The 57,671-nt window shown below is 42.3% G+C and carries 59 protein-coding genes (2 of these 59 cut by a window edge); 13 read left to right on the top strand and 46 right to left on the bottom strand.

Going from position 1 to position 57,671, the window contains the following annotated elements; translation table 11 throughout:
* The 12 genes from MUN89_RS07065 to MUN89_RS07005 form a co-directional block, all read right to left on the bottom strand.
* On the bottom strand, positions 1-1,707 hold the 5' portion of the coding sequence (locus MUN89_RS07065; protein ID WP_244712502.1) for a cell wall-binding repeat-containing protein. It extends 753 nt beyond the left edge of the window; the window shows 1,707 of its 2,460 coding nt (coding positions 1-1,707); it begins with the start codon at positions 1,705-1,707; its stop codon lies off the left edge, out of view.
* Positions 1,708-2,046: 339 nt separating this feature from the next.
* A complete protein-coding gene (locus MUN89_RS07060) occupies positions 2,047-3,771 on the bottom strand; it encodes a phospho-sugar mutase (protein WP_244712501.1) in 1,725 nt (574 codons plus the stop codon).
* Between the two features lie 119 nt (positions 3,772-3,890).
* Positions 3,891-4,496: a hypothetical protein gene (locus MUN89_RS07055; protein WP_244712500.1), complete on the bottom strand. Its 606-nt coding sequence runs from the start codon at positions 4,494-4,496 to the stop codon at positions 3,891-3,893.
* A gap of 44 nt (positions 4,497-4,540) precedes the next feature.
* Entirely contained in the window at positions 4,541-4,756 is a 216-nt protein-coding gene (locus MUN89_RS07050; RefSeq protein WP_305852441.1) for a helix-turn-helix domain-containing protein, read from the bottom strand.
* A 247-nt stretch (positions 4,757-5,003) separates the two neighbouring features.
* Positions 5,004-6,167 carry an AraC family transcriptional regulator gene (locus MUN89_RS07045; protein ID WP_244712499.1) on the bottom strand — a complete coding sequence of 388 codons (1,164 nt, stop codon included), beginning with the start codon at positions 6,165-6,167 and terminating at the stop codon, positions 5,004-5,006.
* 85 nt (positions 6,168-6,252) lie between these two features.
* Positions 6,253-6,381, bottom strand: a complete 129-nt coding sequence (locus MUN89_RS07040) for an anti-repressor SinI family protein (protein ID WP_244712497.1) — start codon at positions 6,379-6,381, stop codon at positions 6,253-6,255.
* A gap of 294 nt (positions 6,382-6,675) precedes the next feature.
* Complete coding sequence (locus tag MUN89_RS07035; protein ID WP_244712495.1) at positions 6,676-7,122, bottom strand: IDEAL domain-containing protein; 447 nt, start codon at positions 7,120-7,122, stop codon at positions 6,676-6,678.
* A 108-nt stretch (positions 7,123-7,230) separates the two neighbouring features.
* Entirely contained in the window at positions 7,231-8,169 is a 939-nt protein-coding gene (locus MUN89_RS22075) for a C39 family peptidase (protein WP_396266101.1), read from the bottom strand.
* A gap of 421 nt (positions 8,170-8,590) precedes the next feature.
* Positions 8,591-9,547 (bottom strand): mannose-6-phosphate isomerase, class I, encoded by a 957-nt coding sequence (gene manA / locus MUN89_RS07020; RefSeq protein ID WP_244712494.1) that lies wholly within the window; start codon positions 9,545-9,547, stop codon positions 8,591-8,593.
* A 114-nt stretch (positions 9,548-9,661) separates the two neighbouring features.
* Entirely contained in the window at positions 9,662-11,071 is a 1,410-nt protein-coding gene (locus MUN89_RS07015; RefSeq protein ID WP_244712492.1) for a sucrose-specific PTS transporter subunit IIBC, read from the bottom strand.
* Between the two features lie 160 nt (positions 11,072-11,231).
* The gene (locus MUN89_RS07010) at positions 11,232-12,221 is read right to left on the bottom strand and encodes a LacI family DNA-binding transcriptional regulator (RefSeq protein WP_244713627.1); all 990 of its coding nucleotides are present in this window, start codon (positions 12,219-12,221) and stop codon (positions 11,232-11,234) included.
* Between the two features lie 124 nt (positions 12,222-12,345).
* Positions 12,346-12,600 (bottom strand): hypothetical protein, encoded by a 255-nt coding sequence (locus tag MUN89_RS07005; protein ID WP_244712490.1) that lies wholly within the window; start codon positions 12,598-12,600, stop codon positions 12,346-12,348.
* A gap of 331 nt (positions 12,601-12,931) precedes the next feature.
* On the opposite strand from MUN89_RS07005, the gene MUN89_RS07000 reads away from it, so the two are divergent.
* From MUN89_RS07000 to MUN89_RS06985, 4 genes are read left to right on the top strand one after another with little or no spacing between them, the layout of a single operon-like run.
* The gene (locus MUN89_RS07000; protein ID WP_244712489.1) at positions 12,932-14,224 is read left to right on the top strand and encodes a homoserine dehydrogenase; all 1,293 of its coding nucleotides are present in this window, start codon (positions 12,932-12,934) and stop codon (positions 14,222-14,224) included.
* A gap of 2 nt (positions 14,225-14,226) precedes the next feature.
* Positions 14,227-15,282, top strand: coding sequence for a threonine synthase (gene thrC / locus MUN89_RS06995; RefSeq protein WP_244712488.1), 1,056 nt, complete (start codon positions 14,227-14,229; stop codon positions 15,280-15,282).
* Positions 15,279-15,578: a homoserine kinase gene (locus MUN89_RS06990; RefSeq protein ID WP_244712487.1), complete on the top strand. Its 300-nt coding sequence runs from the start codon at positions 15,279-15,281 to the stop codon at positions 15,576-15,578. Before thrC ends, MUN89_RS06990 begins: the two co-directional genes overlap by 4 nt.
* A gap of 8 nt (positions 15,579-15,586) precedes the next feature.
* Positions 15,587-16,210: a homoserine kinase gene (locus tag MUN89_RS06985; protein ID WP_318036136.1), complete on the top strand. Its 624-nt coding sequence runs from the start codon at positions 15,587-15,589 to the stop codon at positions 16,208-16,210.
* Positions 16,211-16,221: 11 nt separating this feature from the next.
* On the opposite strand, the gene MUN89_RS06980 is transcribed toward MUN89_RS06985, so the two are convergent.
* Positions 16,222-16,707 (bottom strand): VanZ family protein, encoded by a 486-nt coding sequence (locus MUN89_RS06980; protein WP_244712486.1) that lies wholly within the window; start codon positions 16,705-16,707, stop codon positions 16,222-16,224.
* Positions 16,708-16,849: 142 nt separating this feature from the next.
* Between MUN89_RS06980 and MUN89_RS06975 the strand changes: the two genes are divergently transcribed.
* Entirely contained in the window at positions 16,850-17,227 is a 378-nt protein-coding gene (locus MUN89_RS06975; protein ID WP_244712485.1) for a hypothetical protein, read from the top strand.
* Positions 17,228-17,269: 42 nt separating this feature from the next.
* On the opposite strand, the gene MUN89_RS06970 is transcribed toward MUN89_RS06975, so the two are convergent.
* The gene (locus MUN89_RS06970) at positions 17,270-17,779 is read right to left on the bottom strand and encodes a sigma-70 family RNA polymerase sigma factor (RefSeq protein WP_244712484.1); all 510 of its coding nucleotides are present in this window, start codon (positions 17,777-17,779) and stop codon (positions 17,270-17,272) included.
* A 170-nt stretch (positions 17,780-17,949) separates the two neighbouring features.
* Between MUN89_RS06970 and MUN89_RS06965 the strand changes: the two genes are divergently transcribed.
* From MUN89_RS06965 to MUN89_RS06955, 3 genes are all read left to right on the top strand, one after another.
* Positions 17,950-18,435, top strand: a complete 486-nt coding sequence (locus MUN89_RS06965) for a sigma-70 family RNA polymerase sigma factor (protein ID WP_244712483.1) — start codon at positions 17,950-17,952, stop codon at positions 18,433-18,435.
* A 148-nt stretch (positions 18,436-18,583) separates the two neighbouring features.
* On the top strand, positions 18,584-18,871 hold the full coding sequence (locus MUN89_RS06960; RefSeq protein ID WP_244712482.1) for a hypothetical protein: 288 nt from the start codon (positions 18,584-18,586) through the stop codon (positions 18,869-18,871).
* A 161-nt stretch (positions 18,872-19,032) separates the two neighbouring features.
* Positions 19,033-19,194 carry a hypothetical protein gene (locus MUN89_RS06955; protein WP_244712480.1) on the top strand — a complete coding sequence of 54 codons (162 nt, stop codon included), beginning with the start codon at positions 19,033-19,035 and terminating at the stop codon, positions 19,192-19,194.
* A gap of 155 nt (positions 19,195-19,349) precedes the next feature.
* On the opposite strand, the gene MUN89_RS06950 is transcribed toward MUN89_RS06955, so the two are convergent.
* From MUN89_RS06950 to MUN89_RS06940, 3 genes are all read right to left on the bottom strand, one after another.
* Positions 19,350-20,246, bottom strand: a complete 897-nt coding sequence (locus MUN89_RS06950; protein WP_244712478.1) for an AEC family transporter — start codon at positions 20,244-20,246, stop codon at positions 19,350-19,352.
* Between the two features lie 260 nt (positions 20,247-20,506).
* The gene (locus MUN89_RS06945) at positions 20,507-21,400 is read right to left on the bottom strand and encodes a cation diffusion facilitator family transporter (RefSeq protein WP_244712477.1); all 894 of its coding nucleotides are present in this window, start codon (positions 21,398-21,400) and stop codon (positions 20,507-20,509) included.
* Between the two features lie 114 nt (positions 21,401-21,514).
* Positions 21,515-22,429, bottom strand: coding sequence for a peptidoglycan-binding protein (locus MUN89_RS06940; protein WP_244712476.1), 915 nt, complete (start codon positions 22,427-22,429; stop codon positions 21,515-21,517).
* 162 nt (positions 22,430-22,591) lie between these two features.
* Between MUN89_RS06940 and rbsK the strand changes: the two genes are divergently transcribed.
* Positions 22,592-23,473 carry a ribokinase gene (gene rbsK, locus MUN89_RS06935; protein ID WP_244712475.1) on the top strand — a complete coding sequence of 294 codons (882 nt, stop codon included), beginning with the start codon at positions 22,592-22,594 and terminating at the stop codon, positions 23,471-23,473.
* 41 nt (positions 23,474-23,514) lie between these two features.
* On the opposite strand, the gene galT is transcribed toward rbsK, so the two are convergent.
* From galT to MUN89_RS06915, 4 genes are all read right to left on the bottom strand, one after another.
* A complete protein-coding gene (gene galT, locus MUN89_RS06930) occupies positions 23,515-25,050 on the bottom strand; it encodes a UDP-glucose--hexose-1-phosphate uridylyltransferase (RefSeq protein WP_244712474.1) in 1,536 nt (511 codons plus the stop codon).
* A 23-nt stretch (positions 25,051-25,073) separates the two neighbouring features.
* Positions 25,074-26,063: a UDP-glucose 4-epimerase GalE gene (gene galE / locus MUN89_RS06925; protein ID WP_244712473.1), complete on the bottom strand. Its 990-nt coding sequence runs from the start codon at positions 26,061-26,063 to the stop codon at positions 25,074-25,076.
* A gap of 12 nt (positions 26,064-26,075) precedes the next feature.
* Positions 26,076-27,233 (bottom strand): galactokinase, encoded by a 1,158-nt coding sequence (locus tag MUN89_RS06920; protein WP_244713620.1) that lies wholly within the window; start codon positions 27,231-27,233, stop codon positions 26,076-26,078.
* Positions 27,234-27,484: 251 nt separating this feature from the next.
* Positions 27,485-27,862, bottom strand: a complete 378-nt coding sequence (locus MUN89_RS06915; protein ID WP_244712472.1) for a hypothetical protein — start codon at positions 27,860-27,862, stop codon at positions 27,485-27,487.
* Between the two features lie 118 nt (positions 27,863-27,980).
* On the opposite strand from MUN89_RS06915, the gene MUN89_RS06910 reads away from it, so the two are divergent.
* A complete protein-coding gene (locus tag MUN89_RS06910; protein ID WP_244712470.1) occupies positions 27,981-28,628 on the top strand; it encodes an esterase/lipase family protein in 648 nt (215 codons plus the stop codon).
* A gap of 26 nt (positions 28,629-28,654) precedes the next feature.
* Complete coding sequence (locus MUN89_RS06905; RefSeq protein WP_244712468.1) at positions 28,655-29,455, top strand: hypothetical protein; 801 nt, start codon at positions 28,655-28,657, stop codon at positions 29,453-29,455.
* A 147-nt stretch (positions 29,456-29,602) separates the two neighbouring features.
* On the opposite strand, the gene MUN89_RS06900 is transcribed toward MUN89_RS06905, so the two are convergent.
* From MUN89_RS06900 to MUN89_RS06875, 6 genes are all read right to left on the bottom strand, one after another.
* The gene (locus tag MUN89_RS06900; protein ID WP_244712467.1) at positions 29,603-30,499 is read right to left on the bottom strand and encodes an ROK family protein; all 897 of its coding nucleotides are present in this window, start codon (positions 30,497-30,499) and stop codon (positions 29,603-29,605) included.
* A gap of 12 nt (positions 30,500-30,511) precedes the next feature.
* Positions 30,512-32,437, bottom strand: coding sequence for a BglG family transcription antiterminator (locus MUN89_RS06895; protein ID WP_244712465.1), 1,926 nt, complete (start codon positions 32,435-32,437; stop codon positions 30,512-30,514).
* A gap of 105 nt (positions 32,438-32,542) precedes the next feature.
* Entirely contained in the window at positions 32,543-33,931 is a 1,389-nt protein-coding gene (locus MUN89_RS06890; protein ID WP_244712464.1) for a glycoside hydrolase family 1 protein, read from the bottom strand.
* A 3-nt stretch (positions 33,932-33,934) separates the two neighbouring features.
* Positions 33,935-34,258 (bottom strand): PTS sugar transporter subunit IIA, encoded by a 324-nt coding sequence (locus tag MUN89_RS06885; RefSeq protein WP_244712463.1) that lies wholly within the window; start codon positions 34,256-34,258, stop codon positions 33,935-33,937.
* A gap of 20 nt (positions 34,259-34,278) precedes the next feature.
* Positions 34,279-35,583, bottom strand: a complete 1,305-nt coding sequence (gene celB / locus MUN89_RS06880) for a PTS cellobiose transporter subunit IIC (protein WP_244712462.1) — start codon at positions 35,581-35,583, stop codon at positions 34,279-34,281.
* A gap of 28 nt (positions 35,584-35,611) precedes the next feature.
* Positions 35,612-35,917 carry a PTS sugar transporter subunit IIB gene (locus tag MUN89_RS06875; protein ID WP_244712461.1) on the bottom strand — a complete coding sequence of 102 codons (306 nt, stop codon included), beginning with the start codon at positions 35,915-35,917 and terminating at the stop codon, positions 35,612-35,614.
* 197 nt (positions 35,918-36,114) lie between these two features.
* Between MUN89_RS06875 and MUN89_RS06870 the strand changes: the two genes are divergently transcribed.
* Entirely contained in the window at positions 36,115-37,047 is a 933-nt protein-coding gene (locus tag MUN89_RS06870; protein WP_244712460.1) for an LCP family glycopolymer transferase, read from the top strand.
* 23 nt (positions 37,048-37,070) lie between these two features.
* Here MUN89_RS06870 and MUN89_RS06865 read toward each other — a convergent pair whose 3' ends face one another.
* From MUN89_RS06865 to cidR, 4 genes are all read right to left on the bottom strand, one after another.
* The gene (locus tag MUN89_RS06865; protein ID WP_244712459.1) at positions 37,071-37,217 is read right to left on the bottom strand and encodes a hypothetical protein; all 147 of its coding nucleotides are present in this window, start codon (positions 37,215-37,217) and stop codon (positions 37,071-37,073) included.
* Positions 37,218-37,375: 158 nt separating this feature from the next.
* Positions 37,376-37,750 (bottom strand): hypothetical protein, encoded by a 375-nt coding sequence (locus tag MUN89_RS06860; protein WP_244712458.1) that lies wholly within the window; start codon positions 37,748-37,750, stop codon positions 37,376-37,378.
* Positions 37,725-38,279, bottom strand: a complete 555-nt coding sequence (locus MUN89_RS06855; protein WP_244712457.1) for an acyl-CoA thioesterase — start codon at positions 38,277-38,279, stop codon at positions 37,725-37,727. Before MUN89_RS06855 ends, MUN89_RS06860 begins: the two co-directional genes overlap by 26 nt.
* 568 nt (positions 38,280-38,847) lie before the next feature.
* Positions 38,848-39,732: a cidABC operon transcriptional activator CidR gene (gene cidR, locus MUN89_RS06850; protein WP_244712456.1), complete on the bottom strand. Its 885-nt coding sequence runs from the start codon at positions 39,730-39,732 to the stop codon at positions 38,848-38,850.
* Positions 39,733-39,996: 264 nt separating this feature from the next.
* On the opposite strand from cidR, the gene MUN89_RS06845 reads away from it, so the two are divergent.
* Positions 39,997-41,355 (top strand): TrkH family potassium uptake protein, encoded by a 1,359-nt coding sequence (locus MUN89_RS06845; RefSeq protein WP_244713617.1) that lies wholly within the window; start codon positions 39,997-39,999, stop codon positions 41,353-41,355.
* 397 nt (positions 41,356-41,752) lie between these two features.
* On the opposite strand, the gene clpP is transcribed toward MUN89_RS06845, so the two are convergent.
* From clpP to MUN89_RS06770, 15 genes are all read right to left on the bottom strand, one after another.
* Positions 41,753-42,325 (bottom strand): ATP-dependent Clp endopeptidase proteolytic subunit ClpP, encoded by a 573-nt coding sequence (gene clpP, locus MUN89_RS06840; RefSeq protein ID WP_244712455.1) that lies wholly within the window; start codon positions 42,323-42,325, stop codon positions 41,753-41,755.
* A 24-nt stretch (positions 42,326-42,349) separates the two neighbouring features.
* A complete protein-coding gene (locus MUN89_RS06835) occupies positions 42,350-43,003 on the bottom strand; it encodes a sigma factor-like helix-turn-helix DNA-binding protein (protein ID WP_244712454.1) in 654 nt (217 codons plus the stop codon).
* Between the two features lie 360 nt (positions 43,004-43,363).
* A complete protein-coding gene (gene hutG / locus MUN89_RS06830; RefSeq protein WP_244712453.1) occupies positions 43,364-44,302 on the bottom strand; it encodes a formimidoylglutamase in 939 nt (312 codons plus the stop codon).
* The gene (gene hutI / locus MUN89_RS06825) at positions 44,259-45,554 is read right to left on the bottom strand and encodes an imidazolonepropionase (RefSeq protein ID WP_244712452.1); all 1,296 of its coding nucleotides are present in this window, start codon (positions 45,552-45,554) and stop codon (positions 44,259-44,261) included. The genes hutG and hutI overlap by 44 nt, the downstream gene beginning before the upstream one ends.
* Before the next feature lie 16 nt (positions 45,555-45,570).
* On the bottom strand, positions 45,571-47,226 hold the full coding sequence (hutU, locus tag MUN89_RS06820; protein ID WP_244712451.1) for a urocanate hydratase: 1,656 nt from the start codon (positions 47,224-47,226) through the stop codon (positions 45,571-45,573).
* Complete coding sequence (hutH, locus tag MUN89_RS06815) at positions 47,210-48,754, bottom strand: histidine ammonia-lyase (RefSeq protein WP_244712450.1); 1,545 nt, start codon at positions 48,752-48,754, stop codon at positions 47,210-47,212. The genes hutU and hutH overlap by 17 nt, the downstream gene beginning before the upstream one ends.
* 131 nt (positions 48,755-48,885) lie before the next feature.
* Complete coding sequence (gene hutP / locus MUN89_RS06810) at positions 48,886-49,323, bottom strand: histidine utilization transcription antiterminator HutP (protein ID WP_244712449.1); 438 nt, start codon at positions 49,321-49,323, stop codon at positions 48,886-48,888.
* Positions 49,324-49,426: 103 nt separating this feature from the next.
* On the bottom strand, positions 49,427-49,564 hold the full coding sequence (locus MUN89_RS06805; RefSeq protein ID WP_244712447.1) for a hypothetical protein: 138 nt from the start codon (positions 49,562-49,564) through the stop codon (positions 49,427-49,429).
* Between the two features lie 8 nt (positions 49,565-49,572).
* Positions 49,573-50,313, bottom strand: a complete 741-nt coding sequence (locus tag MUN89_RS06800; protein WP_244712445.1) for an ROK family protein — start codon at positions 50,311-50,313, stop codon at positions 49,573-49,575.
* 63 nt (positions 50,314-50,376) lie between these two features.
* Complete coding sequence (locus MUN89_RS06795) at positions 50,377-51,816, bottom strand: glycoside hydrolase family 1 protein (protein WP_244712443.1); 1,440 nt, start codon at positions 51,814-51,816, stop codon at positions 50,377-50,379.
* A 30-nt stretch (positions 51,817-51,846) separates the two neighbouring features.
* Positions 51,847-53,388 (bottom strand): response regulator transcription factor, encoded by a 1,542-nt coding sequence (locus tag MUN89_RS06790; protein WP_244712441.1) that lies wholly within the window; start codon positions 53,386-53,388, stop codon positions 51,847-51,849.
* Complete coding sequence (locus MUN89_RS06785) at positions 53,378-55,144, bottom strand: sensor histidine kinase (protein ID WP_244712440.1); 1,767 nt, start codon at positions 55,142-55,144, stop codon at positions 53,378-53,380. The genes MUN89_RS06790 and MUN89_RS06785 overlap by 11 nt, the downstream gene beginning before the upstream one ends.
* Positions 55,145-55,178: 34 nt before the next feature.
* Positions 55,179-56,057 (bottom strand): carbohydrate ABC transporter permease, encoded by an 879-nt coding sequence (locus tag MUN89_RS06780; protein WP_244712439.1) that lies wholly within the window; start codon positions 56,055-56,057, stop codon positions 55,179-55,181.
* A 17-nt stretch (positions 56,058-56,074) separates the two neighbouring features.
* The gene (locus tag MUN89_RS06775) at positions 56,075-56,950 is read right to left on the bottom strand and encodes a carbohydrate ABC transporter permease (protein WP_244712438.1); all 876 of its coding nucleotides are present in this window, start codon (positions 56,948-56,950) and stop codon (positions 56,075-56,077) included.
* Between the two features lie 61 nt (positions 56,951-57,011).
* Positions 57,012-57,671 carry the 3' portion of an extracellular solute-binding protein gene (locus MUN89_RS06770; protein WP_244712437.1) on the bottom strand. 615 nt of this gene lie beyond the right edge of the window, so the window shows 660 of its 1,275 coding nt (coding positions 616-1,275); its start codon lies beyond the right edge, outside the window; it ends in the stop codon at positions 57,012-57,014.

Genomic DNA, 57,671 nt, shown 5'->3' with positions numbered 1-57,671 from the left:
TTCCGTAAGCATGAGCGGCGCACTATTTTGGGAAGCAAGTACACTTCCAGTAAGTGAATCAATGGGAAGGTCCCCTCTTCCTAATACGACGGCATTTGGCTTATTCCAATGCCAGCCATAATTCGAAATAGCAGCACTCGTTTCGTAACGTCTATTTCCTGAAAGTTCGTAGCTATTAACTTTGTCTGTTTTATTTAAATAGCTTCCTGCTACATATCCAGTTTTCCCGCTTGTTGTCCGCACGGGATACCAAACAAACTGGGAGGTATTGCTGCTTGAACCAGTAAACGTACCTGTTACGGTTACCCGGTCTCCTGCATTTAATTTCCCAACGATCGTACCACCTGGTGATTTTCTTAAATTCAAGTCATTCACATTCACATAAAGCGTGTCATTTTTATGATATACATGTTTGGACGTATGAAGCGGTCCTTTGAGCTGGACATTCGTCAACCCGAAGTTGAGCAGGCGGCTGTTTACCCTTTCCAGCTTTTGAGTAGGAAATGGACTCACGTTGACCAGGCTGTAATCCCGGATATTATCAAAAATATCCTCTTGGTAAGCCATAGGGCTGAACGCATTGGTGACAGGATTGTTTCTGTCGAGCAACCCGTTGTAAGCCATAACCGCAAAGTACCAGTTTTCTATGACGTCCCGATCATTATTATTAATTGTTGGAATGTAGGGGAAGTCATTTGAAGAAGAAGATCTGATTTTATAATAGTTCCATTTTTGTTCGAGTATTTTTAATCCTTCTCTAATGTTAAAACGAATATCTTCTTTTAGACGCTCCACGTAATCGTCTTTTGCGTCTCCATCCTGTAAGTAACGGTAATCAGAAACTTGCATAATACCAATTCCGATACAGTCAAAACCTAGTTTTAAATTGGTCCCATCCCAATTTTCACAATGCAAGGTTCCATCCTGATTGGTGTACCATGATACGGGAGTATTGCCTTTGGACCAATATTGCTGCCAGCCGCTTTCCTGGAAAGCAATCGCCTTGACGACTTCCGGCGGAATGTCTGCCTTAATCGCTTCCTCGGTTAAAATACGGCTGATTTCTGCGTAGCTTGGGTTGGAATACTTTTCATTGACTTTTATAGGAGCGCTGCCGCCGCTTGACTGAGTCGTGATTGCATGCTTTTCAGCTGGCTGCGATTCTTTGTTTACTTTTACATCTTCTCCATTCATTGCAAAGGTAACATTCTGAATGGACTGAGGACTAGATTTCACTGCTCCGTCCGCATAAACCGGCTCTTTTACTTGGATTTGATTCCCTTCTATGTTGATCTTAGCTCTTGAATATGTAGGAGATTGATAGATTTGCTTCACGTCGCTTGAATCTGCCTTGAGAACATTAAAATAAAGGGCTTGACTGCTTCCTTGCATACGATACGCGACGATTAGATACATTTGGTTATCCTTCTCTACAGTGAAAAGGTTAGCGATTGGCGTTAACGCTTCAGAATGGGTATAAAGCGTCTCACCATTTCGCTGGACCGTAATTTTAGAGTCTGTGTTATTTTCGATATTTACTTGGAGCTTATCGGCAAGTGTCAGATTCGTTTCACCTTCAGTAAAACGAAAGGAATTGTTAGCAGAAGCTTCAGCTCCGCCGTTAAATGATCCCAAACCAGCAGCAAAAAATAAAAGAAATGCTAGTTTGAAAAGAAGTCTTTGATTCATCTTTGTTCTTGCTTTCATTAATTATTCCTCTCTTTCATAGGTAATGCCTCTATTCATTAAACACCATAATCTCTCATCACGACCGTCCTCGCTTCAGCCCTCCTTATTTTAACAATTACACTTGTATTACATCATATTACATTTTTGTGACTAGTTCTACATATCTTTTTTTAAATCTACATTTTAAGACTTATTATCCAGTATCCCTTTGTTTTATTTTCGACAAGGACAAAGGAAATGTTTATCCTTTCAATAAAAATTTTTGTAAGAGGTTACATAGCCCGACAATAGAAAAGCCTGCAGAGAAAACTCTCTGCAGGCTTTAAGACTGTTTAATCCCATTTATTCAAGCCGTAATTACACGATCGTGTTCAGCATATCATTCACGGCCTGCTTAATAGCGGTTAAACGATGTTCACTGTCCTCTCTCGTAGAAGATTTCACCCCATAGTAAAACTTAATTTTCGGTTCGGTGCCTGAAGGTCGCAGACAGAACCAGCAATTATCTTCCAAAATAAACTTAAGCACATTCGCTTTAGGAAGGTCGATGGTTTCTGTTGTATCACTTTCGATCATATGGCGGGCTGCAGTAGTATAGTCTTCGACTGCAATGACAGATAGCTCCCCAACTTTTGTAAACTCTGTATGGCGGAAGTGATCCATAATGCCTTCGATTTTTTCAGCTCCGGATTTTCCTTCCATTTTTAGAGATTGCAAATCTTCAAGAAAATATCCATGACGTTGGTATAACTCATCCAGCGCGTCAAGTAAAGTCATACCTTTCGTTTTCCAATAAGCCGCCATCTCTGCAGAAAGCATGGCTGCCTGCACCGCATCTTTATCCCGGGCAAAATCCTTTATTAAATAACCATAGCTTTCTTCATATCCAAACACAAAGCTGTATTCTCCGCTTTCTTCATATTCCTTGATTTTTTCACCAATAAATTTGAAGCCGGTGAGCGTATCTAAGGAAGCGACGTTGTAAGAATCAGCGATCACCCTTCCAAACTCAGAAGTGACAATGGTTTTAATTAAGAGAGCATTCTCAGGGATATCATTTCGTTCTGAGAGTAAGTAATCTAACATGAGCGCACCGGTCTGGTTACCAGTTAGAACCTGGAATTCTCCATTTTCATCAGGTACGGCGATGCCGAGGCGGTCTGCATCGGGATCCGTTCCGATCAATATATCCCCGCCGATGAGTTTACCTTGTTCAATCGCCATCGCAAACGCTTGGTGTTCTTCAGGATTAGGTGATTCCACCGTAGAAAATTCAGGGTCAGGCACCGCTTGTTCTTCTACAATATGAACATGCGAAAGCCCCATCTGTTTTAAACCGTTTTCAACCAAAGTACGGGCGGTTCCGTGCAGAGGGGTAAAGACGATATTTAAATCCGATGCATTTTTTGTAAGCTCCGGATTAACGTTTACGCTTTTTAAAGCTTCCATATAAGGCAGGTCTACTTCTTTATCAATCCATTTAAGCAGCCCGGAGTATTCCAGTTCACCTTGCTCTGCAACTTCGATGGCAAGTTCATTATCCACCTGATTTACATAATCGATCATGACTTTTGCTTGTTCTGGAGGGAGTTGTCCCCCATCTTCATTGTATACCTTGAACCCATTATATTCCGGTGGGTTGTGACTGGCTGTAATCACTACACCTCCTGCAGCATTTAAATAGCGGACTGCAAATGATAATTCTGGAGTAGGACGAAGAGAAGTGAACACGTAAGCCTGAATGCCATGCCGGCCGAGCACCCTCGCTGTTTCAACAGCAAATTCTTTAGACATGTAGCGGGAATCATAGGCAAGAACTACCCCTTTCGGCTTCCATTCCTGCCCTTTTTCTTCTATGTAACGAGCCATGCCTTCTGCAGCCCGGCGAACGGTATAAATATTCATGCGATTGGTACCAGGCCCGAGTTTTCCACGCATGCCACCTGTTCCAAATTCAAGGTTTTTATAAAACGCATCCTCTAAGGATTGCTCCTTATCAGTGATCGAGCGTAACTCTTCCTTTAAGCTTGCATCTAACTCTGGAAAACCATTCCAGCGTTCGTATTCTTTCTGCCACTCCATTTAATCACTCCTCATTGAAAGTTATTATTATTATGTACCCTTATTTTAACATAATTTCACGATATTCTTTAAATTTTAATAGAAAAATAGAAGAGCAGATACTCATCTGCTCTTCTATCCTATTCATTCATATAGGGTCTTTTTCTATCGGTAACGGTATGTTCAGACATCGCAAATACCCGTTGATTCCATTTGAGCTCATAGCCTTCGTGCTGAAACCGGTGAATGTGTTTATGAACCGTCTGGACGCCTTCATGGTGATGGGTGTAAAAGATGACAACCGGGTGTTTTAAAGAATCATAAAAGAAAATCGGGTTAAGGGACTGTTCCCACTTTTCAAATGGCCAGCCCCCTAGTAAATCAATCAATACAATGTAGTAATCATCTACAATTCGGTTGGGATCCCAACCTTCTTCCCTATCTTCTTTGAAATTTGATAATTCGTGGTAACAAACGGCGGCTTGTAAATAGGAAAGAGGTGAACCATCTCCTGTAACTGCGGATAGCGGAGATTTCCGCTCCTCCGGCGAATGCATGGCAAAGGAATAATTCTTCCCTTCTGTGTACCAGACCTGCCATTTATTTTTTACCAGGAGTTGTGAATATTTATGAATCACTTCATCCAATTTGCAAACGACGCCTTTTTCTTTAATTAAAGGAGGCGGCCGGTGACCAAGTACATTAGATTGGGCGGCTTGTCTTGTAAAAACTACTTTTCCCTTCATGATCTTTCCTCCTTTAAATACGGCTTTTTGAAATCTCAAAGTATTTATTCCTCATCATACTTATAGGAAAGCAGTTCTTCCAAAGGGACCTCCAATGTGGATGAAAGCTTTTTCATTACGATGAGCGATGGGTTTTTCTGCACACCACGTTCTATATTACTGATATAAGATTTAGATACCTTTGAATCTTTAGCCAGCTGATTGACAGACAAATTTTTATTCTGTCTCAATCTGCGGATTTGTTCACCTATACTGCTCATAGGGAACGCCCCTTTCTTATAATTATTAATAACGTTTTAGAATTATTAATGGATTTTGCTCCTCCAATATCATCCTTTATTGTTTCGTTGTCGTTCTTAATAACGAAATAATAGATAAATTATAGTTCATTTCTAAAGATAAGAAAACCCCCGAAATGAACAATTATATACTCTATTAAGAACAGTTTACCCTGATTTTCTAATTATTACTCAATTTTTCTCCATTTTTTGTAAAGTTTATTTTTTATTAAGAACTACTTTCGCTACTGGTATAAAAATAATTTCTGAACTCTCTTGGTCCGATCCCAACGATTTTCTTAAAGACTCTCGTAAAATAACTTTGGCTGTTATAGCCTAGTAAAATACTAATTTCCATTAAAGTATAGCTCGTAATACTTAATAATTCTTTTGCTTTTTTTATTCGTTCGTAATTAATAAATTGTGAGATAGAATTTCCCATTTCTTTAGCAAACACAGTAGATAAATAATTAGGATGAACTTGTAATTCTTCAGCAATACTGCTCAGACTTATTGGTTCTGTAAGATTCTGTGTGATGTACCGTTGCGCTCGATCGACAATTGGGGATTTCAACCGGCTTTCCCGGTAATCCCGGACACATTCAAGGAAGGATTTCATCACTGCAGTTTTCAGCTGCTTAATAACTGAGAGCTGTTCTTCGCTTTCTAAATAATTGGTGTAAAAATCCCCCAACGAAATCACCTGTTCCTCAGGTACTCCCGCTTCTACAGTTAATTGAGAAAGTTCAGCAATAAAGACGATGACTTTATTTTTTTCCGTACGCACCGGATCATTACTTATAATAGAGCAGAAACGTTCATCCATTTGAAAAGCTTCCAGCGCCTTCCCATTGCCCTCTAGAAATAATTGGTGAAAATCCTGTCGATTTTCCAACGATTGAAACCTATCTCGGCCCGCATTCTCTTCAAGCGTATTATCCCTTATACTGGTAAGCACTACGTTTAACAGCTTTTCCATCGCCTTTACTTGTGTCGTTAACACAATTGGAAGTTGCTGGTAATACCTCATAACTGCTTCTTCATACTGTTCGTCCCATTGGTTCTGAATGAACACCTTCTCCAATTGCTTTCTGCCCACAGTACCTAAAAGTACGGGACCGAAAGCAATAAACAGGCCGTTGTTCTTTCTTGAAAAAAGAGGATATACAAAAAAATGCTGGTAGTGGATGTTAGAAAAAAGGTGAAGTTGATCAGGCTGGTCTTTCACCTCTTCCATACAAGCAATCAGAGAATCACGGATAATTTTTGGCGGGGATTGAAGGTGAGCAGGGTATTGACGTACTATTTTAAATTGATCTGTGTAAACAGCAACTGAAGTATTGAAACCAGCAGCACAATCACTCAGCAAATAATACCATTCATGTGTCAACATTCCATTAACTCCCCCCTGTAATATAAGATAGTTAACGAGTCAAAAAAAAGACATCTCCCGCTCCAGCAGGCGATGCTTTACACGCTCAGCCTTTTTGTTCTGCATCCTTAATAAAAGCTTCCACCTCTTCTAAACTCAAACCCATTTCTTTCGCTTCTTCCAACAAGGCGATCCACTCTTCATCTAAAGTTAACGTGTCAGTTAAAGCTCTCATGGTTCATCCTCCCCTGACTTAGAGGTCGTACTTGAGACTTTTTTATGATACAGCTGTTTATGTATAGTCCCAATTCCCTCTATACCCTTAGTCTTTTTTCCTTTAATGTTATTTCCATTATAATACATTTTCATGGAAAGTCTTTAACTTTTTTCATCTTTTTTATAATAAATTAAGATAAATCATTACTTGCCATTTAAAAAGATTGTAATTGTTTGTCGATTATAGTATAAAAGTAATTTCAAAATAAAAATAAAGGAAGGGGTTCAAAAAGAACTACCCTTCCTTATGACTTTAAGAATATATTCGATTCCAAGTATCGGTTAAATTTGTGAAAGCCATCTGATCTTTTTCATCTATAGCTTGATCAATTAACCGCCTCAAATTATTTTTCTCCAATTCGTTGATTACATTTTTCGTTTCTTCGCTTTCTGTAACCACTTCATGATCCTTAATAAATGGTGAGATGATCGAATTCAACCGGGCTAAAAAGTCAGGAAGCTGAAGGAGGTCTGTTACTGATACATACACCATATTTTTCCCTCTTTGAAACACAAAAATATCAAATACATTGTGAACGCGTTCCCGTTCACGGTCAATGATAATTTCCCTTGATTCCATTGGAACAAACTGATAGAGCTCTTCATCAATAATTATTGAAAAATATTGGTAGGCTAACACGACTCGAATAAAACGTTCGTCTTCTTTAACATAATACGGTTTCAGCATTTTTACTAACATAGCGCCCACCCCTTTTGTTAAATCAGAATTTTCAGTATTTTATTCTATTATGAAGCATTTGTCAACAAAATGAAAGCGTTTTATCCGTTTTAGGAGGTAGCGCAAAAGTTATTTGGTGACTACAATGGCCTGACTGCCCATTTGTTCCCAGGCTTTTTCAAAATCGCTTCGATTAACAGCCTGATTCTTTTGACCATAAGGATTATTTATAAATACTTGATTCTTTGAGTAACCTGTCAAAACAACGCTGTGTACGCTGTAAGTAACCTGAACCGTACCTTGTGGAGTAGCCCACGACTCCCAATTATTCACTGGCTTGAATCGGGTGTTGATGATGATCCATACCGGCCGTCCTTCCGCCAATTGGTCATAGAGGGCTTGAACTTTACTCCCTGTTAAATCCTTTACCTGTGAACCCACGTATTGTTTCGCAAGTTTAAACATCGGTCCATGGTAAACTGTTAATCCTGGTCCGGTCTCTAAGTTTCCTACAAACCCTAAGTTAGGATTCCCCTTTTTACCATTAGCGTAGGTGAGCGGGACTCGAGGTAAGTTATCTGCCAGCTGATTCTTGGTGACATCGATATTAAAATAATTTAATACCATGGCAAGACTTGTGACTTCACAACCGTTGTAAAGCGTAGGGTCATCCATCTGATTGATTAAAGGGACGTCAAGTGGTTCAACAGCGGCAGGAGCTTTTCCAATAGCGATTTCCAATCGATCGAGTCCTTCCGTCTTTTTAACTGGGTAATCTAAGCTTTTTTCCACAAATGCTAGAGGAAGAAAAACAGAGCCATCATGACTAAGCACTTTTGCCGGAGTTTTTGTTTTTTCTTCTGCCGGCACCAAAGGAACCCATTTTCCATCTTTATTGGCCACAACATCCTCTTTCCTTAGTTCCCAGCGATCGGATTTCGTTGTGATAACAACAGTTCGGTCGAGTATATTTTCTTGAAAAGAATCGCCCATTTGTTCTATAACCAACCTAGCCGGAACATAAATTTCTCCGTCTTTTTTAAAAATTTTTCCATTTTCTACTTCCATTCCTCTGACCTTCAATGAATATTCTCTATGCGGCCTGTCAGCTGAACGACTGGGAGCAGAGAGCTTCACTGGTAGAGGAGATTCCATCGACGCCGAGGCGAAAAGTATTGGGGCAGCAGGTGCTTTCAAAGCATGAAGAATTTGGTCTCTGCCCAGCCAATTCTCTCCGTTTTGAAATGTAGAGTTCTGCAAACGATGCTTCGTCAAAAAATGATCAGGGATTGTACTGTAATCCTTGATGGTTAGACGATCGGCTTCAACGAATTTTAATGGAATGAGACAGATTGTTAGAGTGAACAATAAAATAAAGCTAAGATAGTGAACGTATGTTGGTTTCATAAATACCTCGTTTTGTTATTATTGGATGATATTGGCATAAAAAAAGAAGTCTCCGTTTCTAAGCGGAGACCTTTGATTAAACCTAATTATTTGAGCGGGAAGTGATAAGAGATGCTTTCCCTTTTAAAATAAATTGGCTTATTGTAGCTGGAATAATAAAATGATCTCCTTTGTGAAAGGGAAAAGATTGTTCATCGATGATGACTCTGCCTTCACCTTCAAGAACGCTGAACAGCAAATAAGGAGAAGGAGCTAACGCCTGGCTTTTACCGTCAAGATCTAAGTGATATACGGAAAAATACTTTTCTTCCACTAATGTTTCCTTCTTCAGCCCTGCTTCAATCGAATGCGGGTGATTTAATTCAGGATCCTGATGCGGGACAGCTGTGACTTCCAAAGATTGCTCAAGATGAAGCTCTCTATTCCTTCCATCATTGTCCGTACGATCATAGTCATAGACACGGTATGTAATATCAGAACTCTGCTGGGTTTCAAGGATTTGTATTCCTTCGCCAATCGCATGAATGGTGCCGCTCGGCACGTAAAAAAAGTCTCCGGGTTTAACTTTTACACGGCGGAGAAGCTGATTCCAGTGCCCTTCGTTTACCATGGTAGTCAGCTGTTGTTTATCTTTCGCATGATGTCCGAAAATTATTTCTGCATTTTCTTCGCAATCAATAACGTACCAGCATTCTGTTTTCCCGTAATTCTCTCCTTCGACTTCCCTGGCATACTCGTCATTTGGATGAACCTGAACCGATAGATCCTTCTTAGAATCTAAAATCTTTACAAGAAGCGGAAACTCTTCTCCTTCCTCATTCGCAAACAGTTCCCGGTGCTCCTGCCAAGCGTCGGCAAGGGTTTTCCCTTCTAAAGGTCCGTTGATGATCCGGCTGGGGCCGTTGGCATGTCCGGAAATACACCATGCTTCACCTGTTTGATCAGAAGGTATGGAGTATTGAAAGATTTCCTTCAGCTTCGTGCCTCCCCAAAGACGTTCTTTAAATTCCGGTTGTAAAAATATAGGTTCGTTATACATTCGTGCACCTCGTTCCCGATTGATGTCAAAGGTATTGTATCATAAAGTAGCATCCCTGTGTTTCATGAATAAAGCCAGATCTCTAATAACTAGATCCGGCTTTACAGCACTAATTTACCCTTTGTTTTTGTTAAGCATATCATCATTGAAGCCAAAGGCCCACGTCAAACCAAACGCAAGTCCTATAGCAATAAGGTTCGTTAAAATATAAAAGATCACTTGATAGAGGTCCCCGATATAGAGTAATGTTCCTGGAATTACTGTAATAGCCATCCCTGTAGCTTCAATTCCACTTAGTGAAGCAAAGAATCCTCCGGCAGCCCCACCAATCAATCCCATAATAAACGGCTTCATATAACGAAGGTTCACCCCAAAGATCGCAGGCTCTGTAATTCCTAAAAAGGCTGACAGGGAAGACGGAAGAGCTAAAGCTTTTAATTGCTTTGACTTCGTTTTCAGCCCAACGGCTAAAGCAGCTCCGCCTTGAGCGGCAATCGATGCTGTTATGATCGGATTAAAAGCGTTAGTACCGACGCGATCAAGCAGCTGAATTTCTAATAAGTTAAAGATGTGATGCACTCCTGTAATAACGATAATCTGGTGTGCGAATCCAATTATTAATCCACTCAAACCTAAAGGTAAGTCCAGAATCGCTTTGGTTCCAGCAAAAATGCCGTTCTCGACAATGTGAAACACAGGTCCAATAATGAACAAAGCTAAAGTAATCATAATTAACAACACAAGAAATGGTGTAAGGATCAGATCTAAATATTCCGGGACACGTTTCCTAAGATTTTTCTCGAGCTTTGCACCAACGATCCCCGTAATAAATGCCGGCAGCACAGATCCTTGATAGCCGAGCACCGGAATAAAGCCGAAGAACTTAATAGGCTCTACATCGCCACCGCCGATATCCCACGCGTTAGGGAGTGCTGGTGATACGAGCATTAACCCTAATACAATACCGAGAATGGGGCTTCCCCCAAATACCCGGAAGGTTGACCACGCGACTAAAGCCGGCAGGAAAATAAAGGCCGTGTCAGTTAACACCTGCGTGTACAAAATAAAATTCTCCGGCAGACTATCCGGAGTTAAGCCAAACCAGCTTAACAGCAATGGCTGAGTAACCAACCCACGGAGCCCCATGAACAACCCAGTTGCTACAAGAGCTGGGATGATAGGAACAAATACATCTCCAAACGTGCGGATCCATCGTTGGAAGGTGTTGCCCTGATTTTTGGCTTCTTCTTTCATTTCCGCTTTAGATGTGCCTTCAATATCAAGTTTCATGACTTCCTCATACATTCGATTGACTGTTCCTGTGCCAAAGATCACTTGCAGCTGTCCGGAATTGTAAAAAGCACCTTTCACTTTCTCAATGTGTTCCAAAGAGGATATGTCTGCCTTTTCCTTATCATGAAGCATAATTCTCAGTCTGGTGGCACAGTGAGCAACGGAACGAACGTTGCCTTCTCCGCCAGCTGCTTCAATGACCTGTTTTGCAATTTGAGCATTATCAGCCATGTTCATTCTCCTTTCCATATTTGTGTAATCGATTACATACTACCTAAAAAAATAATAAGAGCAGGTTTTGGCAATCGAATAAATTTCTAATTCATTTCAATTGCCAATTATGAATAATAACGATGTGTGATCGATTACATGATTACGTTTTCATTTTGAACTATACACTATCTCTTTGAATCAGTCTATAGGAAAGTTCAATTTTGTCTTCAATTTCTTCATGATTGAGCTTGGCCAGCAGAAGTTCAGCAGCTTTTCTTCCAGCTTCTTTATTGGAATAATCGACTGTCGTTAATGAAGGTGTAATATATTTCGACATAAGCGAAGCTCCTATTCCCGCTACGGCCATATGCTCAGGGATTAAATACCCCTGTTCTTTCAAATACTCCATTGCCCCGATGGCCATCCGGTCTGTGACGGCAAAAACCGCACTTGGTTTTACGTCCTTGCTGTTTCTCAAAATTTTTTTCATGGCTTCATAGCCCGATTCTATCGTAAAATCACCTTTCTCTATCCATTCCTTATGAATGGGAAGACCGTTTTGTTTAAGGGTATCCAAGTAGGCTTGCTGACGCAGCTGTCCTACGGCAGGATCCTCTTCACTTACGCCGATAAAACCGATACGCTTATGGCCGCGGTGGACCAGCATGTTGGCTAAATCTGCTGAAGCGTGATAGTCATCATAGACCAGCGAAGCTACACCGGGCAGCTGCTGTCCGATGGATAAGAAAGGCAGATCTGCCTGCTGGATCGCCTGGGTAAGCGCATCATTCACATTCGTCGCAAGGAGGATAATTCCATCTACATGGCGGCTCTTAAGCAAGCGGATATATTCAATCTCCTTATTTTTGTCCAATTCTGTATCGGTTAACAGAATTTGAAACCCCTGTTTTGCAAGTACCTCATTGATGCCATTTACTACTCTTGTAGCTGTCTCCGTGCTCAATCTTGGCAGGATCACCCCGACCACATTTGATCGCTTTGTGCGGAGGGATTTGGCTGATTGGCTGGGAAGGTAGCCAGTCTCTTCCACTATTTTCATAATTCGTTTACGTACATCCTCACTCACATAACCACTATCATTCAGCGCTCGGGACACAGTAGTTCTCGAAACTTTTGCCATTTCGGCTATATCATTAATGGTTGTCATCATTTTAACCCCCATGGAATCCTTTTCATATGATATGGTAGTGAAAAATTGCACAAATGTCCAGACTTATCTTTCTAATTGTAATAATCCCAGAAGTACGATCTTCTGGGATTATTATGTAAACCTATTCTTTTTCCGGCACTTCCAGGATCCTTCTGAAATGTTCTCTGATTTTATAGTCAATGTAATCGTCTCGCGAAACAATAAATTCCTTCAAATTATATAAGAAACTTTCTTTCGCTGCGATGCGTGCACCTTCCATCATAAAATCATCTTTCTTACCGATAATCCCCATTTCTTGAATAATGCTGGCAATTAGTGCTCCATATTTTTTTATGATTTTTGCAAGAATGATAGGATCCTCAAAGAACCGTTCCACCCTTTCCCCTCCTTCTATTTTCATCTAGGCATAATTACTTATAATTTATTTTACAAAATTAGTCAAGATAGTTAAAAACAAGTAATTCTCATTCGGACTAGGAAGTCATGCTTAATTATGCTGTATACTACAAGTTTTCTATGATTAATTGCTATATTTTTACACATTATTAACATAGCTCCGCTATTTATTAAAGTTTCGTAAAAGTGTGAAGATTACTAAAATCGAGACTAATCTTTCTATTCTCTCTTGTAGTCTTTAATTATTTTCGTTACAATGTCCTTTATATAAAGAAACATGTACTTTTGAAGTGGACAAGGAGTGTGAAACGATGAAAAATTCCATTACCCTCGGTTTATTAGGTTTAGGAACAGTGGGTTCAGGCGTAATAGAAATTCTTAATGACCATAAGGAAAGTATTCAACATAAAACAGGATGCGACGTATCCATTAAAAGCGTACTCGTTCACGATTTAAACAAACCTAGAAACCTTCCAGCAGAAACACAATTAACAGAAAACTATCATGATATTACAAGAGATCCAGAGATTGACATTATTATAGAGGTCATGGGAGGGATCGATCACACCCTTACGATATTACTCGAGGCCATCGAGCATGGAAAACATATCGTCACCGCCAATAAGGATCTAATGGCTGAGCATGGAGCAGAACTTTTTGCAGCCAGTCAGGAAAGCGGATGCGACTTATATTATGAAGCTAGTGTCGCGGGAGGCATCCCCATTATCCGTTCAATTATTGATGGACTTTCTTCTGATAGGATTAGGAAAATGATGGGGATTGTCAATGGGACGACCAACTACATCATGACGAAAATGTCCCAGGAGGGCACGAGCTTTGATGAAGTTCTTAAAGAAGCTCAGGAACTGGGATTCGCGGAAGCAGACCCAACCGCTGATGTGGATGGATTAGACGCAGCTAGAAAAATGACCATTCTGTCTATTTTAGGGTTTTCCATGCCATTTAATTTAGAAGATGTGGAAGTCAAAGGTATTCGCGGATTATCACTTGAAGATATTAATTATGCAAAACAGCTTGGCTATCAAATTAAGTTGATCGGCATAGCAGAAAGTGATCGTTCAGGCGTTTCAGTCAGCGTAGAGCCTTGCTTGATTCCAATCCATCATCCACTTTCCTCAGTAAATGATGAATACAACGCTGTTTATGTTTATGGGGATGCTGTTGGAGAAACGATGTTTTACGGCCCGGGTGCCGGAAAACTTCCTACAGCCACAGCTGTCGTTTCTGACTTGATCGCAGTAATTAAGAACATCCGTCTTGAAACTACAGGAAAAGCTTATGTACAGCCTCAATTCTCTAAACATTTAAAAAGTAAGAAGGAGCAGCTGGCAAAAAAATATATTCGGCTCCACGTTGTGGATGAACCAGGTATGTTGATGGAAATCACAAAAATATTTGCCCAATACGACATATCGTTTGATCAGATTATCCAAAGGGCCACGGAAATCGAAACAGAACGTGAATTGATCATGGTTACACACCAAGTTAGTGAAGAAGATTTTAACAGAGCAAGCAATCAATTGCACCAGCTTGAATCGGTTCGGACAATCAACAGCATTTTCCGAGTAGAAGGAGACGATTAACGATGTGGAATGGTTTACTTGAGCATTATAAAGAATTCATGCCTGTAACAAAGAATACCCCCAAGCTCACTTTACTTGAGGGAAATACACCACTACTCTCAATTCCAACGATTTCCGAGGAATTAGGCATTGATGCGTATGTAAAAATCGAGGGAGCTAATCCGACAGGTTCCTTTAAAGACCGCGGGATGGTGTTAGCGATCGCTAAAGCCATAGAGGAAGGATCAAAGGCGGTCATTTGTGCTTCCACCGGTAATACTTCCGCCTCTGCTGCTGCCTTTGCAGCACGAGCTGGATTACGTTGTATTGTCGTCATCCCTGACGGTAAAATTGCAGAGGGCAAGCTTGCTCAAGCCGTAATGTATGGGGCTGAAATTTTTGCGATTAAAGGCAACTTTGACCAGGCGTTAACAATGGTTCGGAAAATCGCTGAACAAGAGGCAGTCACCCTTGTTAATTCTGTTAATCCTTACCGTATTGAAGGGCAGAAAACGGGAGCTTTTGAAGTTTGTGAGCGTCTTGGCAAAGCACCGGATTTCTTGTGCATCCCTGTTGGAAACGCCGGTAACATTACGGCTTATTGGCGCGGGTTTAAAGAATACCATGACCGGCACCATACTAAGCTGCCACAGATGTTTGGTTTTGAAGCCAGCGGCTCAGCCGCTATCGTTCGAAATCAAGTCATTGAAGAACCTGAAACACTTGCAACAGCGATCCGTATCGGGAATCCGGCAAGCTGGGATAAAGCGGTGCAGGCAACGAAAGAATCTAATGGTTTCATTGATGAAGTCACTGATGAAGAAATCGTCGCTGCATACCAGTACCTTGCCGAAAAAGAAGGCGTATTTGCTGAACCTGCATCCTGTGCTTCTCTTGCCGGTACCATTAAAAAGGTCAAAGCAGGATTAATTCCCAAAGGTTCTACCGTCGTACATGTACTGACAGGAAATGGTTTAAAAGACCCTGCAACCGCTATCGAAACAAGTCCAGTAAAGCCGACCGTGATCGAAAACAATATCGAACAGTTTGCTGAGGCCATTTCAGGAGTACGCTCATGAATGGGTTTACGATTAAAATCCCTGCCACCTCTGCCAACTTAGGCCCTGGATTTGATTCTATCGGTATCGCGTTGTCTAAACGTGTAATATTGAACTGTCAGCCGGCAAATAAATGGGGATTTACAATTCCTGAAAAAGATCAAGCTTACATTCCTTCAGATACAACCAATTTAGTTTATAAAACAGCCTTGTACACAGCCAATTTGTATGAAGTCGCTACTCTGCCTCCTTATCATGTAACCCTGACCAATGAAGTACCAGTAGCAAGGGGCTTGGGAGCTCTTCAACAGCTGTAGTAGGAGGTATTGAGCTGGCCAATCAAATTTTGGGATTGAAGCTCAGCGATTATGATAAATTAAAGATCGCTTGTGAGATTGAAGGGCACCCGGATAATGTGGCCCCTGCCATTTACGGCGGGATAATGATTTCTTTTTATGATGACAGCCATTTGGACTTTGTCCAGTTCAACGAAGGATTGCGTGCACTTACATGGGTTGCTGTCGTACCGGATTATCCGTTGGAAACAGAAAAAGCCCGGGCCCTGCTACCTAAAGAGATCGATTATAAAACAGCGGTTCGTGCCAGTGCTACGGCAAATGTCCTTGTCGCCGCTCTCGCCCGCCAAAACTGGGCGCTCGCGGGTAAAATGATGGCTCGGGATCGCTGGCACCAGCCTTATCGGAAACAGTTGATTCATGGATTTGACACTGTTGAAAAAGCAGTTATGGAGGAAGGCGCACTCGGTTTATACTTGAGCGGAGCTGGACCGACGATGATTGCTTTATTTAATGAAATGAATCCATCGATCCTGCAGCGGTTATCCAATCAGTTAAAAGAATACAACGTCGAAGCTTTAACAGCAGACGAAAATGGAGTAGAAGCAGAACAATTCCACCTGCAGGCTAACGGATCTACAACCCAGCAATAACATTTGCTGGGTTATTGTTTTGTTTTTTTGAGTCTACTCAAAATTACGGCCATCCCTGCAGTAAGTGCCCCAAACGTATCCAGCAGGACATCCCCTATGTAAGGAGTGCGGTCTGGTGTAAACGTCTGATGGTATTCGTCAAGCGCAGCATAAGTACATGTAAACAGCAAAGCTGCACACCATACAAGCAGAAATTTCTCAGGAAATACGTTGGTTAACGTCCCAATTAACAAACACATAAGTAAAAAGTAAATGAAAAAATGAGCCGTTTTACGAATTAAAAAGTCCAACAATCCATCGATTCCGTGCGATGCTGCACTTACCTCACTATTATGATAGTGAAACTTGACCGATCCAAGCAGTGGTTGTAAATCTTCAACATTGACAAATGTCCTTATTGCCGGTCGTAAATCCTGTTGATGATACGGCTGGGAAGAAAACAAAAAAATTAACCCCATAACAGCTGCCGTTAACAATAAATATGTTATTTTTTTCAATTTTATATCCATCCTAATCTACTACTATTATTTTTCCTCCACTTCATTTAATAATTATAACTAAATAAACTTTACACTATTCATTTACAAATAATTTGTATACAATGTTAATAGATAAATATAAAAAGGGTGATCTATAAAAATGGCGAAGAAAAGCAAGCAGTACGATTATGACTTAAATGAAGTAAAACGGCTCATCAAAGAAACCGACAAAAATTATAGAGAGATCTCTGCAGAGACAGGGTGTCCCTACGCAAGTGTAGTGTATCATGGCCGAAAAATCCGTGGTCGCGTAAACAGGACACAAAACAGCATTTTAGAGGAAATGCCCCAATCTTTCCTGCCTGTTAATAATGGAACTGAGGAAAATCAAGTAGAGGATCACATGACTCAAGGCACTACTTTAAACATTTCGAGAAATGATATCTCCATTCAGGACGCTGAAGAGGAAGCCGCAAAAATGATTAAAGCAGCCAAAGCATTGGGGTTAAGCAAAATTAATATTACCATTGAAAAATAATCCATACACCCGGGCGGGTTAAGTTGCTTGCCTGGGTGTTTTCTACAGGCTGACTATATCATGAAGCGCCGGGATCGAGCTTAATTTATCTCTGGCCCGTCTGCCCCAATTTTTTACTGCATCCCGGGTGACGCCTTCAAGCTTAGCAATTTGTTCGACGGATAAATCATGAATAATATAATAATAGACCCATTTCCACTGGTTCTCCGTTAATTCTAAACGAACCTGCTCCCAAAAATAATCATCATGAATGCTGTTTTCGATCTGATAAAGTTTTAAATGGATATGCTCTCGTATAAATGCACTTTCCACATCTTTTGTTTTTGCGGACTTTCGTATTTGGTCAATGAGACGATTCCTTATTTTCCAGCTGATGTAAGAGGAAAACTTCCCTAATTCCGGCTTGTATGTAAGGCATGCCTGCCATAAAGCTTCCAAACCTACTGCGAAAAATTCCCCTGAATAATCGACAATATGTAAAGAACGGATATGATAGTAAATCAGCTTCTCGTTTTTAACTACAATTTCCTCAAATTCTTCATCTGTTATCACTGAGCCCCACACCCTTCATTTTAACTTCTCATATTATAATCGTCGTAAAAATGATTTTTGGTGTCACAAACAGATAATAAAATTCATTTTTTACAAAAATAGATTTCCATTTTCTGTTTACTCCTGCATAATACAATTAGAAAAAACAATTTTTAATGAAAGAGGGAACTATGAGATCAGCCACTCTGCCTTTCCAAGACTATGAACCGTACATTTACTATGCCTTACATAAACTTCATATTCCTCCTCCCCATGAAGATCACTACCAGGATGCCTATTTTATCTATCAGCGCTGTGAGAAGAACTACGATCCTTCCCTATCCAAATTTTCCACTTATTTTACCCAGCAATTTATTCACTTCTTACAGTCCCAACAAAGAACAGCACGTCTCAGGAGTCCCCAGGTACACATCATAGAGTCAGCTGTATTTCCTAAAAGCTTTTTACGAGACCCTTCCACTGACTGGATTCTTTATTATGACGTCTTTCACAACAGCGAACTGTCCCCGCTTGAAAGCACCATTGTCAAACTCTCCCTTGAAGAGTTCACCATCAACGAAATTTCCCGTATTCTGAAAGTCAGTCCTTCCACAGTGAATCGGAAGAAAAAGGGTATCAAAAAGAAATTAGGCAAAGTATTGAATACACCTTCATGAGTTTATCAATTTTGATAAAGGGAATTATAAATTAAAGACATGCGCCTTACTTCCCATGTCTTTATTCAGCTTGGAATACAGCATCAAACATTCAGAATATCCATTCTCACCCCACGCTTAAATGATATTTCTATACGGAGGCGTTCTTTTGGATCAATCCGCACGTTCACTCATCCCTTTAGAGAAAATTTGGCTGGACGGTATTTCCACTCGGTTTGCCCATGCATTTGTAGAGCGATTAGCCTACGAATGGATGGTCGAAATCGTCAACCCTTTTCCGATTCCTGTTATCGATGAAAAAGACGTTGTCCTTCAGATTTCTTTTGAACAGAACGATGGCACGGTATATTCATCAATTAATCTTGAATCCTATGAAGTGGAGGAAGGAACTGAACTTACGGTATATCGTTTTTTTATGTATCAGCCTGACGGATAGAATTACTTCTGAGGAGGTAGTTCTATTTTCTTTGACATTTTCACTTCAATCTCATACCCTTTGAAAGAAACGTTTTCTCCGTAAACTCTTCTTGTGAATGAACAGCTTCCACCTACATTCCTGTTCACTTACACTAGCCTTACAAGAAAGGAGCATGTGATTTGTTTTACTTACTTTTCGCCTTACTATTCGCAGGTTATCTTATCTTCGGTTATTTTACAGATTTAGATTTATCTTCCACAGCAGTAACCATTGCTATTGCTTTTATCCTCATCAATCTCTTTATGTTTTTCAAAGAGCGGAAAAACCGAAATTCTTCATGAAAAATGGCTGGGAGATGATTAAAAACCTCCCCTCTAAAGATAGGATTTGAGGCTCATCACACTTAAAAAAATCCGAATGATTGTGAAATCTTATCGTAATAAGTTCACCTTCATTCGGATTTTATAATGGCTGAAACTTTCTGGGTCTTCGTCTCTTAAGTCAGCAGAGTCAATGTAACAGGGATAGTCACAACACTAGCTAAGGTCGTAATTAATGTAATGCTCGACACTAAGTCAGGCTTAGAATCAAACTGAACAGCATAGATCGTCGTTGTCGCTGCTGATGGCATCGCTGCTGAAATGATCAGGACGCTTGCCATCACATCATTCATGGGAAGCAGAATGGTAAGCGCCCAGGCAATCAGCGGCGAACCGATCAGCCTTAATGCTGCTGCATAGGAAATCTTATCCCACTGCAGGTTCTTTACCGTGATATTCGCAAGCTGCATTCCGAGAAGAATCATTACCGATGGTATCGTGGCATCTCCGACGAGGGAAATACTGGACATAATATTGTCTGAAACCGGTACGGAGGCGAATTTCATGACCAATGCAATCACAACTGCATAAGTAGGAGGCATCTTTAATACGGTTTTGACAGCCATTTCAATGCCGGCTGCGCCTTTTGCAGCGTAATACACACCAAAAAAGTTCATTACTATTTGCTGAAGCACCATAAATGAGACAGAATAAACAAATCCTTCTTGACCGAAGGCAAATAATACAATCGGTGCTCCATAATTTCCGGCATTCATAAATGCAGTAGAAAGAATCAGTCCGCTTTCAAGCGATGTTTCCAGCTTCATGATAACCGCGATGAGTTTATTAACAGCTAATATAATGACCAATAAAAGTGCAGAAAACAAGAGCATAATAAAATATTCATTATTAAATTCCGCTTCATAAAAAGTTTTAAATACTAGACAAGGCAGCATGATATATAAAGCAACTGTTGAAACCGACTTAATTTCTAAATGAAGAATTTTTTGAAGGACATACCCAGCTACAAATACTAAAACTACAGGAAGTACAACTTGAAAAAAGATCGTCATGTACACCCTCCTTTCGCAATACTTCTATGAAGATTTGACAACTTTATTAGTTTATCAAATTTTTAAACGTTCACGCTAGATAAAAAACTCACCGTTATTTAAAATCCCCCATTACGAACCGCAGAAAAGCTATGACGACTGTCCTACGTAATAACAGTACTTAGATATGACGTCCATCTACCATAAAAAAACCGAACGAATGTGAAATCCATCTAAAAAAATTTCGCCTTCATTCGGAGGTTATATATGTTCTTTGACCTCTAAAAGTCATGTAAATGTAGTTCATTCAGCTTGAGTCCTTCACCCTCCAATTGCAAGGTAATATGCTCAATCGCGAAGTGTTCCTTTAGTAAAGCAAAAGCCTTGATCAGTATCTCATCGCGGTCACTTTCAACTTGAACGATAAGATGACTGCTAAGTGACGGATATCCAGATGTGATCGTCCATACATGCAGGTCGTGTACATCGATCACCTGGGGGATGGAAAGCAATCGAGATTTAACTTCATCCAAGGATATATCCACTGGTGTACCTTCCATAAGAACATGAATGGTATCTTTCAGCACACGAAATCCACTCACTAGGATGAGTATCGAGACAAACACACTGACAATTGGATCGGCAAGATTCCACCCTAGGAAAAGAATGAATAAAGCCGCAGCTATAGCACCAACAGAGCCCAATAGGTCACTGAGAACGTGAAGGAAAGCACTTCGTAAATTGAGGTTCTCGTTCGTATCCCCTTTGCTGTAAAGAATCCAGGCAGCAGCGAGATTGATGATCAGACCTAAGGCAGCTATACCGAGCATCCCATAGCCTGCTACTTCAGGAGGATCGAAGAAACGCTTCCAAGCTTCCCATACGATATAAATAGAAATGACAATTAACAGAATTCCGTTAAATAATGCAGCTAAAATTTCGAATCGTTTATAACCGAAAGATTTTTCAGCAGTAGATGTTTTCTTTGCTGATACTATAGCTAAGAAGCTTAAGCCAAGCGAAAAAGTATCACTAAGCATATGTCCTGCATCTGATAACAGAGCCAAACTATTGATCAGCCATCCCCCGATGAATTCGGCAATCATAAATGCAGTAATCAAAATAAAATTAATAAGCAAGGCTCGTTCGTTTCCCTTGTGGACATGAGAACTCATAATGTAACTCCTTTATTTAAGGTGTCCCTATTATTCACACAAACCACTGATATCCATTCACTGACGCAGGTTTTTCGATAACAAGACGAGTTCGTAAAGTCTGTACGCAGCGCATTAAAACATGACGTTCCACGTTAATGGCCCTACGACGCCATCCACCTCAAGATTATGTCGCTTTTGATATTCTTTTACGGCTGCTGTCGTTGCCGCTCCATAAACCCCGTCTGGCGTAACATGAACGGCACGTTGAATTCTTTTCACGTTTATTCCTTTACTTCCGCTTTTTATAGGGAATCCAGGATAGGGAATGACAGCTTGTATTCCTTGCCTGAGACTGATCACTTCTGCTAATTTCCTTCTCGTTACCTCTCCCGCTATCCCGTCAGTCTCCAATTGATAGGCAGCTTGAAATTGTTGAACAGCCCTTGCTGTTTCTTCCCCAAATACTCCGTCACATCCCCATTTGTTCAGCTGATAGCCTAACTTGCAGAGGTCATTCTGAAGCTCCTTAACCGCTTTTCCTTCGGACCCTCTTTCTAAAAGACCTATGTCCTTGCCGCTGCTTTTCCCTGCTTTCATTTCCTGCCAGCTTCGGCCGCGAGTGAGCTCCAAGTGAGGATAATCTTTAAACGACTTCCATTCTCCACCCCATACAAAACCAAGCGTTTTTGCAATTTCAGCAACTCTTCTCCAGCGTTTGTCCACTTTCCAGAACGCCTTTGTTCCGTCATCACTTACTATAAAATAGTCGACTGCAAGCCCGTAGTTATGGATGCTTTGGCCAGGCTTGGCATTTGTAACGATTTTTCCAGAATGCCCATAAGTCCTTCCCTGCCATGTATATCCTGGTCTTCCCTGTCCATAAAGCTTCGCCTGCTCTTCCATTGAACGATAGCCTGATGAGAACTGAACATAAATCTTTTCTTTGTAAGCAAGTTCAATAATCTTCACCACTTTTTCCTTAACTTCTGTTGTCACTTCACCTATATTCCTTAAACTGTGCTCTATTAATACCTGCCGGCTCACCATATCTTTCCCCTCCTTACTGTAGTAATCGTAAGAGCTACAGAAAAAGTGGCGGCTGTTTTGTTTGCAAATCCTTTGATATTCATTGTGCATCTCGTTAATATAGCTGAAAATAGAAGTATCCTAAAGTTAATCGTAAAGGAAAGAATGAAGGAGGCAAAACCAATGAAACAGCCAGTCGTTACAGTTGTCGGAAGCATTAACATGGATTTAACGATCTCCACCAATACCATACCTGCGCAAGGGGAAACTGTGCTGGGCAATCATTTCCACACGTATCCAGGAGGTAAAGGCGCTAATCAGGCCGTTGCTGCTTCAAGACTCGGAGCACACGTAAACATGATCGGAGCTGTCGGAAACGATGTCTTCGGGAAAGGTTTACTTGATCACTTACATAGAGAAGGCATTCATACAAACGGAATCCGCACCTTTAACCATGTGGGAACCGGGACTGCTACCATTATTCTGTCTGACCAAGACAATAGAATTATTGTTGCTCAAGGGGCAAATAAAGAGGTAACACCGGAACTTGTATCTGAAGAAGAAGCCATTATTGCAGAAAGTGATATCCTCTTAATGCAGCTTGAAATCCCCATAGAAACCGTAGAGTATACGTTGTCTATGGCTAATTCACACGAAATCCCTGTTATTATTAATCCTGCACCTTACCAGCCGATGAGTGAAAACATACTATTAAAGGCAGCTTATCTGACACCCAATCAGCTTGAGTGGAAGCAGCTTTCCAAGCATCATAACCTTGAGAACAGGCTAGATCAATTTGTGATTACTCAAGGCAGATATGGAGCGGTTCTTTACCAGAAAGGAGAAAAAAGACGCCTCCCGGCTCATCTCGTAAGTGTAGAGGATACGACAGGAGCAGGGGATGCATTCAACGGGGCACTGGCTGCCCAGCTAGCTGAAGGTGCCGACTTAGAACAAGCGGTCACTCTTGCCAATGCGGCTGCTGCACTCTCTATTACAAAGCAAGGAGCACAGACAGGGATGCCTTCGCGAAATGAAGTAGAAGCGTTTTTGAAAACACAATAAAATCCAGCCCTGCGAGGGACTGGATTTCTTCTTCTCACCTGTCAATTCTTTTCCTTTGTTGTGTGTAGTCGATCGATAAAGCGCAGAAAAGCTTCTCTTCCGCTGTCCGTCCGCTTGAACACACCAGCATGCTCTAATACTGTGGAGAACGTTTTTCCTATTTCCTGACGGAGAGTACGGTGTAGTTCCTCTTCTGTAAATGATCCATGTGTTATTACAATTTCCTTCGCCCAAGGTACGTGTTTAGCGGCACCTTCATCTTCCAGCGCCTTCGTAAAAAGCTCTCCATTCAAAATATATTCGGCAAGTGCCTCCATTTCCTTCACAAGCCGGCCGGGAAGGACAGCAAGCCCCATCACTTCGATTAAACCAATGTTTTCTTTCTTAATATGATGAACATCTTCATGTGGATGAAAAATCCCTAATGGATGGTCACTATTCGTGCGGTTGTTGCGAAGTACGAGATCCATCTCAAATTCCCCTCCCCGCATTCTGGCAATCGGGGTAATGGTATTATGCGGTTCTTCATTTGAAAAGGCTTCTATCCCTGCGGGTTCATCGCTGTATTGTTTCCATGTTTGTAAAATCCGTTCCCCGAGCTCTGACAGTCGATCACGGTCCTTTCCTTTGATACGGATGACAGACATCGGCCATTTGACAATCCCTGCCTCTATGTCTTCAAAATCCTGGATTGTAAAAGTATGTTCTACCGGAGCTTTCGCCATCGGAAATTCATGGTGGCCGCCCTGAAAATGATCGTGGCTCAGAATGGAACCCCCGACTATTGGAAGATCGGCATTGGAACCTACAAAATAGTGAGGAAGCTGTTCCGTAAAATGAAGCAGCCGTTTAAATCCTGCTTTGGAAATTTCCATCGGCCTGTGTTCCCGCGAGAAGACGATCGCATGCTCATTATAATAAACATAAGGGGAATATTGTAAAAACCAATGCTCCCCCTCCAAATCGACAGGAATAATTCGGTGGTTGTCACGTGCCGGATGATCCATGCGGCCGGAATAACCAACATTTTCTTTACATAGCAAGCAAAGCGGGTAATTAACTGAGGTATTCGCTTTTTCAGCAGCAATCGCCTTCGGATCCTTTTCCGGCTTGGAAAGGTTGATTGTGATCTCAAGATTGCCGTACTCCGTCTCACTATACCAATGCACATTTTTAGCAATCCGCTCGGTGCGAATATAATCAGTATCTTTAGAAAGCTGGTAAAAATAGTGTGTGGCAGCTTCAGGGCCATGCGTTTCGTATTTCTCGTAAAAGTTTCGAATAATGTAGGAAGGACGCGGGACGAGGCAATCCATAAGTTTCGGATCAAACAAGTCCCGCTGGGTGGTCGTGTTGTCATCAATGAAGCCTTTATCAACGGCATAATCCAGCAATTTTTCAAGGACAGGTGTTGGATTCTCCAATTGTTCTACAGGCAGGGGCAGGGAAGGTTCTTCCCCCTCGAGGCCGAGAACCCTGAATAAAGCATTTCTCGTATAATCTACATCCCACACAGCTATTAAATTCTTCTGTAATCCATACTGAATCAGCCGTTCAATTTCATGATACTCATTCACGTTCTTCACCTCTTCCTTTCCTATTATTTTTCGTATCCTTCAGGATGGGCCTGGAACCAATCCCACGCAGTTTGAATCATCGTATCCATTTCGGCATGCTGTGGATTCCAGTTTAGTTCCCGGTTAGCTTTCTCTGAAGAGGCTACGAGCTGAGCAGGGTCCCCTTCCCGCCGCGGCGCTGTTTCAGCTGGAATCGGATGACCGGTCACTCGACGGGCCGCATCAATCACTTCCTTAACGGTAAACCCTTGGCCGTTGCCGAGATTGTAAGTCCCGCTTACTTCGTTAGTGTTTAATTTTTTTATCGCAAGCAGATGAGCATTTACAAGATCATGGACGTGAATGTAATCCCTCACACACGTGCCATCATCGGTCGGATAATCATCCCCGAATATCATAATTCTATCACGTTTTCCTTGTGCAACCTGCAGGATAATAGGGATTAAATGAGTTTCCGGACGATGATCTTCGCCGATTCTTCCATCCGGGTCCGCTCCGGCAACGTTAAAGTAACGAAGGATGACATAACGTATCTCGTAAGCTTTTTCAGCCCATTTCAATAATTTCTCTATGGCAAGCTTCGTTTCACCATAAGGATTCGTCGGATCGGTGGCATCTGTTTCCTGGATAGGAATTTGCTCTGGTTCTCCATATACAGCAGCAGTTGAAGAAAATACGATGTTTTTAACATTATGCTCAGCCATAGCCTTCAAGAGGCAAATCGCTCCATGAACGTTATTATCATAATATTTTAATGGCTGCTCTACGCTTTCCCCGACAAGCGAATCCGCCGCAAAGTGAATCACATCATCTATTGAATTCTCTTCAAACACGCGATTGATAAACGTCTGGTCACGTAAGTCGCCTTCATAGAAAACTGCTCCATCCAGGACTGCATCACGGTGTCCTTTTTGTAAATTATCGACGACAATGACCTCTTCGTTTCGATCCAGCAATTGGGCCACAGCATGACTCCCGATATATCCTGCGCCCCCACAAACTAGTACACTCATTCCTTTTCCCCCTTATAATTTTCTTGCTCCATCTCCAATTTCTACTACATAAAATTCAGCTGTCAACTGCGTTTCTTGTCGATATAAATTTCCTACCTGATTAATAAAGGACTGGACATCGTTTTGTTTAACAATATTGATCGTACAACCGCCGAATCCAGCTCCTGTCATCCTTGCCCCGACCGCTCCAGATTCCCAGGCCGCTTCAGCCAGTGTATCCAGTTCCTTTCCAGTAACTTCATAATCGTCCCGTAACGATCTATGTGACTCATTCATAAGACGCCCGAAACTTGCCAAATCACCTGAGTTCAATTTTTCAACGGCCTGAAGCGTTCGTTCATTTTCATAGATAACATGCTTCGCCCGCTTCTTCACAGCCTCATCTTTAATAAGATGCTTCGTCTCTTCAAATTGCCTGGAAGTAATATCCCCGAGAGTCTCTGCTTTAAGCTCCTGCTTCAGTGTACGAAGTGCTTCTTCACACTGAGTCCGGCGCTCGTTATACTTTGAATCGGCCAGGCCACGGCGCTTATTCGTATTGGCGATGATCAACACTTCTTCTTCAAGTTGGATAGGGGTCAGCTGATAATCGAGCGTTTCACAATTGAGCAGTATGGCTTGATCCTGCTTCCCCATACCGATCGCAAATTGGTCCATAATGCCGCAATTCACCCCCACAAACTGGTTCTCTGCTTTCTGGGCAAGCCTTATCATTTCCACCCGGTCTATATCGAGATGGAACAACTCATTAAGGATAACGCCCATGACAAGCTCAATGGAAGCTGAAGACGACAGGCCGGCGCCATTTGGAATATTCCCATAAAAGGCAACTTCCACCCCTGTGTCAATCGAGTAACCAGCTTCTTTAAAAACTGAAGCTACACCTAGGGGATAATTCGCCCAATCCTGATCTTTCGAGTAAGCCAATTGATTAATAGAGGTCAGAATGACGCCTTGATCAGGAAAATTCATCGAGTATAATTTCACCTGGTCATCATTTCTTTTTCTTGCTATAGCATAGGTTCCCAGACTTAAAGCACAAGGAAATACATGCCCTCCATTATAATCGGTATGTTCTCCAATTAAATTGACACGTCCAGGGGCAAAAAAACTGTTCGTATGTTCTCCATCTCCAAATGTCTGTACAAAGATCTGCTGCAGCTCTTCCATTTGCTTCACCTCAATTTTATATGTAGTTTTTCTTGAAATCCAACGATTGCCAACTGCCAATGTTTTTAAACTTTCACTCTAACTTTATTAATTAAATTAATTTACTTAATAATAACATAGTTCCCTGTGTTTATGTAGTTTTTTATCTGTAAAATAGGGTATAGTTTTTTTGATTACAAAGACTCCACTTATTCAAAAAGAGCTTGCAGGAAAATAGAAAAATTTCTCTGCAAGCTTCTTTCCGAAAAGAATTATTTTTTGATCAGCTTTACAATTCCTCTTAATAAAAAATACCCCAGGGCAAAAGCAAGGAAACCAATGATACTTATTGCTGCGTCGTGGAATTCCATATTTCCCCTCCCGGTAATCTTCTGCTGAATTTCTACAGCAAAAACGAAGACAAATACCATAGAAAGAGTAAACAAAAAAGAAATTACGGAGATGCTCCATTTGGAAAGTACGTGAAACAAAACATCTACAAAAACTAGTCCGACAACGCCTAAAATGCCAATCACCCAAAAGTGTAAATCTTTATCAGACAGCTGCCACCCCATTCGGCTGGAAAATTCGATAAATAGATCATGAAACGTATTGACAATTTCCGCTAACAGTAAAATAACTTCCTTCATGGTTGTTCACCTGCTTTACATAATTTCTATAAGCTAACATACCATATTTCTTCTTTTTGTAAGACTCAGGATGAGCTATGATTAAAGTAAATGAATATGAACTGTGAGGTGAATCAAAGTGAAGCATTATGTAAGATCAAACAATGCTTCAATAGCCGTTCAACACGTTGCTCCTCAAAGTAATCCCGGCCAATGGATACTTGGAAAGACTCCTTCTTTTCTAAACGAACATGCTAAACCGCTCGTCTTTGTGCACGGTTTAAACAGCTCTTCCTCTACTTGGTGGGAAGATAACGATATGTACACAACAGCTCTAAATCAGGGCTATCAAACGGCATTCGTAGACTTATACCCCGTAAAGGATATGATGGAGAATGGTGAATTACTTGCAAAAGTGCTCAAGGAAATATACGAGCATTTTAACGAAACTCTTATCGTTATCGGACACAGTAAAGGGGGAGTGGATGCTCAATCCGCACTGATTTATTTTCAGTCCTCTCCGTATGTAGAAAGACTGTTGACTCTTTCTTCCCCACACCACGGTTCTCCGCTCGCTGACCTCGCCTACAGCAATTGGGCAGGATGGCTGGCCGGAATTCTCGGGAATAAAAATGACGCCACTTTTGCCCTGCAAACAGGTTACATGGCTCAATACCGCATGAAAACCGACGAAAGTCCGCTGATTACAAAAAACCCGCTCTATACGCTAGGCGGCACAGGCTGGGGGCTTTTGGAACTTCTTTATACTGGGGCGGTCTCTATTTAAGAAGTTACGGTCCTAATGATGGACTTGTGACAGTCGAAAGCTCCCGGCTGCCTTACGCAGAAGAAATCGCTGTTCAGGATTGGAATCATTTTGAAATGAAGCAAGGAAGCCAAACATTTGAATGGATGATTCCCTATTTATCTGACCAGACGCCTCCTGAATCGCTGGAGAAAGCTCCCTTAGAACCGATTTTCTCCCCTGCTTCCCATACGTACCTTCATGGAGGGCATTATCTCGGAGAAGTGGAAGAGGAATTTTTCATAGAAGATGGAGTGGTGTCTGTGTTTGTGGACTGGATCAGTAGTTCGTATTCACCTCAACTGAAGATAACAGGTCCTGATGGCAGTGAATTCAGTATCCAGCAAACCTTCCAGGACTCGGAAACTTTATTTGAAGGGGCATTTCATCATTCCATTGAACTCAGTGATCCAGCCCCTGGAAAATGGGTGCTTTGTGCGCTGGCAGAAGAGGAAGCCTATTTATTATCCGTTTCTTATCATAGCAGGGAGCATAAAGAAGTAAAAATACAAGTAGATCCCCAATTTCAACTCAGCTTGAATCCCGGCGATTCACGGGAAAGATCCACGTTAAGAGCTGTTAAAGCTATTGTCCATGTTCACTATTACAATGATACAACCCGCTCCCTTGAGGAAAGCAGAAGCTATCAATTACATGAGTCGAGCACCACTTTCTTAGAATCCCACGGCAGCGGGGTCTATAATTTAACGATTGATGTGTTAGGCAAAACGGCAAAGGACTTCTCTTTTAATCGCACCATCGTTAAATCGATCTACGTAAATGAACAGCAGGAGCTGTACGGCCACTAATAAAGAGAAGCGTCCATGCTCCCACCTTATAAGAATTTGAAGTTCATCCGCTATAAAAAATCCGAATGATGGTGAAATCTTAGCCTGACCAGTTCACCTTCATTCGGATTTTATAATGGCTGACACAGCCTTGTTTTAAAAAATTAACTATTCCGCTAATAAAGCCGCTCCGATGACACCTGCACTTCCGCCAAGGGAAGCGAGTTTCAGAGTGATCTCCGGGACTAGACCGGGGTAGACATACGATTTCAACTTTTCTTTTAAAGGAGGCAGAATTAAGCTTTCTGACTTCATCACCCCACCGCCCAGCACAAATACAGATGGATTTATGACATGCGTAATATTGGCAAGACCCATGGCTAAATAATCAATCGCCTCATTCACTACAGCAGCTGCGTTCTCATCTCCCGTGCGAGCAAGGCGAAACACTTCCTCTGCACCGCCGCTGATCTCATACCGTTCTTCAGCAATTTTACCAATTGCCGTTCCGCTCGCATGACTTTCGAGTGAGCCTCGGTTCAAATTACTCTGCTGATATCCATAAGGATTAAGGATCATATTGCCAATTTCCCCTGCGTAGCCCTGAGCACCCTCAAAGACATTTCCATTTACGACAAGCCCGCCGCCAACACCGGTACTTACCGTTACGTAAAATACACTTTCATAGCCTTGGCCACTTCCAAATTTTGCTTCAGCAAGGGCAGCAGCATTAGCATCATTGCTTAAACGAACATTGGTTTGAAATACTTTACTTAAGTCATCAACAATCGGAATGTCATCCCATCCAGGCAGATTAGGCGGGCTTAGGATCAATCCTTCCTTAGGATCAAGAGGACCAGGGGCACCTATCCCTATGCCGCTGATCTCCTGACCTTCACGAATAGTTCTTACCATATCCACCATTTTACTTTTCGTATAGTCATACCCTTTTTCAGCTTCCGTTGTGTTTTGCAGAAGTTCCTTAATTTCTCCCTTTTCATTAATTGTTCCTACTCTTACATTCGTTCCACCTAAATCAATACCGATGTGCAATCCCAACATCATCCCCCCTGTTCCCTATTCGTTTGCGAGTATCGCTTGAAACTCTTCGTATGTTTTACATTTTAACAGGTTTCCAACGAGGTGAGCATTATCAATAATTTTAGTTAGTGCTTTATACATCGATTGCAAATCTTCGGTACTGTTTTTCTTCACACATAAGAGGCAGATGAATTGTACCTTTTGATTTTTCCACTGAATCGGCTTCTCTAATGTGCAGAATGTTAAGAAAGTCGTGTCTGTCTGCGGAGTAATGGGATGGGGAATGGCCACTAAATTACCGAATTCTGTCGGCGCTGCCTCCTCTCTTTCTTTTACTGACGAAAGAAACTCTTTACCCACAAGCTTTTTACTTTGAAGAGCTTCGTCCATGAAAGCAAGGACGTCATGCTTTCTTTTAAAAGACTTTTGTAAAAAAACAAGCTCCTTATTAATAAAACGGCGCAGGCTGGAGGCATGCTCCATCAGTACATGTTCAATGTTTCTTAAATCCTTGTCTGCTGGTATGGTATTCACTTGAACAACCGGAACAGGGAGCGGTTCAGAAATTGGAATGGAGCTGACAATAAAATCGATTCCTTCCAGAGACATTTGCGGCAGCTTATAATATTCGGTGGTCCCTGCCACTTCAAGTTTAGCCGGAAAAGCGGATTGCAGTTTATACTTAAGCAGCTGCGCACTTCCTACCCCGGATGCACAAACGATCATGCAGCGCTTCGGTGCTTGGTTCATTTTTATCCGTTCAATTGCAGCACCAATATGCAAGGCCATATACCCAATCTCATTTTCATCCACCTTAATCCCCAGCTCTTCCTCAAGGACTGCTCCTGCTGTAATCGCCGCTTCAAACATAAGAGGATAATTAGCTTTAATATCGTCAAGCATCGGGTTTCGAATGTTCATCCCGTATCGATACCGGTTGACCGCTGGTTTTAAATGAAGTCCTAGACCAATAATCAATTCATGATCATGACGAATGCCAAGCTGATACTTATTCTCAATCCTATCAAGGATCTCTAAAGTGACATCATAGATTTCACTGCCTAGCACTTCTCCGATACGGTTCTCAGTAAGATGATTGTCCGTTACCATTTTTGTTCCAAGGAGATGGATCGCTATATAAGCCACTTCCTCCTCAGGAAAAGTGGTTCCAAGCCTTGATTCAACTTTGCTGACGATTCTGTCAGCGACTTCATATTCTTTCTTATTCGTAATTTCTTCGATGCTCGCTTTATACAATGAGACGTGATGACCTGACTGGATCCGCTTATAAGCAATCGCTATGTGTATATAAAGGTTGTTAATAGCGATATCTGACGGAGTGATTTCGTGCTCTTTAATTTCATCAATCATAATTTTCCATATATCTGAAAGATCTTCGCTAGTGAGCGCAGAAAGGTGCATGGTTAAATCTTGATTCAGTGGCTTTTCCCCATTACGATCTAAGATAAATTCGGCCATACAAAAGCGAAGCCTCATTTCAGTCCCTTGAAGCTTCATTCCATAGTTAGGCTTAATATCAATGGTAATGCCATACTTATCTAATAGTTGGCGCACTGCTTTTAAATCATTTTGAATCGTCGATTTACTGACATGCATTTCTTCAGCCAATTCATCCAACTTCATGTAGCCCTCTGCAAGCAGCAGCCGGGAAATCAAATAACGAACCCTGTCTTCTGGATAAATGGGGAGACTTTCACCTGCTTCCTTATTCTCTTGAAAAGCATCTTTTAAATATTTTCGAAAGAGCTGGGCATTGTGAACGACAAGCCTGTAGCCTTTACCTCTTATCGGTTTAATGACGGCTCCATAAGCAGAAATTTCTTCTTCCAGTTGTTTTATATCATTACGGGTCGTTCTTGAAGTTACTCCATTTTTACTCGCTAGATGTGTACTCGTTAAGGGATGTTCAACAGCCATTAATTCGCGCAAAATCGTGGTCATTCTTGAATTCAGCACATGGCATCCTCTCACTTCTTTTTCTTATTCGTCGCCAATCGGATAAAAAGGTCCTGAATATTGATTCAGAACCTCTTCCTCCTAAATCTTTTAAAATCCGTTTTTTTCGGCAACCTCTTTAATAAAATACGCACTCTTCTTTGGCTTTCGCTCTTTGGTTTCCAAATCTACAGAGAAAAATCCATAGCGGTTTTTGTAGGCGTTCATCCATGACCAGTTATCCATAAACGACCAAAGATGGTATCCCTTTGCATTGCAGCCCTCTTGGATCGCCTTGTTCAGCCATCTTAAATGCCCTTTAATAAAATCGATTCGGTAATCATCTTCAATGCGTCCATCTTCTATGAAACGCTCTTCATCCTGTACTCCCATACCATTTTCAGAGATAAAGGAAGGAATGTTTCCGTAATTTTCTTTAAGATTCACCATGATGTCGTAGATTCCTTTTTCATAGATCTCCCAGCCGCGATACTTATTCATCTTTCTTCCCGGCATTTCATAAGGATCAAAGAACCAATCCGGCATAAATGGACCATATGGATTCGGCAGGTGCTCTTTAGCTTTCACACGACGCGGCTGATAATAATTAACTCCTAATAAGTCCACTGTATTTTCATTAAGCAGCGACTCGTCTCCTTCCTTTGTCTCTGGAAGGTGGCCATGCTCTTCTAATAAAGCGATTAACCCCTGTGGAAATTTCCCTAAAACGGCCGGATCAAGGAAGCTGCGATTAAAGAACAGATCACAGGCGTTAGCTGCCTTTAAATCAGCTGGATGCTCGCTCCTAGGATAAGAGGGCGTCAAGTTCAGGATAATCCCTATCTGCCCTTCGTGAATGTCTGTAGAGCGGAAAGTTTTAATAGCTTTGGCACTGGCGATCATTGTATTGTAGGCAACCTGAATAGCCCTGCTAGCGTCGACAACATTTGGATAGTGGAAATCGTAAAGATATCCCCCTTCTACCGGGACGATCGGTTCGTTAAACGTAAACCACTTTTTCACACGATCCCCAAACAAGTTAAAGGCCTGTTTCGCATACGTCACATAATACTCAACCACTTCCCTGCTTTCCCATCCGCCCATCTCTTGCATTTCCAGCGGCATGTCAAAGTGAAACAAGTTAATAAATGGTTCAATCTCCTGGTCTATCAATTCATCAATAACGCGATTATAAAAGGAAACCGCTTCTTCATTTACGTCACCGCTTCCTCCTGGAATCAGCCTCGCCCAAGAGATCGAGAAACGAAACGTAGTATGACCGATTTCTTTCATCCGGGCAATATCGTCTTTATAAAGATGGTAAAAGTCCGAAGTTGTTTCCGGACCAACTTCATCAAAAAAGCGATTCGGTTCTTGTTTGTACCAATAGTCCCAAATGTTCATCCCTTTTCCGCCTTCGTGAGCCGCTCCTTCTATTTGTGTTGCAGAAGTAGCGCTGCCCCACCAAAATCCCTCTGGAAACTTATACTTTACTGCCATACCTTATGATTCTCCTTCCCGAGTTCGATAGATTTCGATAATCTCAACAGCCAAATCCCTGACCGTCATTGAGGTCATCAGATGGTCCTGGGAATGAATAAGCAGGACATTGAGGGGATTCTCCTTCCCGCTTGCCTCCGCTTGTAAGAGTTCTGTCTGATACCTGTGCGACTTTGAAAGCTCCTGGCTAGCTTCTTCGATTAACCGATCCGCATCACCAAAGTTTCCGTGCTTAGCTTCCTGAATGGCTTCCATCGCGTTTGATTTGCCATTCCCTGCGTATAAAATGATTTGAAAAGCAATTTCTGTGATTTTATTGTCTGCCATAAGTTCGTTCACTCCTGGATTCAAGATGACTGACGTATTTCGCCACTCGTTTCTTCCTCTTCTTCAGATTCATAATAGCGTTTATCAAGCACTTGTAAAAACGGCCACCAGACCAAGAAAACAACACCAATGTTAAAAGCCTGCAGCACTCCACCCTGCCATGAGTTCGTAGCAATGGCTCCATTGAGGATCGTTGGTGTTGTCCACGGAACAATAACCCCGGTAGGCGGCGGTACGATGCCTGTGGCCATAGCACCATACGTGATGATCGTCACAATAACAGGAGCAAGCATCCAAGGAATAAAGACAATGGGATTCATAATGATCGGTAAACCAAAGATAATCGGTTCATTTACGTTAAATATTCCTGCAGGAGCCCCTAATTTACCCAGCTCTTTCAACTGGCGGCTTTTTCCTATCAGAAATATTCCAATGATCACAGCAAGCGTCATCCCTGAACCGCCCATCCCTACGATAAAAGAGTCAATAAATTGTTTATTTACGATATGCGGCAGCTGTTCTCCTGCTTTAAAGGCATCCAGATTTTCGTTAGCGAGGGAATACCAAATTGGGTCCATTACGGAGTTCACGATAATCTGACCGTGCAGCCCAAAGAACCAGAAGATCTGAATCATTAAAACCGCCACTATTGTTGCAGGCAAGCCGCTGCTTAAGGCAGTTAAAGGAGCCTGCACCACGGTATAAATAAAGTTCTGTACAGTTTCAAAAGGCGTATAGAGAAATAAAATACGAATTCCGAGAAATATCGTCAGTGTAAAGGTGATCGGCAAAAGAGCGCTGAATGATCTCGATACAGCTCCCGGTACACCAGACGGCATTTTTATCGTTAAATCTTTCCCTACAAAATATCGATAAAGCTCAGCTGAAATAAACGCTGTAAAAATACCCACGAACATTCCTTTCGAACCAAGGCTTTCTGTTGAAATGACTCCTGTTACATCATCCACTACCTGAGGAGTTAAAATCAGAAAGGCAGCAAGTGCGGTAACGCCGCCATAAATCGCTTCTCCCCCGTACTGCTCAGTTAGCTTATAGCCTATGCCGACAATGACAAAAGTCGCCATAATCGACAGCGTACCCGCTGAAGCTGGACCAAGCACACGCTGGTATTCTTTATAAGCATCCTCCCCAATGAGAGCGTCAAGAAAAGGGAGATTGGCAATGACGACAAAAATTGAACCAAAAATAATGATTGGAAGAGCAACCATAAATCCGTCCCTGAGGGCCGTCAAGTAACGATTGTTATTTAACCTATCAGCAACGGGCATTAAGAAATTCTCTAATACTTCCATGAATTTGTTCACTTTAATAGATCCTCCTCATCGTTACGAATTAACCGATTAAATCTAAAGCTTTACTAAGAACAGCTTCCCCATCTACACGCCCGTAGGCCATTGGATCAATAATGTCCACCGGAATCCCTACTTCACCAGCTGTTTTCTCAAATTTCCTTTTCATGAACCTCATCTGTGGACCGATTAACAGCACATCTGCTTTTTCCATATCTTTCATCGCACGATCTTGAGCAACTGCCCAAATCTCACATTCGACACCTTTCGTTTGTGCTGCCTCCTGCATTTTTGTAACTAATAGACTAGTGGACATACCTGCTGAGCAGGCTAGTAAAATCCGCTTCATTCTTCATTCCTCCTGTAAATCTCTCAAATTTGATCTATCATCATTGTATTTTATAAGCGCTTTCATATACACGTACACTTTTTCCGTTAGGAAGCGGAAATGCTTGGATAGGGCTTACGACTCAAAAAAATAGCTTTTACTTTATTCGACGCTAAACGTATAATAAAAGGAAAATCTAGTTAATTTGGGGTGAATCGATGGGAAGAATAGAAAAAAATAAACAGAAGCGAAAGAAAGGCAAATGGTGGAAAATCCTCCTTCTTGTCTTGTTACTCGTGCTCCTTGCAGGCGGAGGCTACGTTTATTCGATCTTTCATGACGTAAGATCTACCGTTAATACGCAATTACATAAAGATGTGGCATCCATTGACACATCGGTGACGAAGAAAAAGGTTAAAAATAAGGAACCTCTCCACATTCTCTTGCTGGGAGTAGATGAGCGGCAGAATGATAAAGGAAGATCTGATACGATGATCGTCCTCACCTTGGATCCTGATCATGATCAAATGCAGCTGGTCAGTATCCCGCGTGACACTAAAACAAAAATCATTGGTGACGGACGGATCACCCGTATCAATCACTCTTACGCCTACGGCGGAAGTGAAATGTCAGTCGATACGGTCGAAAATTTTCTCGATGTTGATCTTGATTATTATGTTCGTGTAAATATGGAAGGACTATCTCAACTTGTCGATTCCGTAAACGGAGTGACGATCACAAATGACCGTGCATTCTCGCAGGGAGGCTACAATTTCCCAGTTGGAAAACAGCACTTGAACGGAAAGCAGGCCTTATCCTACGTACGTATGCGTAAACAAGACCCACAAGGAGATCTTGGGAGGAATGAACGGCAGCGGAAAGTGATTACAGCCATTGTCGATAAAGGAGCAAGCCTGAACATGATGAACCAAATAAGGGATGTCATGGATGTGCTTGGAAATAATGTCACGACAAATATGGAGTTTTCAGACATGCGCAGGCTCGCGATGAACTACGGTAGTGCCCGCAAGCAATCCTCCACTTATCAGATGAGTGGCACAGGAACGATGAGTAACGGGATGTATTTGATGGTCATGTCCGATTCAGAAGTTCAAAAGGTTCACAATATGATTGTTAATTTTGGAAAATAAAAAAACCGCCTATCGGGCGGTTTTTACTTTATTTTACTGACCAGCTGATTCAGTATTTTTCCGAATATTGTTTGGCTTCTGCGGTTGTGCACATATTTTTTAGCTTCTGCTTCGCTGGTAAATTCGCGTCCATCCTTTGTGATAAAACTAGTACGATGATTGGCAGCCATAGATAACTCCTTTAAAAGTCTCTTTTTATCCAATATCGTCTGAAACCTCAAAAAAGTTAAATCAAAAACCGCCTTTCCGGGAAAGTTTTTCGATCGAACTCACTCGAAAGGCGGTTTTTTTCATTACATTTTCGTTCCTAAAGCGTTAGATGGCTGAATTATTTAAAGATCGTTGATCCTTGTAATACTTCTGGTTTCGCTCCAAGTATGAGTAAAAATAATTTAGGATCCCCGATGTTACGGTGTTTTTCCATTAGGTCTTTGACCAGACCTACTTCCTTATGACGGAGCAGTTTTTTCACTTCCTGCTGGTAAAGGGAAAGGATCGAATCCTTTACATATTCCGGTTTAAATTCATCCATATCTTCATCCATCAATAGACTGCCCATATATCCATACTTTATTTGCAGCTGCCGGGTCAGACTGACGACGTGGAGAAGGTCTTCAAAAAGATCAGGGTGGGTCTTTTTTAATTGAACAATATCTTCTTTGGCATCCCTTAATTCCTTAAGACTGGCTAGCGTTTGTACCAACGTATTCGCCCTCCTTCTCCCATGGTTTTTCAAGTCCGATGATTTCCGTAAGCTCTTTACTGTGTTTACGGCGGATGCGTCGTGTTTTTGCCCGTTCTTCCCCTGATTCATAAAGAAATTTCTCTTCCTCCGTCTCAGGTACCACATCAGGAACCTGAACCGGTTTTTTATCTTCGTCAAGGGCAACGAAGGTTAAAAAGGCTGTAGCTGCCATCCGTCTTTCTCCGGTAATCATATCTTCAGCAATAACCTTACAAAAGATTTCCATCGAACGATTGCCTGTATATGACACGAAGGATTCCACACAAACAGAGTCTGTCTGGTGAATAGGGTGAAGAAAATCAATGGAGTCTGTTGATGCTGTCACACATTCTTTCACCCGAGCGTGCCGTCTAGCTGATAAAGTAGCGTTGTTATCAAGTTTCTTCATCAGTACTCCACCAAATAAAGTATTATAATTATTTAAATCATTAATCATGACCTGGTCTGTATTTACGATTAAACTTTCTTTTGGACTTTTAGCTTCCATTTATCAATCTTTCCTCTCTGTGATTGGCTTTGTTGTTGGTTATATATTGAGTGTAAAACCGACTGTAAGGAAAGTGAAATAGTTATCGATCATGCTTGGAATAGACATTATCTATGTAAATGGTTTCAAGGATTCCCAATCCGCATGGCGTAAAGGGGAGGTAGTTTTAAAAGGGGGAGTCAAAAATCCTAAAAAACAACCCATTTAAGGATTGCAAGAATGTCGAAAAAGTTACTTGGCAGTTTTTTTACTTTCATTTTTCAGCGTGTAAACAGGTTCGTTTAAACCGTTTATCCACCAAGAGGAAATGGATTTACCGGATAAGAAAAGAAAAAATTGAGCTCGGCTTCGCAGATTCACTAAAACTGTACAGGCTGCACTATTGCCATTCCGTGGAAAGGAAAATGTTCGAGAACAGGTGTTAATGGCTGCCGCCTTTCAGAACAAGAAAAAGACTCTTCGTATTTCAGCAGAGCCAGCTATCATGAGGCATAAAAACAGCTGGTAAAAAAACTATAGCGTTTTTCTACCAGCTGAAAACACAACCCATTAACGGATTGGTTTATTCCTATGGTGTAGCGAGCGCATTCTGAATGAATTTCAGCCATTCTTTAGTTGCATAAGATAAGTAATGATCTTTACGCCAAATAAGTGCAAGATCCCATTCTATAGTTGGTTTCACTACTTTGATTACGCAGACTTCTTCCTTTAACAACTGAGATACGCTGTATGGTAGTATCGAAACACCTAAATTGGAGGCGATCATTTTCCCAATAAAATCCCACTGCGAGCTTTCAGAAACAACTTTCGGGATAAAACCTGCTTCTTTACAGGAGGTGGTAATTTTATCATTAATCACAAAGTCTTTATTAAAAAGAATGAACTGTTCATCTTCAAGCTCTTCCAGTTTCACTTGCTTTCTTGAGGCTAATCGGTGAGTGGGAGGAACGACTAGCTTAAGCTCTTCTTTCATAAAGGAAAAGTAATGAAAGTGCTCCTCCTGCGTCGGCATTACGGTAATACCGGCATCCAATTCTTCCTGATTCACATTCTCCTCAATCTTCTTCGCCCCATCCTCCACGAGCTGGAACGTAATATTTGGATATTTATGATGGAAATCACCAAGAATACGAATGAATTGGTCAGCATCCATGATGGGTGGCAGACCAATACGAATGTGTCCTTTCTGTAAACCTAACAAGTCATCCAGTTCAGTCTGCAGGTTTTTAAAAGCTTTATCAATGATTTGCGCCTGCTCAAGGATCACTCGGCCGGCATCCGTCAACACTAACTTCCGGTGGGAACGGTCGAATAATTCGACACCAAGCTCTGTTTCCAGATTTTTAATCATCTTGCTGATCGTTGGCTGGGTGACATATAAATGGTCTGCAGCCTTTGTAAAGCTGTTGAATCGTGATACTTCGATAAAATATTGCAGATGATGAATATCCATAAGTCTTCGTCTTCCTCTTTCCTGCTTTAAGTTATAACCATATGATAGTGAAAAGGAACGCTTTATTTCAATAAATATATAAACAGCAGCCTGTTTTTTAACTAACTTTCACTTATTTATAGACATTATTCGCTGTTTCCTGCGTAAATTTCGCTCCTTGGTCTTGCCAACCGCTCCGTAAATCTATAAAATCCATGATGACTGCTTTATTTCCAGAACGAAGCAGAACCCTTCGTATGATTAAGGAGTACCATTATGAAACGCATGTCTATGTTAAAGGTCAGCCATTTATTTGACCGGCTTTCACCTTTTCAAATCATAGTTATATTCTACATATCAGCCGTAATGATCTCTACGCTGCTCATCAGTCTGCCATTTCTTCACAAAGACGGGGAACCGATCAGCTTTATTGATAGTTTGTTCACGGCTGTAAGCGCTGTAAGTGTGACAGGACTGACTGTCGTCCCTACTCAGGAAACCTTTAATACGGCCGGATACTTTGTTATTATGTTTATCCTTCAATTCGGCGGGATCGGCATCATGACACTCGGGACGTTTATATGGATGATCATGGGTAAAAAGATCGGCTTGAAGAGAAGAGAGCTTATAAAAACTGACCAAAACCGCACAACATTTTCCGGGCTCGTACGACTGATCCGGCAAATTCTTGTCATTATTATTGCAATCGAAATTGTCGGAGCTCTCGTTCTTGGTCTCTACTTCACAGAATATTTTCCCACCGTAGGAGAAGCCTTTGTCCAGGGAATGTTTGCTTCAGTCAGTGCGACAACAAACGCTGGATTCGATATCACCGGCTCGTCTCTCGTCATGTTTGAGCACGATTACTTCGTGCAGTTTGTAAACATGCTTCTGTTGACCTTGGGAGCTATTGGTTTTCCCGTCCTTATTGAAGTAAAGGATTATTTAACGAAAAAACCTGGGGATTTCTTTAATTTTTCATTATTTACGAAGCTTACTTCTACAACGTTTGCAGCACTAGTCGCCGTTGGGGCATTATTGATATTTCTTTTTGACCGCACGCATTTCTTTGCAGATAAATCATGGCACGAGTCACTTTTTTTCTCGCTGTTTCAATCAGTAACGACGAGAAATGGCGGCTTGGCTACGATGGATGTCAGTTCATTTAGTCTTCCTACCCTGCTGGTTATTTGTGTGCTCATGTTTATCGGAGCATCTCCGAGCAGCGTCGGAGGCGGAATTCGGACGACTACTTTCGCCATTATGATCATCAGCATTATCTCCTATGCCCGGGGAAAAAGCCGTGTCCGTGTATTTAAACGGGAAATCATGTCAGAAGATATTTTTCGATCATTTATCGTGATTAATACAGCCATCATGATATGCGGCATTTCGATAATTTTATTAAATGTCCTGGAGCCGCAGTTTACACTCATCCAAATCGTGTTTGAAGCGTGTTCTGCTTTCGGTACGACAGGCTTGTCGATGGGCATCACCCCTGATTTGCATACAGGAGGAAAATTAATTATCATCGCTCTCATGTTTATCGGACGAATTGGAATCTTCTCCTTCTTATTCATTATTAGAGGAAAAGTTGTAAAGGATAATTTCCGTTATCCAAAAGAAGCGATGATTATCGGATAAGCACAATCCTTATTTTCGGGATTTAGTTAGCTTGGAAAATGAAAAAGTGGCGGGAATATGATCTTATTGAAGAAATAATTTTTCTCTGCCTTCCAGAAATCAAAAAAGCTTGCATGCTATCTCAATGCCACTGAATTTCATGCATAAAAAAAGGAGCCGAATTGGACGATAAAATCGTCCAATCCGGCTTCTCTTATACTTTCACCATGACCGGTCGGTGGTGACGCCTTCGGGAACAGCGCAAGCCGAAGTTCCATTTGGTCAAGTGATCTTCTTGAGCAAGGGAGCTTTGGGCCGCGCCCTCGGCAAGCATCCACCCGAAAAGCGATTCGTGAGTATCAACGATTGAATTTAACAGCACCTCTAATTTAGAAAGTATAGCAGGCTTTTTTCTTGATTATATAATTTTATCGATTAACCCATACTGTTTCGCTTCTTCTGCGCTCATGAAATAGTCCCGCTCTATATCATCTCGGACTTTCTCTGCCGGCTGCCCCGTTCGCTCTGCGATAATATTCGTCACGTGCTCCTTCAGTTTAAGGATCCGTCGAGCTGAAATTTCAATATCTGTCGCCTGTCCTTTTGCGCCGCCAAGGGGCTGGTGAATCATGACTTCGCTGTTTGGAAGCGCATACCGCTTTCCTTTAGCTCCCGCAAGCAGCAATACAGCTCCGAAAGATGCGGCCATTCCGGTGCAAATCGTCCGAACGTCAGGCTTGATATGCTGCATCGTATCGAAAATCGCAAAGCCTGCTGATGTCGAACCTCCCGGACTATTAATATAAAGTGATATATCCTTATCCGGGTCGTCAGCTGACAGAAATAAAAGCTGAGCCACAATCGTATTGGCAATCTGATCGTTTATTTCATCCCCTAAGATGACGATGCGGTCCTTTAACAGCCGTGAATAAATATCATACGAACGTTCACCGTGTTTCGATTGTTCAATAACATAAGGAATTGCAGCCATTGTTACCTCCATACCTTATTAAGCTTAGGCAGCCATAAGGGAGAGGGAGTGATTTGTAGAAAGGGAGTGTAGTCCTGCAAAAACGTCGAGTTTCGGGATTTTTTCCAGCAGACGGCTCGGGTCGTTCCTTTGTAGTGCTTCGTAGATCAAAGGATATAATTCAGCAGAGGTGTTCGGTTCAATGACAGGCTTGCTGATTTCTGTTCGTTTAGCGATACGGTTTCTCGCTCTAAACAATACAGCTTTCACAGCTTCTTCTGAAGTGTTCATTACTTCAGCAATCTCCTTCACTTGATAATGAAAAGATTCCTTAAGCAATAAAACAACCGCCTGCTTTGGAGTGACCTTTCCAAGCAGATCTTCTACTGATTCCATCTGTTTCTCACAATTATTGTGATCGTGGAGCTCTTTAGAAATCGGAAGCTGTTCTACGATGGCTTCCCTGCTTCTTTTTCTAACCAGATCAACCCAAGTGTGGTAAGCCATTTTTTTCAATAACGACATCGTTATTTGTTCCACAGCATAGTGTTGAAAGGCCTTCGCAGCTGCCTCTTGTGCCAGATCTTCTCCATCCCAACCGTTTTTTGAAAGAAATGACGTATACTTCGTTAACTGCTGGTGCCAATCCTCAGGTAGTTCCTTGCCGTTCGAATCCGAAATTATTGCTGATTGGTCCATCCAACTCGACTCCTTTCCATCCTCTCACCCTAATAAACGGATGAGGGCAGCAAAAAGATATGGGGAAATGATTTTTTATTTTACTACAACTAACGATCCAGTTCTTAAAATGTAACCTAAGCTATTATTTAAAGACCTTCCAGGCAGTCAGGAGAGCAAGGATCCAAAGCGGGAGAGAAATGACTGTTCCCCATAGACAACCTTTAGCAAAATCAGGTTCTTCCATATTCCTGCCCCCCCTTCCAGCCAATCTGTATGATTGTTCCTATTCTATTCTTTCCTGCAGTTTCTTAATCACTTAACTACCGATACCCTTTTCTGCTAAAAAAAGTCCCCCGTTTTTCTCACGGAGGTACTTCATTATTGAAACATAAACCGCATCATTACGTGCGCAGCAAGTCTGCTTGTAATATCCCGCACATCTTTAGAGGGATCAACTTCTACGATATCCATCGTTTTTACCAACGGATGCTTGGCTGCTTGAGAAATGCTTGAGAGCAGTTCCCGGCTCGTAAGACCTCCCGGACCAACAGCAGGACAACCCGGGGCAAAGGCCTGATCGACAACATCCATATCCACTGACAGATAAATCAAATGCACCTCTTTCGCTAAACGGTCCATTTCCTGGGTAATGATCGAATTTAAACCTTTATCCTCCACATCCCCCATCGTATAAACATGTACGCCTTGTTTCTTAGCGTAATCCCCGTATTCTTTGGCGTTCGAAAAATCACGAATCCCCACCTGCACAAGGTCTTCGCCATTTAGAATCCCTTCTTCTAAAAGGCTGCGAAAAGGTGTTCCATTTGTTCTTCCGCCATCTTTAAGATTACGGACATCATGGTGTGCATCCCACTGGATTACTCCTATACGACCAAACTTGTTATGAAAAGCCTCAATAGAAGGATAGCTGATCCCGTGATCTCCACCGATCACCACATGCTTTTCACAGGCTTTCGTTTCCAGCATCTCTGTGACACTGGTATTTAAACGATGCAGGGTTTCTTCAATCGAAGTGGGATGAACCGCCACATCGCCAAAATCAATGATCTTCATATCCTTGTAATCCTCGTCTTTTTCTAACGAATACGTGCTGAAGGCTCCGAGTGCTTTTCGAATCGTTTTTGGAGCTTCCTGAGCCATGGATAAGGAGATCGAGGACTTGGAAGAAGGCAGTCCAATGATACCCACTTCCCCTTTTATTCCTTGATCGTAAGGCTGCAGATTTTCATCGACCTTTTGCGTATAGCGATCCTTAAACAGAGTCGACCCGGCCGGTTTCAGGTATTGAAAAGACATCCGCGTCACCTCGCTTCCAGATCACCTCTCCTGCTTTCATCACAAGCATCGCGTGATTCACTCCATAATGGTAAGGAATATATTTATAATTAGGTACGTCCCAAACGACGATATCTGCCTTTCTTCCTGGTGCTAGCACACCTGCAGAAGTGCCTTTTCCGATGGCATGAGCCGCATTAACCGTAACTGCATTCCAGATTTCTTCCGGAGTCATTTTAAGCTTAAGAGCAGCCAGAGACATCACCAATTGCAAGTTTTCTGTAACACAGCTGCCCGGATTGAAATCCGTCGCCAACGCAACCGATGCCCCTCGATCGATCATCCCTCGCGCATTCGCGTAATGATCTTTACCAAGATAAAATGTGGTCCCTGGCAAAAGGACTGCCACTGTATCAGATAAGGCAAGAGCAGTCATTCCTTCATCTGACGCTGCTACAAGGTGATCGGCAGATATTGCCCCAGTTTGACAGGCTAATTCTGTACCGCCAAGCGGATCAATTTCATCCGCATGGATTTTAGGGGTCAGACCGTTTGCCATGGAGGCTTCCATAAACCTTTTCGCCTGATCAATGGTAAACACACCCGTTTCACAAAAAACATCCGTAAATTCCGCCAGCTCTTCTTCTTTAATATGTGGAAGCATAGCGATCATTTCCTGGAGAAACGCCTCGGGATCCTCCTTTGATTCTGGTGGGATCGCATGCGGCCCAAGGAAGGTAGACACAAGATCGAGAACCGTGGTTTTCTTTAACCGCTTGACGACACGGAGCTGCTTTAATTCCGTTTCTCTATTTAATCCATAGCCGCTTTTAGCTTCGAGCGTCGTTACTCCATAAGAAGCTATTCGCTTTAAAGACTGCTTGCTTTTTGCAAATAAAGTTTCTTCTGACGCTTCGCGCGTAGCTTTGACGGTGGATAAAATTCCACCGCCGCGCTTTAAGATCTCCAAGTACGGTACTCCCGCTTGTTTCAGGGCCAGCTCTTCTTCACGGGAGCCACCGAATACTAAGTGAGTGTGAGGGTCAACCAGACCTGGAGAAACGACTTTTCCTTCCGCATCCACCCGGTTTTCCGTTTCCATTCGCTGAGCATCGACATGGGTCCCGATCCATTCTACTTTGCCGTTCTTAGTAGCAATAGCAGCATTTTCTCTGATTTCGAGGCGTTTCATGTCTTCTCCTTTTAAAGGATGATCCGCAGCTTTTGGTAAAATGAATTGTCCTATATTTTCAATGATCGTATCATAAGTCAATAGGTTCCCCTCCTTGTTATGGATTCATTGGAATATCAATATTGTGGCAGCCGGCCACTTGCTCTGCTTTTTCATATCCTGCATCGGCATGGCGTATGATTCCCATACCCGGGTCGGTCGTTAATACTCTTTCCAGACGTTCTTTAGCAAGCTCTGTGCCATCAGCTACGATGACCATTCCGGCATGCAGGGAATACCCCATCCCAACACCGCCTCCATGGTGAAAAGAAATCCAGGAACCTCCTGCAGCGGTATTAATTAAAGCGTTCAATACTGCCCAGTCCCCTACTGCATCGCTGCCGTCTTTCATCGCCTCCGTTTCCCGATTCGGGGAAGCAACCGAGCCACAATCTAAATGATCACGACCGATGACCACAGGCGCTTTCAACTCTCCGCGCCGGACCAGTTCATTAAGCGCAAGCCCAAATTTGGCCCGTTCCCCGTAGCCAAGCCAGCAAATCCTGGACGGAAGACCTTGAAACTTCACTTTTTCCTGAGCCATATCAATCCATCTCATCAGCTTCTTGTTTTCCGGGAACAATTCTTTCATTAATTCATCCGTACGATAAATGTCTTTTTCATCTCCGGATAATGCGACCCAGCGAAACGGCCCTTTACCTTCGCAAAACAGCGGCCGAATGTAAGCAGGCACAAAGCCAGGAAAATCGAAAGCATTCTTCACTCCTTCGTCTAAAGCGACTTGACGGATATTGTTGCCATAATCAAATACGATGGAACCTCGACTTTGAAATTCCAGCATCGCTTCCACATGACGTGCCATTGATTTAGAGGCAAGCTGCACGTATATTTCCGGTTGTTCTTTTCTTAACTCGGCAGCCTCTTCCAAAGTGTAGGACTCAGGCACATAGCCGTTGAGCGGGTCATGAGCAGAGGTCTGATCAGTCACAATATCCACCTTTATCTTTCTTTTTAAGAGTTCGTGATGAATCTCTGCAGCGTTCCCAACGAGACCAATGGACAGTGCTTGTTCGTGCTCCCTCGCCTCCTGTGCCCATTGTACCGCTTCGTCCAGTGATTCAGTTATCCTGTCACAGTATCCTGATTTGATTCGCTTATCAATTCTAGCAGGGTCGACTTCTACACCGATGACAACGCCTCCGTTCATCGTGACCGCGAGCGGCTGGGCGCCTCCCATCCCGCCTAAGCCGGCTGTTAAAGTCAGCGTGCCTTTCAAGGATCCTTGAAAGTGTTTCTCAGAAAGCGCGGCAAAGGTTTCGTAGGTTCCTTGCAAAATCCCCTGTGAACCAATATAGATCCAGCTTCCGGCTGTCATTTGACCGTACATCATCAGTCCTTTTTGATCTAATTCGTGAAAATGCTCCCAGTTGGCCCATTTAGGCACAAGCACAGAATTAGACAACAAGACTCTTGGAGCAGCTTCGTGCGTTTTAAAAACTCCGACCGGTTTCCCTGACTGAACCAGCATTGTTTCATCAGACTCTAAACGCTTTAACGTTTTCGCAATGGCTTCAAATGCCTCCCAGTTTCTTGCTGCCTTGCCAATTCCCCCATAGACCACCAATTCATCAGGATTTTCGGCTACTTCCGGATCCAAATTATTGTGGAGCATTCGCAGCACCGCTTCTTGTTCCCAGCCCTTGCATTCGATCTCTGTCCCTCTTGACGCTTTAAGCTTACGCGTGGTCGACATAGTATTCTCCCCCTTTTACATCCTCCGGCTCGAAATCATTCCAGTCAAAGCCATCACCTTTCAACCATTCCGTGAGGCGTTCAATATCTTCTGAGAAAACCCGGTCCACAGTAATCGATGGCACGACAGTTCTTGCTTTTTTATACAACTTTTGTACCTTTGGTGCAGCTTTATGGACACCGCGGTATTCAAGCGCCTGCATGGCACAAATTAATTCAATGGCCATTACTCTGTAAGCATTGCCAATGATTTGGGAAGCGTGCCTTGCTCCAATCGTTCCCATGCTGACGTGATCTTCCTGATTAGCTGAAGAAGGAATGGAATCGACACTTGCCGGATGTGCTAGCGTCTTGTTTTCAGAAACGAGCGACGCTGCAGAATACTGCATAATCATGGCTCCGGATTGCAGACCAGGATTTGGACTTAAGAATGCAGGTAAATCATTCAACTGAGGATTGACGAGTCTTTCCACTCGACGTTCAGAAATATTCGCCAGTTCCGCTGCCCCAATCTTCATAAAATCCATCGCTAAGGCAATCGGCTGACCATGAAAGTTCCCTCCGGAAACAACAAGCTTGCCATCGTCTAGAATGAGCGGATTATCTGTAGCCGCATTCATTTCAATCGTAAGCTTCTCCTTTACATAGTTAAAACTTTGCATGGAAGCTCCGTGCACTTGAGGTATACAACGAAGCGAATAAGCATCCTGGACACGCCTCTCACCTTGATGGGTTATAAGCCCGCTGCCTTTTGTGATACTACGAACTTTTTCAGCTGCTTCCATTTGTTCTGGATAGCCTCTCGCTTCATGAATCGCAGGGTGAAACGCATCAATAATGCCTTCTAAAGCTTCCAAAGTCATCGATGCTATCCAATGGCTCGCATCTGCGAGTTTGGATGCTTCCAGCCAGTTCATAACTCCCACAGCCGTCATCGCCTGGGTACCATTGATAAGAGCGAGTCCTTCCTTTGCTTTCAAATGCAGAGACTTCATATTTAATCGCTGATACACTTGCTTTGTGTCTTCAATATTTCCTTTATAAAAAACTTTCCCTTCACCGATAAGTACGAGAGCCAGGTGGGAAAGCGGTGCAAGATCGCCTGAGGCGCCGAGTGAGCCTTGAGATGGGATTACCGGATGAATGCCTTTGTTTACTAATTCAGCAAGCCGTGTGACTACACCTTCCCGAACACCAGAATAACCCTTCAACAGCGCATTCAGCCTCAGCACTACCATCGCCCGGCTTACGCGTTCCGGGAATGGGTCTCCCACTCCGCAGGCATGTGAGCGAATTAAGTGAAGCTGTAGCCGGTCCACATCCTGGTCTGCAATGGCCACATCACTTAATTTTCCAAAACCTGTATTGATTCCATAGACTTGTTCTTTTCTTTCCACAATCCCTTGCACGACCTTGCGGCTGGATCTCACCTTAGTCAGGCTTTCAGGCGCAATTGCAACAGGATCGTTATTGAGACAAATCGCTTTCATTTGTTCTAACGTTAAATCTTCTCCGTTCAGTTCGACCATTTTATCTCCCCCCTTAGGAACAGAGCCAAAAAGTTTCTTCGAACGAGTTTTCAGACCATAAAGAAAGCGACAATGACATACGTATGCCATTGCCGCCTTCTCTTCGCTAATAACTATAGGCGTCTTATTCTTTATATATGATTGATGCCCAGTCCAAATGTCTCGTGTTCCAAACCTTTTACAGGAGCTCCGATCGTTCCGTAAAACGCTACGGCAATCCATTCGCCTTCTTTCTCATGCTCATAAGGCTCACCGCGGACGATAGCAAAGCGCAGTCCGACCGTCCGCATCATATTTCCCACGCCGAGCTGTCCACGCATGACGCCTTCCAATGATTCCAGAATGGCATGATACAAGGCATGTGTTTCCCGATACACATTTTCTTTAATGATGCCGTTTCGCTTGGCAGCTGTTTCCACCGCTGCAATCACCTTTTGAACCTCCATGGATCCTGCTTTTCCCTGGCAGTAACTCACTTCACCAAGGGCAGGCATAAATGGCTCCAGTTCATCAGGTGTGAGCGATGCAACAAGCATGGCAAGCTTCCCGATTTGAATCTTTTGTGTCATAGCTTTTCACCCATCATCCTATAATCTGCTCTCATAACTAGTCACTACTTAAATTGTAACCGTTTTCCGAGATTTCTGCAATTTAGCGAAAGAGTCTTGGAGGCTACTTCTTCTTACGCACCATAAAAGCATAGACAGCTCCCAGCAAGTTGGCATTTTGCCGGAAATGGCAGGAAGCAATAGAGGGGGTAATTTTGGCCAAATCTATTTTATCTACGATCTCTTCAAGTTTTTCTTTCACTCTATCGATTAACTCTGGACGGGCACTGATCCCGCCCCGATCAAGATCAATTCAGGATCGTGACTGTATTGGAGATTGTAGAGACCTGCGGCTAACAAATAATAGAATTCATCGATCGCCTGAAGTGAAACGGGGTCGCCTTGCTCTGCCCACTGAAATATCTGCTCCCCGGTGAGCTCTTCTTCCGTAAGCTGCTTCGCTTCCGCCACTTTTCTGACCATGGCCTGGGTAGATGCGACACGGCTCCAAACATCATTGCTGTTTCTTATTTGATTGGAAATAAGCATATAACCAAATTCTCCAGCGTGAAGATTTTTCCCCTTATAGACCTCGCCATTTTGGATGACAGAACCGCCGATTCCTGTACCGATCACAACTACGAGCACATCTTTTTTTCCTTTGGCTGCGCCTTTCCAAAGCTCCGCCCATCCTGCGCAGTTGGCATCATTTTCTATGTGCACTGCCTTCTTCGTTTCTTTTTCAACTAGCTCCTTAATATTAGGGCCGTGCAAATAGTTGATTGCGCTTGAGCCGTAGACGATTCCCTCTTCTGACACCGCCCCTGGACTGCTTATGGCAATTCCACTCGCTTCCGGATGTTTATCCGCATATTCCTTCATAAAAGCAATTAACGAATCCAAGGTTTTCGGCGTCTTTTGCCTTCCTGTCTCCAATAGCTCCGCTTGTGCATCGATCAAAGCAAATTTAGTATAGGTGCCTCCCAAATCGAAGGTGATATAGGTTTCCATAGCATCTCCCTTACTTTACTCTTCATTTTTAAAAAAAGAGGAGGTCTGTCCCTCCTCCTTCTATTATTTATATTCATCTTCACGTGCTGCCTCGAATTGGCTGGTCTCAATAATTCGCTGGTACCAATGGGCAGACTTTTTTAAGGAGCGGTTTCGATTGTTCTCTAAATCTATTTCTACTAAACCGTAGCGATTCTTAAAGGCGTTCATCGGTGATACGTTATCCGAGAAAGCCCAAAGCATATACCCGTGGCAGTTGGAGCCCTCTTCTACCCCTTTTAAAAGCCATTTTAAATGTTCGCTTATGAATTCGATTCGATAATCATCGACAATCATTCCTGCTTCATTTTTGAAGCGTTTCTCATTTTCCACTCCCATCCCGTTCTCAGCGATGAACCATTCAATGTTGCCATATTCAGTTTTCATTCTCATAGCCATATCATACATAATCTGAGGGTAAATTTCCCAGCCTCTGTATGGATTCATCTTTTTACCGGGGAGGTCGAATTTTTCATAATAAAATTCTGGATGAAAAGGAATATCATCATTCCAGGCAGACGTACGTGCTTTCACACGGTGAGGGAAGTACAGGTTAAGACCAACATAATCGACTCTATTTTCTTTAATCGTCTGCAGCTCATCCTCTGTATAATCAAAGGTGATGCCGTGAGTATCCATCACTTCAAACAATTCCTGTGGATAGGTTCCATGAATCGCCGGGTCAAGAAACGTACGGTTAAAGAGCAGATCGTACATCCGAGCTGCTTTCTGGTCATGCTCTGCGGTTGAGCGTGCATAAGTAACTTCAGGGTTTAAAATAACACCGATCTTCGCACCGTATTTTTCTTTGAGTTCCAGTTCTTTGAATAATTTTACAACTCTCGCAGTGGCAAGTCCCTTGTTAAAGTTCCACTGCATCCATTTCTTCGTATTTTGTTCATATGGGTAGCGAATCGCGTCTAAGTAAACTCGCGTCTGAACAACCACGGGCTCATTAAACGTAAACCAATGCTTGACCCTGTCTCCGTATCGTTCAAATACTTTCTCCGCATAGTTGACAAACAGCTCCAGCACTTGCTTTGAACCCCAGCCGCCATATTGTTCAAACAATACAGCCGGTACTTCGTAGTGTTCCAGGCAGATCATCGGCTCCACACCATTTTCTATCAGTTCATTGATGACATCATCGATATAAGCAGCGTATTCCTCATCTACAACTGCGTTTTCGTAATCGGTTAAAAAGCGTGACCAGTTAATCGAAGTTCGGAAGTGGGTTAACCCTATTTCTTTCATATAGCCGATGTCCTCTTTGTATCGGTTTCTAAAGTCAGTCGCTACAGCTGGTCCATAGCCGTTATGCCATACGTATTTATCATTTTTATACCACATGTCTATATAAGAATCCTGGGTATCCTTTTTTCCTGACCATCCCTCCGACTGCCAAGCAGAAATCGCTGCCCCTAATATAAAATTTTCTGGGATTTGCATCGTTTTTTTGTCCATAAATATGATCTCTCCTCTAGAAAAGTTTTTCTATGATTTGATTGTCATAAGCCTTCGATATTTTGTTGGGGTCATCCCTGTGTAGTTCTTAAACACTTTGACAAAATATTTATATTCCTGATAGCCAACCTGCTCTGCGATTTCGCTGACTTTAAACGGCGTTTCTGCCAGCAGAATCTTCGACCGGTTGACTCTCAAATCATGCACGTATTCGTTAAATTTCTTTCCTGTTTTCTGTTTAAACAATGAACTGAAGTAATTAGGAGAAATATTAATCACATCCGCGACTTCATGAGCCTTAATCTCAGAGGTGTAATAGGATTGAATGTACTCCTCCGCCCTCTCTATAAGCCAGTCCTTACTCTCGGATTGAGAAAGGTTCAGTTCCTGGACGAGTTTCTTCAAATCTTCACGGAACTGTGATTCAAGAAGCGAATAAGAATTAAACTGCTCCAGGTTAATCCCTTCGCGATAGTGCAAAGTGGGATAATCAGATCCTTGACCTAATAGCTTTTCATACCGTTCCAACACGCTGTTTAACAACTTTTCCCCCGTTCGGACGACATCTTCAAGTAAAAAATGGTTGTCTTTAAATGTGTGAAACAGCTGTTCTGTTACCTTCTCTACTTGCTCATGATCGAGTTGAAAAAAGGCGTGAAGCAGTTCAGCTTCCAGATGTTCCGGGTAGACATACTCTCTTTCAGCTTCCTCTTTAACGGGAAAGATGACTCGGGTACTATGCGCAGGCAAGTATTTAAGAGAGCGAAAAAGCAAGCGGTATGACTGATACAAAGAGCTGATCGGTACGTGTTCTTCACTTACTACAAATTTAGCATTAAGTTGTACCGCTTTGAGGAGCTTCACTGCCTGCTCGGTATTAAGCGTCCCCCGCCCCTCGATCACACAAGTAAGCAACACGTTTTCACTTGTGAAGATCGAAAATGTTTCATAGCCTTCGGTTATAAATTTTTCCTCTATTTTAGTCTTCCAGTTACTTTTTATCTGCTCGAGATCACCATTTTTATCTTTGAGATAGGCAGCATAATGATTCAAGGTACTCATGAATGGGAAAACGCTGACCTTTCCGAACCGTTTCAGATCTTGAGGGATCTTTACAGGAAAATCCCAAACCTGGTGGTATATCGCATTTTTCAGCTTTGTTTTTCGATATTCTGCGTTTTCATTCTGTTCAAGTAGAATTTCCTTCTTAATCTTATTAGAAACTCGTATCAATTCGTCTACATCCACGGGCTTTAGTAGATAATCCTGTACTCCTAACTGCAGGGCTTTCTTTGCGTATTTAAAGTCATCATAACCGCTGATCATGATGATCTTGATTGCCGGGAAATGTTCTGCTGTAAAGGAAGCGAGTTCCAAGCCATCCATATGAGGCATTCTGACATCTGTGATGATTAAATCGACCGGCCCATGCTCCTTCATCATCCTGATTGCTTCCCAGCCGTCACCTGCCTGCCCCACCACTTCCATCTCATGCTCTTCCCAGGGTACTGTTGCGGAAAGCCCTCTCCTGATGACCGGTTCATCATCGACAATGATTATTCTAAGACTCATCGTTCTCACCTTGCTCTTTGTCTATGATTTTAATATCTGATTCCAGTAAGAATGGAATTTTCACCCGAATCCATGCGCCTTCATGATCTTCCAGCTGTTCGATCCCATAATCGCCGCCAAAAGCAATCGCGATTCTTTCCTGCAAATTGCGAAGCGCGAGTCCTCCGCCTTCCTCTTTACTATTGGATGGTTTGAAGCCGCAGCCGTTATCAATTACATCCATCCAAATCATGTTATTCTTCCGGTAACACCGGACAGTAATGGTTCCCTGTCTTCCGAGTCCTTTGAAACCGTGAGCAATACTATTCTCTACTAGCGGCTGAAGAACATGGCTTAAAAGAATTGCATCCTTCAGTTCTGCATCATAAAAAATATGAAAATCAAGCTTTTCTCCTAAACGGCTCTTTTGTAACTCCAGGTAATTATAAATATAGTTCAGCTCATCCTCCAGCCGCACCCACATCTTGCCTTTATTCAAGTTCAGCCGAAATATTTTGGAAAGACGTTCAATTAACTGTCCCGTTTCCATCGCTTTCTCCAGACGGGCTGTCCAGCGGATCATATCGAGGGTGTTATATAGAAAATGAGGATCCATTTGGTTTTGCAGCGATTTCAATTCCGATTCCTTTTGCTTAATCTTTAATTTATATTCCGTATTAATATGCTGTTGAATCTTTTTAACCATTTGATTAAACCGCATGCCCAGCTGTCCGATTTCATCTTCCGTCTTCACCTGCACATTTACGGAAAAATCCCCGGTCTCCAACTGCTTCGTCTGGTTGGTCAACTCCACAATTCGTTTAATATTGAAAATGTAAAAGCCGATAAACGCAATGATTCCAAGGATCGCCAGTAAAATAATCATCGTAACGATTAAGCTCCGCACGTTATATAATTCATGAACGACTTCCCCTTTGTCCACGATCGCCACAGAAAACCAGCGTGTACCTTCTATTTTCTTTTTTACAACTAAGTAAGTCGTATGATTGGTGCGGTAGTCAGTCGTCGCTTGTTTATTATGGACGACAAGATTAACGATTTTAGAACTTGGGAACGGCTGCCCTACTTGTGAAGAATCCTCACTAAGAACAACTTCTCCATTCTCAGACATTAAAAAATAGTCGCCTTGCTTAGTGGCAAGTCCAGCCCCATAGGCATGGTAGAGATCCTCTTCATCCAGACGAATTCGCACCATCCCGACAGGCTCGTTAATGTGATTGATGTCATTAATCACCCGTGAGAGACTGACGATCGCTTTTTGACCGTCCCAGTCGCTCGTCATCGGATAAGCATCACTCCAATAGAATTTCCCTTTAAGATCCTCAGCCGCCCGATCCAAAGCTTCTTCATTCCCTGCCACAGGGTTGCCAAACCTTAATTCATGCCCATCTCTTGCACGCAGTAAAATGGAATCGATGTAATCCTGGGAAGTAATTTGAAAGGTAAAATACCCGCGAATGCCTTCCTCCGCTTTTTTGTATTTTTCACTGGCCATCTCTTCTTCCTTCGTTAGAAAAAAAGTACGGAAATTCTCGTCATAAATCATATAGGAAGACATGCTTTCTATGCCGCGAATCACGGCCCTCAGGCTTTCCTCATTCTTTTCCAGCAGCTCAATCGTGCTGTCTTCAGCTTGATCCTTAAAGATTTTAGTCGTTTGGATATAGATAAGACTGCCGAATAAAATTGTTGGAAGTGTAATCAATATTAAGAATACGGTGGCAAACTGTTTAGTGAGGCCCCAGCGTCGAAACATGATGCATCCACCTTTGAACTGTGATATAACAATCTTATCCCTTTACGGCACCAGATGTCATGCCTTTCACAATTTCTTTCTCGAGCAGTAAGTAGAAAATCACAATAGGTACAAGAGTCATGGTCAGTCCAGCCATCTGCGCCCCGTAGTTTGTCGTGAACTGTCCTGCAAAGCTCGCCAGCCCAAGAGGCAGCGTCTGCAGATTTGGGTCATTGATCAGTACGAGGGCAAAGGAAAATTCGTTCCAGTTATGAATAAAATTAAGCACCATCACCGTTGCTACAGCTGGACGGGACATCGGCAGAATAATCGACCAGAACGTACGAAAAACACCACAGCCATCCATGATCGCTGATTCTTCAATATCTTTCGGAAACGCCTTCATAAAACTCGTTAGAATAAAAATGGTAATCGGAAGGTTAAAGGCGATATAAGGGAAAAGCAAGGTAATTGGTGTGTTCAAAAGCCCCAGATTCCGAATGAGGATAAACATGGGAACTAAGGTCGAGTGAATGGGAATAATCATACCGAAAATAAACAAAGTGTAAACGAGCTTGTTCATTTTAAAAGAAAATCTAGCCAGGAAATAGGAAGCTAACGCCCCGATGAGTACCGTAACTACCGTAGCTGCTAAGCAAATAAAAATACTGTTTTTAAACAAAATATCAAAATTCGCTGCTTTCCACGCATTGACATAATTCTCAAATACAAACTCTTTCGGAAATCCAAACTGGTTCACCGAAAACTCCTGTTCCGATTTAAAAGAATTAATGACCATCCATAAGATCGGATAAGCGTTTACAATGGCAAAGAGTGTCAGTACGACATAAATGATGGTTTTCTTGATGCTTTTTTTCTTTGCCCCTTTCTCCTTATTCTTCCATTTCGATTTTGAACCGATTGTTGTCTCCATTAGAACAGCCCCCCTTTCTATATCACTTTTTGTCCGAGTGCCTTACGCACGACCATAATCAGCATCAGACTGAATAAGAAAATAACAACTGAAACAGCACTTCCATACCCATATTGCAGATTGGAAAAGGTTTCATTAAACATATACAGCGCCATAACATCGGTTGAATGCGACGGTCCACCGTGAGTCATTACATAAATTAAATCAAAGGTTCTCAAGCTACCGGCAATACAGAGAACAATCGCAACGATAATCGTGTCCCAAATCATCGGAACCGTAATTTTCCACGTCGTTGTCCATTCGGATGCCCCGTCTATCCTGGCGGCTTCCAGGACTTCCTCCGGCACGTTTTGTAAGGCAGCGAGGAAAATAATCAGATACAGCCCGACAAATTGCCATATAACCGTTATACAGACAGCGATCATCGCCCACTGCGTATCTCCAAGCCAGTTTTGGGCAAGTGCCTCCAACCCGACCGAGCGAAGGAATTCATTGATTAACCCCTCTTCAGAATTGTAGATCAACCCCCACGTTAAGGAGATCACCACGGTTGAGAGGACAACAGGTAAAAAGCCAATCGTCCGGAAAATCTTCGCTCCCTTCAATTTACGGTTTAAGAGAAGAGCGATAAATAGGGCAATCGGTACCTGTCCAAGTACAGATGCCAACACCACATAAATATTGTTTTTGACAGAATTCCAAAACAACGGGTCTTTAAATAGTTCTTTAAAATTTTCCAAGCCGACAAACGTCATCGCGGAAAACCCGTCCCATGACATCACTGAATAATAGAAAGATTGCAGAATTGGATAAATCGCGAACACCAAATACAGCAGCAAAGCAGGAAGCAGTCCAAGGAAAATTGAGCTTTTTCTTCTTCGAGCAAGGTGCATATTCTCCCTCCTTAGAAATGGAACAGGCTACTTCTTTAAGTAACCTGTTTCCGTTGGTTATCTACTTTTTCTCTAATTCAGCCTGCATGTCTTTAGCCAGCTGTTCAGGTGTTTTCTCTCCTAATGTAATGGATTGAAGCCCATTATTAATGATGTCTGTAACCTTCGGAGGCATTGTCGCATCATAGACAGGTGCAAGACCATTCTGAGCAAAACTGTTTGCCTTTTGGAATACTTGAGGGATCGAATCATCCATTTCTACATCGGAAGGAACAATAATGTTCGCTTTCACGAGCTGCTTGTAAAGAGCATCACTGTAGAAAAACTTCAAAAACTCAAAAGCAGCCTCTTTTTTCTCATCGCTTAGATTGCTGTTTAAAGCAATTCCACCGCCAGCAACACCGGCAATTTTCGATTGGTCTCCTTCACCGCCTTCAAATTCCGGGAATGGAGCGACGCCAATATTGTCTTTATTGGAGACACTGTCCAAAATCGGGCCGATCGCCCAGGAACCCGCAAAGTGCATGGCTGTATCACCACTGTTGAACTCGCTCCTAGCCTGTGCTTCATCAATCGTATTCATATCTTCATTAAATGCGTTCAGCTTGGTCATTTCCTGGATTACAGATAAAGCTTTTACGAACTGCTCATTCTCAAATGTTCCGTCTCCATTTAATGTGTTTTCAAGAAAGTCACTGCCTGTGTACCGATCAGCTATTGT

It is taken from the genome of Halobacillus salinarum, assembly GCF_022919095.1.
GTDB classification, from domain to species: domain Bacteria; phylum Bacillota; class Bacilli; order Bacillales; family Halobacillaceae; genus Halobacillus_B; species Halobacillus_B salinarum.
Note: the sequence above shows the minus strand (reverse complement) of the source record. Positions and strands in the feature narration are given on the sequence as shown.

Coding starts and splice junctions, on each gene's coding strand:
- MUN89_RS07060 (WP_244712501.1), bottom strand. CDS start 3,771: ATGGAGTGGCAGAAAGAATACGAACGCTGGAATGGTTTTCCAGAGTTA.
- MUN89_RS07055 (WP_244712500.1), bottom strand. CDS start 4,496: ATGAAGGGAAAAGTAGTTTTTACAAGACAAGCCGCCCAATCTAATGTA.
- MUN89_RS07050 (WP_305852441.1), bottom strand. CDS start 4,756: ATGAGCAGTATAGGTGAACAAATCCGCAGATTGAGACAGAATAAAAAT.
- MUN89_RS07045 (WP_244712499.1), bottom strand. CDS start 6,167: ATGTTGACACATGAATGGTATTATTTGCTGAGTGATTGTGCTGCTGGT.
- MUN89_RS07040 (WP_244712497.1), bottom strand. CDS start 6,381: ATGAGAGCTTTAACTGACACGTTAACTTTAGATGAAGAGTGGATCGCC.
- MUN89_RS07035 (WP_244712495.1), bottom strand. CDS start 7,122: ATGTTAGTAAAAATGCTGAAACCGTATTATGTTAAAGAAGACGAACGT.
- MUN89_RS22075 (WP_396266101.1), bottom strand. CDS start 8,169: ATGGAAGTAGAAAATGGAAAAATTTTTAAAAAAGACGGAGAAATTTAT.
- manA (WP_244712494.1), bottom strand. CDS start 9,547: ATGTATAACGAACCTATATTTTTACAACCGGAATTTAAAGAACGTCTT.
- MUN89_RS07015 (WP_244712492.1), bottom strand. CDS start 11,071: ATGGCTGATAATGCTCAAATTGCAAAACAGGTCATTGAAGCAGCTGGC.
- MUN89_RS07010 (WP_244713627.1), bottom strand. CDS start 12,221: ATGACAACCATTAATGATATAGCCGAAATGGCAAAAGTTTCGAGAACT.
- MUN89_RS07000 (WP_244712489.1), top strand. CDS start 12,932: ATGAAAAATTCCATTACCCTCGGTTTATTAGGTTTAGGAACAGTGGGT.
- thrC (WP_244712488.1), top strand. CDS start 14,227: ATGTGGAATGGTTTACTTGAGCATTATAAAGAATTCATGCCTGTAACA.
- MUN89_RS06990 (WP_244712487.1), top strand. CDS start 15,279: ATGAATGGGTTTACGATTAAAATCCCTGCCACCTCTGCCAACTTAGGC.
- MUN89_RS06975 (WP_244712485.1), top strand. CDS start 16,850: ATGGCGAAGAAAAGCAAGCAGTACGATTATGACTTAAATGAAGTAAAA.
- MUN89_RS06965 (WP_244712483.1), top strand. CDS start 17,950: ATGAGATCAGCCACTCTGCCTTTCCAAGACTATGAACCGTACATTTAC.
- MUN89_RS06950 (WP_244712478.1), bottom strand. CDS start 20,246: ATGACGATCTTTTTTCAAGTTGTACTTCCTGTAGTTTTAGTATTTGTA.
- MUN89_RS06945 (WP_244712477.1), bottom strand. CDS start 21,400: ATGAGTTCTCATGTCCACAAGGGAAACGAACGAGCCTTGCTTATTAAT.
- MUN89_RS06940 (WP_244712476.1), bottom strand. CDS start 22,429: ATGGTGAGCCGGCAGGTATTAATAGAGCACAGTTTAAGGAATATAGGT.
- rbsK (WP_244712475.1), top strand. CDS start 22,592: ATGAAACAGCCAGTCGTTACAGTTGTCGGAAGCATTAACATGGATTTA.
- galE (WP_244712473.1), bottom strand. CDS start 26,063: ATGAGTGTACTAGTTTGTGGGGGCGCAGGATATATCGGGAGTCATGCT.
- MUN89_RS06920 (WP_244713620.1), bottom strand. CDS start 27,233: ATGGAAGAGCTGCAGCAGATCTTTGTACAGACATTTGGAGATGGAGAA.
- MUN89_RS06915 (WP_244712472.1), bottom strand. CDS start 27,862: ATGAAGGAAGTTATTTTACTGTTAGCGGAAATTGTCAATACGTTTCAT.
- MUN89_RS06900 (WP_244712467.1), bottom strand. CDS start 30,499: ATGATGTTGGGATTGCACATCGGTATTGATTTAGGTGGAACGAATGTA.
- MUN89_RS06895 (WP_244712465.1), bottom strand. CDS start 32,437: ATGACCACGATTTTGCGCGAATTAATGGCTGTTGAACATCCCTTAACG.
- MUN89_RS06890 (WP_244712464.1), bottom strand. CDS start 33,931: ATGGCAGTAAAGTATAAGTTTCCAGAGGGATTTTGGTGGGGCAGCGCT.
- MUN89_RS06885 (WP_244712463.1), bottom strand. CDS start 34,258: ATGGCAGACAATAAAATCACAGAAATTGCTTTTCAAATCATTTTATAC.
- MUN89_RS06875 (WP_244712461.1), bottom strand. CDS start 35,917: ATGAAGCGGATTTTACTAGCCTGCTCAGCAGGTATGTCCACTAGTCTA.
- MUN89_RS06870 (WP_244712460.1), top strand. CDS start 36,115: ATGGGAAGAATAGAAAAAAATAAACAGAAGCGAAAGAAAGGCAAATGG.
- MUN89_RS06865 (WP_244712459.1), bottom strand. CDS start 37,217: ATGGCTGCCAATCATCGTACTAGTTTTATCACAAAGGATGGACGCGAA.
- MUN89_RS06855 (WP_244712457.1), bottom strand. CDS start 38,279: ATGGAAGCTAAAAGTCCAAAAGAAAGTTTAATCGTAAATACAGACCAG.
- cidR (WP_244712456.1), bottom strand. CDS start 39,732: ATGGATATTCATCATCTGCAATATTTTATCGAAGTATCACGATTCAAC.
- MUN89_RS06845 (WP_244713617.1), top strand. CDS start 39,997: ATGTCTATGTTAAAGGTCAGCCATTTATTTGACCGGCTTTCACCTTTT.
- clpP (WP_244712455.1), bottom strand. CDS start 42,325: ATGGCTGCAATTCCTTATGTTATTGAACAATCGAAACACGGTGAACGT.
- MUN89_RS06835 (WP_244712454.1), bottom strand. CDS start 43,003: ATGGACCAATCAGCAATAATTTCGGATTCGAACGGCAAGGAACTACCT.
- hutG (WP_244712453.1), bottom strand. CDS start 44,302: ATGTCTTTTCAATACCTGAAACCGGCCGGGTCGACTCTGTTTAAGGAT.
- hutU (WP_244712451.1), bottom strand. CDS start 47,226: ATGTCGACCACGCGTAAGCTTAAAGCGTCAAGAGGGACAGAGATCGAA.
- hutH (WP_244712450.1), bottom strand. CDS start 48,754: ATGGTCGAACTGAACGGAGAAGATTTAACGTTAGAACAAATGAAAGCG.
- hutP (WP_244712449.1), bottom strand. CDS start 49,323: ATGACACAAAAGATTCAAATCGGGAAGCTTGCCATGCTTGTTGCATCG.
- MUN89_RS06800 (WP_244712445.1), bottom strand. CDS start 50,313: ATGGAAACCTATATCACCTTCGATTTGGGAGGCACCTATACTAAATTT.
- MUN89_RS06795 (WP_244712443.1), bottom strand. CDS start 51,816: ATGGACAAAAAAACGATGCAAATCCCAGAAAATTTTATATTAGGGGCA.
- MUN89_RS06790 (WP_244712441.1), bottom strand. CDS start 53,388: ATGAGTCTTAGAATAATCATTGTCGATGATGAACCGGTCATCAGGAGA.
- MUN89_RS06785 (WP_244712440.1), bottom strand. CDS start 55,144: ATGTTTCGACGCTGGGGCCTCACTAAACAGTTTGCCACCGTATTCTTA.
- MUN89_RS06780 (WP_244712439.1), bottom strand. CDS start 56,057: ATGGAGACAACAATCGGTTCAAAATCGAAATGGAAGAATAAGGAGAAA.
- MUN89_RS06775 (WP_244712438.1), bottom strand. CDS start 56,950: ATGCACCTTGCTCGAAGAAGAAAAAGCTCAATTTTCCTTGGACTGCTT.